Source organism: Hymenobacter sp. BT559 (assembly GCF_016427535.1).
Taxonomy (GTDB): Bacteria; Bacteroidota; Bacteroidia; order Cytophagales; family Hymenobacteraceae; genus Hymenobacter.
In genome coordinates, this window is sequence record NZ_JAELXV010000007.1 from 1 (window position 1) to 57,671 (window position 57,671).

Annotated in this window: 44 protein-coding genes and 1 riboswitch (1 of these 45 running past the window's edge); of the genes, 20 read left to right on the plus strand and 24 right to left on the minus strand. The window is 59.9% G+C overall.

What is annotated here, in order from left to right:
* Window positions 1-71: 71 nt before the first annotated feature.
* Window positions 72-2,729 carry a DNA mismatch repair protein MutS gene (gene mutS, locus JAO77_RS19830; RefSeq protein WP_198992420.1) on the minus strand — a complete coding sequence of 886 codons (2,658 nt, stop codon included), beginning with the start codon at window positions 2,727-2,729 and terminating at the stop codon, window positions 72-74.
* 240 nt (window positions 2,730-2,969) lie between these two features.
* Between mutS and JAO77_RS19835 the strand changes: the two genes are divergently transcribed.
* The 3 genes from JAO77_RS19835 to JAO77_RS19845 all read left to right on the plus strand — a co-directional run bounded on the left by JAO77_RS19835 (window position 2,970) and on the right by JAO77_RS19845 (window position 6,956).
* Window positions 2,970-3,506 carry an RNA methyltransferase gene (locus JAO77_RS19835; RefSeq protein ID WP_198992185.1) on the plus strand — a complete coding sequence of 179 codons (537 nt, stop codon included), beginning with the start codon at window positions 2,970-2,972 and terminating at the stop codon, window positions 3,504-3,506.
* Window positions 3,507-3,638: 132 nt separating this feature from the next.
* Entirely contained in the window at window positions 3,639-6,452 is a 2,814-nt protein-coding gene (locus tag JAO77_RS19840) for a M36 family metallopeptidase (protein ID WP_198992186.1), read from the plus strand.
* Between the two features lie 78 nt (window positions 6,453-6,530).
* Window positions 6,531-6,956, plus strand: coding sequence for a hypothetical protein (locus tag JAO77_RS19845; protein WP_198992187.1), 426 nt, complete (start codon window positions 6,531-6,533; stop codon window positions 6,954-6,956).
* A 79-nt stretch (window positions 6,957-7,035) separates the two neighbouring features.
* Here the strand turns inward: JAO77_RS19845 and JAO77_RS19850 are convergent, their stop codons facing one another.
* Together JAO77_RS19850 and JAO77_RS19855 are read right to left on the minus strand one after the other, a co-directional pair.
* On the minus strand, window positions 7,036-7,812 hold the full coding sequence (locus tag JAO77_RS19850) for a TerC family protein (RefSeq protein WP_198992188.1): 777 nt from the start codon (window positions 7,810-7,812) through the stop codon (window positions 7,036-7,038).
* Between the two features lie 238 nt (window positions 7,813-8,050).
* The gene (locus tag JAO77_RS19855; RefSeq protein WP_198992189.1) at window positions 8,051-8,539 is read right to left on the minus strand and encodes a YajQ family cyclic di-GMP-binding protein; all 489 of its coding nucleotides are present in this window, start codon (window positions 8,537-8,539) and stop codon (window positions 8,051-8,053) included.
* A gap of 132 nt (window positions 8,540-8,671) precedes the next feature.
* On the opposite strand from JAO77_RS19855, the gene JAO77_RS19860 reads away from it, so the two are divergent.
* Window positions 8,672-9,151, plus strand: a complete 480-nt coding sequence (locus JAO77_RS19860; RefSeq protein WP_198992190.1) for a PaaI family thioesterase — start codon at window positions 8,672-8,674, stop codon at window positions 9,149-9,151.
* Window positions 9,152-9,236: 85 nt separating this feature from the next.
* Here JAO77_RS19860 and JAO77_RS19865 read toward each other — a convergent pair whose 3' ends face one another.
* A complete protein-coding gene (locus JAO77_RS19865; protein WP_198992191.1) occupies window positions 9,237-10,337 on the minus strand; it encodes an NYN domain-containing protein in 1,101 nt (366 codons plus the stop codon).
* 231 nt (window positions 10,338-10,568) lie between these two features.
* Window positions 10,569-11,309, minus strand: coding sequence for a metal-dependent hydrolase (locus tag JAO77_RS19870; RefSeq protein WP_198992192.1), 741 nt, complete (start codon window positions 11,307-11,309; stop codon window positions 10,569-10,571).
* Between the two features lie 379 nt (window positions 11,310-11,688).
* On the opposite strand from JAO77_RS19870, the gene mfd reads away from it, so the two are divergent.
* A complete protein-coding gene (gene mfd / locus JAO77_RS19875; protein ID WP_198992193.1) occupies window positions 11,689-15,165 on the plus strand; it encodes a transcription-repair coupling factor in 3,477 nt (1,158 codons plus the stop codon).
* A gap of 72 nt (window positions 15,166-15,237) precedes the next feature.
* On the opposite strand, the gene JAO77_RS19880 is transcribed toward mfd, so the two are convergent.
* On the minus strand, window positions 15,238-17,793 hold the full coding sequence (locus JAO77_RS19880; RefSeq protein ID WP_198992194.1) for a TonB-dependent receptor plug domain-containing protein: 2,556 nt from the start codon (window positions 17,791-17,793) through the stop codon (window positions 15,238-15,240).
* 263 nt (window positions 17,794-18,056) lie between these two features.
* Window positions 18,057-18,755 (minus strand): DsbA family oxidoreductase, encoded by a 699-nt coding sequence (locus tag JAO77_RS19885; RefSeq protein ID WP_198992195.1) that lies wholly within the window; start codon window positions 18,753-18,755, stop codon window positions 18,057-18,059.
* 192 nt (window positions 18,756-18,947) lie between these two features.
* Between JAO77_RS19885 and JAO77_RS19890 the strand changes: the two genes are divergently transcribed.
* The 5 genes from JAO77_RS19890 to JAO77_RS19910 all read left to right on the plus strand — a co-directional run bounded on the left by JAO77_RS19890 (window position 18,948) and on the right by JAO77_RS19910 (window position 23,802).
* A complete protein-coding gene (locus tag JAO77_RS19890) occupies window positions 18,948-19,943 on the plus strand; it encodes an aldo/keto reductase (protein ID WP_198992196.1) in 996 nt (331 codons plus the stop codon).
* A 152-nt stretch (window positions 19,944-20,095) separates the two neighbouring features.
* Entirely contained in the window at window positions 20,096-21,181 is a 1,086-nt protein-coding gene (gene proB / locus JAO77_RS19895; protein ID WP_198992197.1) for a glutamate 5-kinase, read from the plus strand.
* Window positions 21,182-21,300: 119 nt separating this feature from the next.
* A complete protein-coding gene (locus tag JAO77_RS19900) occupies window positions 21,301-22,554 on the plus strand; it encodes a glutamate-5-semialdehyde dehydrogenase (protein WP_198992198.1) in 1,254 nt (417 codons plus the stop codon).
* A gap of 34 nt (window positions 22,555-22,588) precedes the next feature.
* On the plus strand, window positions 22,589-23,296 hold the full coding sequence (locus tag JAO77_RS19905) for a hypothetical protein (protein ID WP_198992199.1): 708 nt from the start codon (window positions 22,589-22,591) through the stop codon (window positions 23,294-23,296).
* A gap of 11 nt (window positions 23,297-23,307) precedes the next feature.
* Window positions 23,308-23,802 (plus strand): YdeI/OmpD-associated family protein, encoded by a 495-nt coding sequence (locus JAO77_RS19910; protein WP_198992200.1) that lies wholly within the window; start codon window positions 23,308-23,310, stop codon window positions 23,800-23,802.
* A 141-nt stretch (window positions 23,803-23,943) separates the two neighbouring features.
* Here JAO77_RS19910 and JAO77_RS19915 read toward each other — a convergent pair whose 3' ends face one another.
* On the minus strand, window positions 23,944-24,402 hold the full coding sequence (locus JAO77_RS19915) for a DUF2141 domain-containing protein (protein WP_198992201.1): 459 nt from the start codon (window positions 24,400-24,402) through the stop codon (window positions 23,944-23,946).
* Window positions 24,403-24,520: 118 nt separating this feature from the next.
* Here JAO77_RS19915 and JAO77_RS19920 point away from each other — a divergent pair, with 118 nt between their 5' ends.
* A complete protein-coding gene (locus JAO77_RS19920) occupies window positions 24,521-26,227 on the plus strand; it encodes an acetate--CoA ligase (RefSeq protein ID WP_198992202.1) in 1,707 nt (568 codons plus the stop codon).
* Here the strand turns inward: JAO77_RS19920 and JAO77_RS19925 are convergent, their stop codons facing one another.
* On the minus strand, window positions 26,228-27,025 hold the full coding sequence (locus tag JAO77_RS19925; RefSeq protein WP_198992203.1) for an FkbM family methyltransferase: 798 nt from the start codon (window positions 27,023-27,025) through the stop codon (window positions 26,228-26,230). It abuts the gene before it with no gap.
* 402 nt (window positions 27,026-27,427) lie between these two features.
* The gene (locus tag JAO77_RS19930; RefSeq protein ID WP_198992204.1) at window positions 27,428-28,030 is read right to left on the minus strand and encodes a DUF4136 domain-containing protein; all 603 of its coding nucleotides are present in this window, start codon (window positions 28,028-28,030) and stop codon (window positions 27,428-27,430) included.
* Between the two features lie 149 nt (window positions 28,031-28,179).
* Between JAO77_RS19930 and JAO77_RS19935 the strand changes: the two genes are divergently transcribed.
* Both JAO77_RS19935 and JAO77_RS19940 read left to right on the plus strand, forming a co-directional pair.
* A complete protein-coding gene (locus JAO77_RS19935) occupies window positions 28,180-29,508 on the plus strand; it encodes an NAD(P)/FAD-dependent oxidoreductase (protein WP_198992205.1) in 1,329 nt (442 codons plus the stop codon).
* Between the two features lie 231 nt (window positions 29,509-29,739).
* Window positions 29,740-30,585, plus strand: a complete 846-nt coding sequence (locus JAO77_RS19940; protein WP_198992206.1) for an alpha/beta fold hydrolase — start codon at window positions 29,740-29,742, stop codon at window positions 30,583-30,585.
* Between the two features lie 133 nt (window positions 30,586-30,718).
* Here JAO77_RS19940 and JAO77_RS19945 read toward each other — a convergent pair whose 3' ends face one another.
* The 13 genes from JAO77_RS19945 to JAO77_RS20005 form a co-directional block, all read right to left on the minus strand.
* Complete coding sequence (locus JAO77_RS19945) at window positions 30,719-33,610, minus strand: TolB family protein (protein ID WP_198992207.1); 2,892 nt, start codon at window positions 33,608-33,610, stop codon at window positions 30,719-30,721.
* Window positions 33,611-33,717: 107 nt separating this feature from the next.
* Entirely contained in the window at window positions 33,718-34,491 is a 774-nt protein-coding gene (locus JAO77_RS19950) for a DUF2490 domain-containing protein (protein ID WP_198992208.1), read from the minus strand.
* Between the two features lie 8 nt (window positions 34,492-34,499).
* Entirely contained in the window at window positions 34,500-34,883 is a 384-nt protein-coding gene (locus tag JAO77_RS19955) for a DMT family transporter (protein ID WP_198992209.1), read from the minus strand.
* Window positions 34,880-35,923: a sterol desaturase family protein gene (locus JAO77_RS19960; RefSeq protein ID WP_235998529.1), complete on the minus strand. Its 1,044-nt coding sequence runs from the start codon at window positions 35,921-35,923 to the stop codon at window positions 34,880-34,882. The genes JAO77_RS19955 and JAO77_RS19960 overlap by 4 nt, the downstream gene beginning before the upstream one ends.
* 227 nt (window positions 35,924-36,150) lie before the next feature.
* The gene (locus JAO77_RS19965) at window positions 36,151-37,035 is read right to left on the minus strand and encodes an N-acetylneuraminate synthase family protein (RefSeq protein ID WP_198992210.1); all 885 of its coding nucleotides are present in this window, start codon (window positions 37,033-37,035) and stop codon (window positions 36,151-36,153) included.
* Between the two features lie 129 nt (window positions 37,036-37,164).
* Complete coding sequence (locus JAO77_RS19970; RefSeq protein WP_198992211.1) at window positions 37,165-37,692, minus strand: KdsC family phosphatase; 528 nt, start codon at window positions 37,690-37,692, stop codon at window positions 37,165-37,167.
* Window positions 37,693-37,814: 122 nt separating this feature from the next.
* A complete protein-coding gene (locus JAO77_RS19975; RefSeq protein ID WP_198992422.1) occupies window positions 37,815-38,621 on the minus strand; it encodes an SDR family oxidoreductase in 807 nt (268 codons plus the stop codon).
* A gap of 204 nt (window positions 38,622-38,825) precedes the next feature.
* Entirely contained in the window at window positions 38,826-40,127 is a 1,302-nt protein-coding gene (locus JAO77_RS19980; protein ID WP_198992212.1) for an aminotransferase class III-fold pyridoxal phosphate-dependent enzyme, read from the minus strand.
* A 141-nt stretch (window positions 40,128-40,268) separates the two neighbouring features.
* The gene (locus tag JAO77_RS19985; RefSeq protein ID WP_235998530.1) at window positions 40,269-41,237 is read right to left on the minus strand and encodes a transketolase family protein; all 969 of its coding nucleotides are present in this window, start codon (window positions 41,235-41,237) and stop codon (window positions 40,269-40,271) included.
* A 109-nt stretch (window positions 41,238-41,346) separates the two neighbouring features.
* Window positions 41,347-42,204 (minus strand): transketolase, encoded by an 858-nt coding sequence (locus JAO77_RS19990; RefSeq protein WP_198992213.1) that lies wholly within the window; start codon window positions 42,202-42,204, stop codon window positions 41,347-41,349.
* 130 nt (window positions 42,205-42,334) lie between these two features.
* On the minus strand, window positions 42,335-43,129 hold the full coding sequence (locus JAO77_RS19995; RefSeq protein ID WP_198992214.1) for a cytidylyltransferase domain-containing protein: 795 nt from the start codon (window positions 43,127-43,129) through the stop codon (window positions 42,335-42,337).
* 66 nt (window positions 43,130-43,195) lie between these two features.
* On the minus strand, window positions 43,196-44,257 hold the full coding sequence (locus JAO77_RS20000) for a CDP-glycerol glycerophosphotransferase family protein (RefSeq protein WP_370550281.1): 1,062 nt from the start codon (window positions 44,255-44,257) through the stop codon (window positions 43,196-43,198).
* 93 nt (window positions 44,258-44,350) lie between these two features.
* Window positions 44,351-44,818: a hypothetical protein gene (locus JAO77_RS20005; RefSeq protein WP_198992215.1), complete on the minus strand. Its 468-nt coding sequence runs from the start codon at window positions 44,816-44,818 to the stop codon at window positions 44,351-44,353.
* A gap of 126 nt (window positions 44,819-44,944) precedes the next feature.
* Window positions 44,945-45,038, plus strand: a riboswitch (SAM riboswitch).
* 297 nt (window positions 45,039-45,335) lie between these two features.
* On the opposite strand from JAO77_RS20005, the gene JAO77_RS20010 reads away from it, so the two are divergent.
* The 7 genes from JAO77_RS20010 (at window position 45,336) to JAO77_RS20040 (ending at window position 56,905) form a co-directional block, all read left to right on the plus strand.
* Window positions 45,336-46,097 carry a phosphoadenylyl-sulfate reductase gene (locus tag JAO77_RS20010; protein ID WP_198992216.1) on the plus strand — a complete coding sequence of 254 codons (762 nt, stop codon included), beginning with the start codon at window positions 45,336-45,338 and terminating at the stop codon, window positions 46,095-46,097.
* A gap of 61 nt (window positions 46,098-46,158) precedes the next feature.
* Window positions 46,159-47,055 (plus strand): sulfate adenylyltransferase subunit CysD, encoded by an 897-nt coding sequence (cysD, locus tag JAO77_RS20015; RefSeq protein WP_144847856.1) that lies wholly within the window; start codon window positions 46,159-46,161, stop codon window positions 47,053-47,055.
* Between the two features lie 98 nt (window positions 47,056-47,153).
* Window positions 47,154-48,449, plus strand: a complete 1,296-nt coding sequence (locus tag JAO77_RS20020) for a sulfate adenylyltransferase subunit 1 (protein WP_198992217.1) — start codon at window positions 47,154-47,156, stop codon at window positions 48,447-48,449.
* Between the two features lie 85 nt (window positions 48,450-48,534).
* Window positions 48,535-50,340: an assimilatory sulfite reductase (NADPH) flavoprotein subunit gene (locus tag JAO77_RS20025; protein ID WP_198992218.1), complete on the plus strand. Its 1,806-nt coding sequence runs from the start codon at window positions 48,535-48,537 to the stop codon at window positions 50,338-50,340.
* Between the two features lie 355 nt (window positions 50,341-50,695).
* On the plus strand, window positions 50,696-53,599 hold the full coding sequence (locus JAO77_RS20030; protein ID WP_198992219.1) for a TonB-dependent receptor: 2,904 nt from the start codon (window positions 50,696-50,698) through the stop codon (window positions 53,597-53,599).
* Between the two features lie 166 nt (window positions 53,600-53,765).
* The gene (locus JAO77_RS20035) at window positions 53,766-55,472 is read left to right on the plus strand and encodes an NADPH-dependent assimilatory sulfite reductase hemoprotein subunit (protein ID WP_198992220.1); all 1,707 of its coding nucleotides are present in this window, start codon (window positions 53,766-53,768) and stop codon (window positions 55,470-55,472) included.
* A gap of 167 nt (window positions 55,473-55,639) precedes the next feature.
* On the plus strand, window positions 55,640-56,905 hold the full coding sequence (locus JAO77_RS20040) for a TSUP family transporter (protein ID WP_198992221.1): 1,266 nt from the start codon (window positions 55,640-55,642) through the stop codon (window positions 56,903-56,905).
* A 19-nt stretch (window positions 56,906-56,924) separates the two neighbouring features.
* Here JAO77_RS20040 and JAO77_RS20045 read toward each other — a convergent pair whose 3' ends face one another.
* Window positions 56,925-57,671, minus strand: the 3' portion of a protein-coding gene (locus JAO77_RS20045; protein ID WP_198992222.1) for a fibronectin type III domain-containing protein. Its footprint extends 342 nt past the window's final position; the window shows 747 of its 1,089 coding nt (coding positions 343-1,089); its start codon lies off the right edge, out of view; it ends in the stop codon at window positions 56,925-56,927.

The following is a 57,671-nucleotide window of genomic DNA, read 5'->3' on the forward strand; positions in this document are numbered from 1 at the left end:
ACCCCACCCCCGGCCCCTCTCCCTCCGGGAGAGGGGCCGGGGGTGGGGTCATGCGCTCGCTATGACTCGCCTTACACCAAGCCCTTCAACTCCTGCAGCTTCAGCAGCGCCTCGATGGGTGTTAGCGTATTGATATCCAACGTCTGCATCAGCTCACGTAGCTGCTCTAGCTTCGGGTCGCCGGGCTCGAACATGCTGAGCTGGAGCGTGGGCCGCGTGGCCATAGCGGTAGTGGCGCGGGGCCGCGGCTGGGCCGACCTAGGTGCCTCGTCGAGGCCCACGAGCACGTCGTCGAAGTCGGTGGGCGCGGTGGGGTCCACGGCGTCGGGCACGCCGGTTTGGGTGCGCTCCTGCTCTAGGTGGTGCATGATTTCGTTGGCGCGCAGCACCACGGCGGGCGGCATGCCCGCCATGCGCGCCACGTGGATGCCGAAGCTGTGCTCGGAGCCGCCCGGCCGTAGCTTGCGCAAGAACAGCACACGACCATCGGCCTCTTGCACGGCCACGTTGTAGTTGCGCACCCTAGGGCAGTCGTCGGCAAGCTGATTGAGCTCGTGGTAGTGAGTGGCAAACAGCGTTTTGGCGCGCGCCTTGGGCGTGTTATGCAAGTGCTCCACAATGGCCCACGCAATGCTGATGCCGTCGTAGGTACTGGTGCCGCGCCCGATTTCGTCCATCAGCACCAGGCTGCGGTCCGAGAGGTTGTTGAGGATGCTGGCCGTTTCGGTCATCTCCACCATGAAGGTGCTTTCGCCTTTGCTCAGGTTGTCGGAAGCACCTACGCGGGTAAAAATCTTATCAATAATCCCGATGGTCGCCGCGTCGGCGGGCACAAATGAACCCACCTGTGCTAGCAGCACAATGAGTGCCGTTTGGCGCAGCAGCGCCGACTTACCGGCCATGTTAGGGCCGGTTATCACCACGATTTGCTGCTCGTCCTGGTTGAGGCAGATGTCGTTGGGAATGTAGCTCTCACCGGGCAGCAGCCCGCGCTCAATCACCGGGTGGCGGCCTGCCTTGATGTCGAGCGTCGGCCCGTCGTTTACCACTGGCTGCACGTAGCGGTGCTGCCGCGCCGTGGCCGCAAACGAGGCCAGGCAGTCGAGCACGCCCACGGCGCGGGCGTTCTGCTGCACTTGGCTCACGAAGTCAAGCGCCGCTAGCACAACCTCTTGGTAGATACGGGCTTCGATAACAAACAATTGCTCCTCGGCGTTGAGAATCTTTTCCTCGTAGGTCTTCAGTTCCTCGGTCACGTAGCGCTCGGCGTTCACCAGCGTTTGCTTGCGAATCCACTCGGCGGGCACCTTGCTTTTGTGAGCGTTACTTACTTCAAGGTAGTAGCCAAACACCTTGTTATAAGCCACTTTCAACGACGTAATGCCGGTAGCCGCTTGCTCGCGCTGCTGCATTTTGAGCAAGAAGTCCTTGCCCGAGAAGGCCAGCGCCCGTAGCTCGTCGAGCTCAGCATCTACGCCGTCCATAATCACGTGGCCTTGGTTGGTGAGCAGCGGCGCATCGGGCCGGATTTTCGCTTGAATTTCGGCCCGCAGCGTGGTGCAAGGATTGAGCTGGTCGGCCAGCTTTTCCAGGGCGCGCACGCCCGAGGCGGCCAGCTTTTCGCGCAGCGGCGCAATGCTTTCCAGCGCCCGCGCCAGCTGCAACAGCTCCCTAGGGTTCACACGGCGCACGGCCACTTTCGAGATGAGGCGCTCTAAGTCGTTGATGGGGCGCAGCTGGGTTTGCACTGCTTCGAGCAGTTCGGGGTCGGCCACCAAGGCGGCCACCGTATCGAGCCGCCGCTGAATCTGGCTTACTTCCTTGAGGGGCAGCACCACCCACTTGCGCAGTAGGCGGGCGCCCATCGGCGTCAGGGTCTGGTCGAGTATCTCGATGAGCGGCACGCCGCCGGGGTGCTGGGCCTGCACCAGCTCTAGGTTGCGCACCGTGAAGCGGTCGAGCCACACGTACTTATCTTCTTCGAGCCGGCCTAGGCTAGCTACGTGCTGAATATCCGTATGCTTAGTCTCGGCGAGGTAGTGCAAGATGCAGCCCGCCGCAATGACGCCCTCCCGGATGGCATCGACGCCGAAGCCCTTGAGCGAGGTAGTACGGAAGTGCCGCGTGAGGGTATCGTGGGCGTAGTCGTGGCCAAATACCCACTCATCGAGCGCATAGGTGCAGAAATCGGGACCGAAGTGTTCGTCGAAGTCACGGCGGCTTTTCTTGCAAAACAGCACTTCGGCAGGCCGGAAGTTTTGCAGCAGCTTCCCTAGGTAGTCTACCGTGCCCTGCGCCACCAAAAACTCGCCGGTGCTGATATCCAGAAACGAGATGCCCGCCTCGGTTTTGCCGAAGTGCACGGCGGCGAGGTAGTTGTTTTGGCGGCGCTCCAGGGTGTTGTCGTGCAGACTTACGCCGGGCGTCACGAGCTCCGTGATGCCCCTCTTTACTAATCCCTTGGCTTGTTTGGGGTCTTCAAGCTGGTCGCAGATAGCCACGCGCTGGCCGGCGCGCACCAGCTTGGGCAGGTAGTTGTCGAGGGCGTGGTGCGGAAAGCCCGCCAGCGCCACCTCGCTGGCCGTGCCAGCCCCGCGCTTGGTAAGCGTAATGTCTAAGATGCGGGCCGCCGTCACGGCGTCTTCGCCAAAAGTTTCGTAGAAGTCGCCCACCCGAAACAGCAGTACCGCGCCGGGGTGCTGCTGCTTGAGCTGGTAATATTGGCGCATGAGCGGCGTATCGGCCACCGCGTCGGGCTTGATATGGTCGGGCCCCAGCGACTTAATAGCGAATTTGGAGGACTGGGCGGCGGGGGCAGAAGCAGTAGACACAGAGCGGAGCGCGACCTTTGGGGTTCGCGTTTTTGTAAAAGCTAACAAATTGGTCGGCACTTCCCGCCAGCAAAAGCTGGGCAAGGGGTGCCGGAACTAAAAACCCTTATTGCGAACGACAAAGTTCGCGCTACTTCTATGCGCAAACTCACCATGCAGGAACTCAACCGCCTGCCCGTGGCCGATTTCAAAGCTACGCCCAAAAGCCCGGTCGTTTTGGTGCTTGATAATGTGCGCTCTTTGCACAACGTAGGCGCTGTATTCCGCACCGCCGACGCCTTTGCCCTCGAGCATATTTACCTCTGCGGCGTCACGGGCCGGCCGCCCCACCGCGAAATCACGAAGACGGCCCTAGGTAGCACCGAGTCGGTGGCCTGGACGCACACGCCCACCACCCTAGAGGCCGCCCAACAGCTACAAGCCGCTGGCTACCAGCTCGTGGCTGTGGAGCAAACTACCGGTTCGGTACTGCTACCACAGTTCCAGCCCGCCCTAGGTAGGCCACTGGCCCTAGTGCTGGGCAATGAGGTATTTGGCGTCGACGATGAGGTGCTCACCCTTTGCGATGCTGCCGTGGAGATTCCGCAGCTCGGCACCAAGCACTCGCTCAACGTGAGTGTGGCGGCTGGGGTAGTCCTCTGGGACGTGCTCAGCAAGCTGGCGGTGTTTCAGTAAAGTGGGTACCCTACCTAAGTAAAAAGCCTCTGCGGAGGCGCCTTACCGCCCAGATAAAGCAGTAGGGATATTGTGCAAAATACGGTTATCTTTGGACACTACCCCTCTTAGTCTTCACCTCTACCCTCTTCTATGTCATTGTCCTTTACTTCGTTGGACTGCCGAACCCTTGTCCTGGCCGCGGCGCTGGTGGCCCCCAGTTGGGCGGCGGCGCAGCAGCCGGCTCCCACCCCGGCCCTGTCGGCCTTTGCGGCCCGGGCCAAAGCGCAGGGCCTGAGCTCGGCCGACGTAGCCAGCCCACTCGTCACGAGCACTACGGTCGACGCCAACACGGGCATCACGCACACTTATCTGCAGCAGCGGGTTAATGGCCTCGTGGTATTCAACGCCACCGGGGCTGTGCACACCGACAAAGAGGGGAAGGTTCTATTTGCTATTCAAGACTTTGTGCCCGACGCCGCCAAGCTGGCGCCATCGCCCACTCCTACCCTCACGCCCGAGCAGGCCGTGACGGCCGCGGCTGTGGCCTTGGGCCTGCCCCGGCCGGTGGGCCTGCACCTGCTCAACGAGGCCCGCGTGGCCGATGGCCTGGTGTACAACAACGGCGGCATTTCGGAAACCGACATTCCGGTGCGCCTGCTGTATGCGCGCGTCAATGGCAAGCTGGTGCTGGCCTGGAACGTGACCATTGCGCAGCTCGACCAGCAGCACTACTGGAATGCCCGCGTGGATGCCCAAACCGGCCGGCTGGTTGACAAGAACGACTACACTGTGAGCGAGCAGGCCACCTTTGGCCAGTATACGCAGCGTGCGCAGCACCAGCAGCAGCAAGCATTGGCGTTTAGCAACGTAGAAGCCCCGGCAGCTACCTTCGAGCCCACCGGCACTACGGCCGCCAATAGCCTGACGGCTTTTCCGTTTCCGCTCGAAAACCCGAAGGAGGGCGCTCGGCAAGCGGTGCCGCTGGCCGCTGTAGGCTCGGCCTACTCGCCCTACGGCTGGCAGGTGTCGCAGGCGCCCAACGGCACGTTTGCCGATACGTATTCGTATTTGAGCACCAACAAGTACCTGACGCGTGGCAACAACGTGGCCGCCTACGACGACAACAGCAGCACCTCCAGCGGCGCCAGCACGGCCAATTTTAATTCATCAACGACCTCGCCCGACGGAAGCGCGACGCTGGACTTTGATTTTCCGTTTGACCAGGCTGCGGGCGCCCGCAACAACCTAAGCGCGGCCACCACCAACTTGTTCTACGTGAACAACATGGTGCACGACGTAATGCTGGCGCACGGCTTCGACGAGGTCTCCGGCAACTTTCAGTACAAGAACGCTACCACCAGCGGCCGGGCCCTCGACCCTGTGCGGGCCGAAGCCCAGGATGGTGCTGGCCGCAACAACGCCAACTTCTCGACGCCCCTCGACGGTAGCATGCCCACCATGCAGATGTACCTGTGGGACAACGTATCGAGCGCGCTCACTATCACGGCACCTAGCACGGTGGCTGGCAGCTACGCCTTTGGCACTGCCAGCTTTGGCCCGAGCATCTCGTCGCTGCCCAACGGTCTGTGCGGCAACATTGTCCCCGTCAATGATGGCGTGTCGGCCGATGATGGCATTCACTCGTGCGCGGCGCCTACTAACGCGGCGGCCCTCGCCGGCAACATTGCCCTCATCATGCGTGGCGGCTGCACGGCCCCGGCCTCCAATAACTTCTCTGATAAAGTGAAGTTTGCCCAGGCCGCCGGTGCTATTGGCGCCATCATCTACGACTCGGACCCCAACAGCACTGCCCCTATCGGCCTAGGGGGTACCGATGCCACCGTCACCATCCCGGCCATTGGCATCAGTGGGGTGCTCGGCACACGCCTTAAAGCTGCCCTCACGGGGGGCACGGTGGGCGTAGGCTGCGCCAAAGTCACGACTTTCGCCGACTGGGATGGCTCCTTCGACAATGGCATTATTGCCCACGAGTACGGCCACGGCATCAGCAACCGCCTCACGGGCACGCCCTACAACTCAGCGAGCTGCGCCACTCAGACCTACAACAACGGTGACTCTTACACCCAGGTCATGGGCGAGGGCTGGAGCGACTTCTTCGCCCTCTGGATGACGACCAAGCCCGGCGATGATGGCAGCGCTATTCGGTACCTAGGTTACTATGTGAAAGGTGGTACTAACGCGGCCGGCCCAGGTATTCGCACCAAGCCTTACTCCACCAACTTCACGCGCAACAACCTGACCTACGGCGCCATTATAACGCCGACAGCCACAAATACTTTTCCGTACCAAGAGTCGCACTCGCTGGGCGAAATCTGGGCCGAAACGCTGTGGGATTTGAACTGGCAGTTCATTTATAAGTACGGCTACAACAGCGACCTCTACGGCAGCACGGGCGGCAACAATAAGGCGCTGCGCCTGGTGCTAGATGCTTGCAAGATTCAGGCTTGCAACCCAGGCTTCCTGCAAGGCCGCGATGCCATTTTGCGCGCCGACTCGCTCACCAACCGCGGGGCCAACTCCGACCTTATCTGGAACGTGTTTGCGCGCCGGGGCATGGGCTACAGCGCCAAGGCCGGTGACCGCCTCAATGGCCTGCCCGTGTTCACGGGCATTGCCGAAGCCTTCGACCTACCAGCTCGCGCCAACGTGGTAGTGCTGGCCAACCAAAACAGCGCCGTGGTGAGCAGCGCCCTCGAAGCCTTCCCCAACCCGGCCCAAGACCGGCTCACGGTGCGCACGCAGCTTAGCAGCACCACCCCCATGCACGTGACGGTAGTAGACCTGCTCGGCAAAACCGTGCTGGCGCCCGCTACGGTGCCCGTGGCCCAAATGCAGCAGCGCGGCGTGGAGCTGAACACCAGCCACCTCGCCCCCGGCATCTACGTGGTGCGCGTGAGCACCACCAGCGGCACCTACACTACCAAAGTGACCATTCAGCGCTAAGCAACCCAGGGTTCGTGGTGCACCTAAAAAAAGCTCGGCTTCGGCCGGGCTTTTTTTAGGGCCGTATGCAAGTGGGCTATGTCTACACCCACGCCCCTCCCCCGTCCCGATGCTGCCCTGCTAACCCTGCGCCCTCACGTAGATGGCCAGCCGCCCGCCATTCCTACCCCCACCACCGTTGCCGACTTTCAGCACCAGGTGCTGCGCCCGCTGCTCAAGCTGCAGCACACGATGCTGCTGGCCACCGTGGCCGATGTAGCCCTCGACTACCGCCTGCCCCTAGGTGCCTCCGAAGCCACCCTGCGCCCCGCCCTCACCGAGCTGCTCACGCGCAACGTGCGCCTGCGCGCCACGCTCACAGGCCTAGTCTGCGGCCTCTTCACCCAAGAAGAATTGGCCTTTTACCGCCAGCACCGCAACGAGCTGAATCGCCGCCTGCTCGACCTAGCCGAGCAGCGCGTACTAAGCAGCTTGTCCGAGCTGTCGGCTGGCCCCACACAATAGCGCATCGCCCCACCTAGGGCCACAAAAAACCCCACCGGGTCGCTTGGTCCGGTGGGATTTCAGCTAGGGTACCTAGGGGCTAGTCGTAGCGCGAATCGCGCAGCTGCACCGGCACGGCTTTCGATTTCTTGCGCAGGCGCATATTCAGCAGCTCCACTATCAGCGAGAAGGCCATGGCGAAGTAGAGGTAGCCTTTTTCGATTTCCTTGTGGGCGGCCTCCATCACCAGCATAAAGCCAATCATGATGAGGAACGAGAGCGCCAACATCTTGATAGTGGGATTTTTATTCACGAAGTTGGCCACTACGCCACTGAAGGCCAGCATCACGCCCATGGCGCAGATAACGGCGGCTATCATCACCAGCACGTTGTCGACCAGGCCCACGGCGGTGAGGATGGAATCGAAGCTAAAGACGATGTCGATGATAATGATTTGGAAGATTATCTGGGGCAGCGTGGCCTTGCCTTTACCCGCCGCATTCTCGTCTTCCTCCTCGCCTTGCAGCTTGGTATGAATCTCGGTGGTGCTCTTGTACATCAAGAACAGGCCGCCCGTTAGCAAAATCAGGTCGCGCCCGCTTACCGGGAAGGGCTCATCGAGCCACGGTAGCGGCAGGGTAAACAGTGCCGAGCGCAACCCTACTATCCAGGAGATACTCAGCAGCAAGCCGATGCGGAACAGCAGCGCTAGCAGCAGGCCAATGGTACGCCCCCGCGTCTGCTGGTCTTCGGGCAAGCGGTTGACGGTGATAGAGATAAAAATGATATTATCTATCCCCAGCACAATCTCCATCAGCGTGAGGGTGAGCAAGCTAACCCAAGCCGCAGCATGGGTAAAAGCGGAAAAGTCGTACATAGACCGCAGATTATAACGGATTTAACGGATTTCGCAGATACGCCCGCCTCTGGCGGGCTGACTAGGCGGATGTAATTCAGCGAACTACCTCACTCGACTCCTAGCTCGATTTGGTAAGTAAGCAATTATATAAAAAACAAGTCTTGCTAGCAGCTAAAACGGCAAAACAAACCACACAGTCAGCCCGGCGCAGCCGGGCGTATCTGCGAAATCCGTTAAATCCGTTATAATCTGCGGTCTATTTCATGTTGACAAACTGCAGCGGCTGACCGTTGTCGGTGCGACGCAGGAGGGCGATAACGGCTTGCAGGTCGTCTATTTTCTTGCTGGTGACCCGAATCTGGTCGTCCTGCATTTGGGCCTCAACCTTGATTTTGCTATCCTTTATCGTCTTGATGATTTTGCGGCCCGCTTCTTTGTCCACTCCAGCGCGCACCTTGATGGTTTTCTTCACTAGGTTGCCGCTAGGCTGCTCCTCGGCCGTAAAGTCGAGCGCCGTGCCGTCGATACCTTGCTTCACTATCCGAGCCAACAAGATGTCTTCCAGCGCCTTAATCCGCATCGAGTTTTCGGAGCTGAGCAAAATGGTGTTTGCTTTCTTGTCTAGCTCCATGCCGCCCTTGGTGTCGCGGAGGTCGTAGCGGGTGGCTAGCTCTTTCTTGGCCGTATTCACGGCGTTTTCCAGCGTTTGAGGGTCTACTTTGCTGACGATGTCGAAGGAAGGCATGACGATAACTGAGGAAGCACGCAGTTGCCTGAGCCGCTGCATGAATTTTGGGTAAAGGTAAGTGGGTTTAGCCTGGCCAAGTGCATCTAGCGGCACCTAGGCGGTGGGCTTTCTACGTTAGTTTGCATTACGATGTCCATCCACCCCTTCCCCGAGTGGCCCGCCCTGGTAGCGGGCTACAACCGCATTAATGCCTACGGCCAAGCCAATGGCATGACACTGAGCGTACCCGCACCCGGCCAAGCCGAATACCGCATGGTCATTAAACCCGAACACCTTTCGTCGCCGGGCGTGGCGCACGGCGGCGTGCTGGCCGGCCTCATGGATGCCGTGCTCGGGGCCGCGGCCCTCACGCTGGCCTTCACCACGGGCGAGCTGGTATCGACGGTCGAGTTCAAAATCAACTTCTTGCACCCCGTGCGCCTCGGCGACGAACTGCGCGCCACTGCTCAGGTCGACCACGCGGGCAAGTCGCTGGTGGTGTGCAGTGGCACTATTTACTGCCAAGAAGCCGGCAAGCCCGGCGACAGAGTCGTGGCTCAGGGCCTAGGCACCTTCAACCGCTACCCGGCCGGCAAGCGCCTCGGCGAGCTGGGCGCCCTGCTTCCCTAGGTAGCCCCCGAGCGGCGCGGGCTACCAAAGAGAGAGGGCCCAAAGCTTGCGCCCCGGGCCCTCTCTTACTAAAAAACAGTGTACCCTAGAGCGTAGCGCTGAGGGCCTGGCCTACCGAAGCAGGCTCGTAGTCAGCATCTTCGTCGCCAGTCAGGTTGGGGGCGGCCACTTTGCGCACGTTGCGGGCGCAGTCTTCGTCGCGGTGGTTGCGGCCCACCGTAAACTCTACCCAGTCACCTTCGCGTAGGTCGTTGAAGTCACCTTCCGACAAGTCGGCGTACGAGAAAAACAGGTTATTGGGCGGCATTACTACGAAGCCAAAACCATTCTTCAGGTTTTTGATAGTGCTGATGCCTACCGTGCCTACCGGGCCAGCCGCCGTGGGGCCGCTAGTGCGAATGACGCGCGGCGCGGCAGCCGCAGTTGCTGCTGTAGGCGCAGCGCCAGCGCTGGGGGCAGCAGCAGGGGCTGGTGCCGGGGTGCTGCTGTAGCTAAAGCCAGCCGTAGAAGGCGCAAAGGCCGCGGGCTCGCTTTGCGTTACGAACATGTTCTCTACCACTTCGTCTTGCTCCTGCAAGCCGCGGTCGATGACGGCGTGCATAGCCACCGGGTAGGTAGCCTGCTCCAGCAGGTGCTGCGAGGCGCGCGTCACGCGGGTTTCGCCCTTAAAGTCTTCGTATTTGAAATCCCAGTTCAGCAGCATCACGCGGGTACCCACGGTGTTGAGCTTACGGATGAGGGGCACATAATCGGAGTCGCCAGCGATAAGCACTACCACATCAAGGGTTTTGTGCAGCGCCATTTCGAGGGCTTCGAGGCTCAGCCACACGTCGATGCCTTTTTCCTGCAGGCGGCCGTCGCGGGTTTTGAGGGGCATGTAGTGCGTGCACACCCCTAGGTTCATCAGAATATCGTCGAGCAGGCGGTCGTGGAACAAACGGTCCTTGTCGCGGGCTTCGGTAGCAGAAAGGCGGCCCCGGAAGAAATGAGCGGTAGTTACTTGCGCCAGGCGCACATCAACATCTTCTTCCTCAGCTACTTGGTGGCGGATAAATTCGTGCAGGCCTTCGAGGCTAATGCGGGCCTTGCGCTCGTGCTGGAAATAATAATAATCGCTAATCTTAAGAAAATAATTGCCGTCGTAAAAAACGCCGACCCGGATGAGGGGGCTATTCATCTGGTTCATAAAAATTGGGGTATTAAGTGGGGGGTAGAGAATTATTGATGCAGAGCAGGATAAATTGTTGACGGCTTCGAAACAGCGCAAGCAACTAACTATAAATCAGATAATAATGATTAGCCTACAGCCAAAACTTGACTGCACTCTATAGTTCACGTTAGATTACTTTCGCTCCAGCCGGCCACTCGTTCCAACGCGAAACTAATAGGTTACCCCGATAACCGCAACTCTTAGCGCTTAAAACCCTAGGTGACCGACTACTAAGCCCAGCACCAGCAGGCCATACCCCAGGCAAATGGCGGCTTCCATCACATTGCCAGATTTGGACCCGGTGCTCAGCAGCGGAATTTTAAAACTGAAGTCGGTGAGCGGCAGCAGCCAGCGCACGCCAGATTTTGTAAGCGTATCAGCCAGAAGATGAGACGCATATCCAGCACCCGCAAAATAGGCTATGCCGTGCCACCCTAGGCTGCGATTGGCCAGGTCGCCGATATAGGTCCAAAGTGCGGCGGCCCAAATTGTATGTGTCCAAGAACGGTGCGACGTAAATGGCGCCAGCGCGATAAAAGTACCGAGTAAACTTAGCCATAAAAATTGTGCATAAAGTCCTATCAGCACAGTGCCCAAACCGGTGAACAGTAACGCCAGGCGCCGGGCCGAGCCGCCCTGCAAGGCCACCCCCAGCAGCCCAAAAGCCAATGCGGCGGTGTAGCTCAGGCGCTGGTCGGGGCCCGGCCGCAATTGGAAGTAGGCGTAGGCGGCCAGCGCTAATGCTACGCCCCCAAACGCCCAGCGCACATAGCCATGCGTGAAGCCCAAACGCTTACTCAGGCGGCTTTCAGGGTGGTCGAGGTCGGGGGCAAGGGCAGAGAAGCCAGCTAGCGCAATACCGGGCAGCGAGAAGGGAATACCGGGCACGAGGCCCGCAATAGCCACGCCCGTAATGAGGCCAATGGCCAAGTGAGCAGAACCGCGCAATTATCTAACAGTGTATAATTTATAATTTTTAAAGAGACTCTTTGCGAGCCAAGGGGCTTAGGTCTGTGTGACGGCCCTAGCCTTGCCATCGGGCACTTAGGGTATAGCTTAATTCCCTTTCTTAGGCTTTCAACTTGCCGCTACAGTGACTAGCACATTTACTAAAAATTGTGGCTTTAATTACATTTTAGGTATTAAACGGAAGGCTTAGGACACTACTTTAAGAAGATTGTGGTTAGCAAAAACAGCCATTACTAATAATTTTGGTCTAAGGTACGGCAGAAACCTTCGGGCTGCCGTAGCAGTATTCTCGCAGTTGCCCGACCGGGATAGTCCCTGGCCGGGCTAGCCGCTTTTAGTTGTTTGATAGCCCTATCCTGTGCAAGTAGCTGATTTTCTCCGCTTATACCGCCTCGACGCCGAAATCCAAACCCTCAGCGCCCGCCTGCTGGCGGCCTACAAGCCCGCCGATGCGGCCCGCCCGGCCGACGACGCGGCCCGGGGCGGCGAGCTGCGCCTGCACTTGCGCGGCTTAGTAGGCTCGCAAGATGCGGTAGTGGTGGCCGCCGCGGCTCACCACGCGCACCCCAACGTATTCATTTTGCACGACAAGGACGAGGCCGCGCTCTTTATGGCCGACCTGCGCCACCTGCTGCCCGATGGGCCGGAGGCGCTGCTTTTCCCGAGCTCATACAAGCGGCCGTATGAGTTTGACGAAACGGAAAATGCCAACGTGCTCATGCGGGCTGAGGTGCTTAACCAGCTCAACGCCAGCCGGCAAGCCAACGTGGCGGCCCTAGGGGTGGCTCCGCTCATCGTGACCTATCCGGAGGCGCTGAGCGAGAAGGTTATCAACCGCCAAAGCTTGGTACAGAACACCTTCTCAGCCAAGGTGGGCGATAAGCTGGACGTAAATTTCCTAGGTGAGTTGCTGGGGCAGTACGACTTCGAGAAGTCCGACTTTGTGTATGAGGCGGGGCAATACGCGGTGCGCGGCGGTATCGTGGACGTGTTTAGTTACGCCAATGAGCTGCCGTACCGCCTAGAGCTGTTTGGCGACGAGATTGAAAGCATCCGCACCTTCAACCCCGAAACGCAGTTGTCGGTGGAGCCACGCACGTCGGTGAGCATCATCCCGAACGTGCAAACCAAGCTGCTGCAAGAGCGGCGCGAGTCGTTTCTGGAGTTTTTGCCCCGCACGAGCTGCCTATGGGTGAAGGACATGCGCCAGACCCTGGACGTGGTGACCGAGCTGTTTGACAAGGCTGAGAGCAACTTCCAACGCTTGCTGGAAGAAGCTGGCGGCATGCAGATAGTATCGAAGCCGGGCGACTTGTTTGAGGCGGGCAAGAGTTTGAAAAAGTGCCTAGACGAGTACGCGATTGTGGAATTTGGCAAGCGGTTTTACTTCAAGAACGCGCAGGAATTTCAGTTTACGGCCAAGCCGCAGCCGAGCTTCAACAAGGACTTTGAGCGGCTGCTGAAGAATATTCGGGAAAACAAGACGCGTGACTTCACGACCATTATCGCGGCCGACTCGGTGCGACAGGCCGACCGGCTGCGCACGATTTTCGACGAACTGGACCCCAACGTACAGTTTCAGCACTTGCTTATCGCCTTGCGCGAAGGATACGTGGATGAGCAGTTAGGTCTAGCAGTATATACTGACCACCAGTTGTTTGAGCGCTATTACCGAGCGCAGGAAACGCGCAAGTTCTCAAAGAAGAAGGCGCTGACCCTGCGCGAGCTGAAGACCTTGCAGCCGGGCGATTACGTGACGCACCAGGACTACGGTATTGCGCGCTTTGCGGGACTAACCCAGATTGAGATTGGCGGGCACGTGCAGGAGGCCATCCGACTAGTGTACCGCGACGACGACGTGCTGACGGTGAGCATTCACGCGCTGCACAAAATTGCGAAGTACAGTGGGGCTGAGGGCTCGCCGCCCACCATGAGCAAGCTGGGCTCGCCGGAGTGGGAGAACAAGAAAAAGTCGGTTAAGAAGAAGGTCAAGGATATTGCCGCCGACCTTATCCGACTGTATGCCAAGCGTAAGAGCGCACCAGGTTTCGCGTTTCCGAAAGACGACTTTTTGCAGGCCGAGCTAGAGTCGAGCTTCATCTACGAGGACACGCCCGACCAAGCTAAGGCTACCGAAGACGTGAAGCAGGACATGCAGCAGCCGCACCCCATGGACCGGCTGGTCTGCGGCGACGTGGGCTTTGGCAAGACAGAAATTGCCATTCGGGCGGCGTTTAAGGCGGCCGCGGGCGGCAAGCAGGTAGCGGTGCTGGTGCCCACGACCATCCTGGCCATGCAGCACTACAAAACCTTCCGCGACCGCCTGGCCAACCTGCCCGTGACGGTGGAGTACATCAACCGCTTCAAGACGACCAAGCAAGTGAAGGAAACGATGGAGCGCGTGGCGGCGGGCAAAACCGACATTCTCATCGGCACGCACGCGCTTACCAACAAGAAGCTGCAATTCAAGGACCTAGGGCTTTTGATTATTGACGAAGAGCAGAAATTCGGTGTCAAGACCAAGGACAAGCTCAAGGAAATCAAGGTGAACGTGGACACGCTCACGCTCTCGGCCACCCCGATACCGCGCACGCTACACTTTTCCCTGATGGGGGCCCGCGACCTGAGCGTGATTGCCACGCCGCCGCCCAACCGCCAGCCGGTGCAAACTGAGCTACACGTATTTGACGAAACCATTGTGCGCGACGCCATTGCGCGGGAGCTGAAGCGCGGCGGGCAGGCCTTTTTTGTGCACAACCGCATCACCGACATCATGGAAATGGCCGCTACCATCTTGCGGCTGGTACCCAACGCCCGTGTGGCCGTAGCCCACGGCCAGATGGAAGGCGAGGAGCTCGAAAAGCGCATGATGAAGTTTATGGAAGGCGAGTACGACGTGCTGGTCGCCACTAACATCATCGAGAGCGGGCTGGATATTCCGAACGCTAACACCATCATTATCAACCGCGCGCACCTCACCGGCCTCAGCGACCTGCACCAGATGCGCGGTCGCGTGGGCCGCTCGAACCGCAAGGCCTACTGCTACCTGCTGACGCCGCCCGTGGCCAACCTGCCCGCCGACGCCCGCAAGCGCCTGAACACCTTGGAGGAATTTTCGGACCTAGGGGCCGGCTTCAACGTGGCCATGCGCGACTTGGACATCCGGGGTGCGGGCAACCTGCTGGGCGGCGAGCAATCGGGCTTTATCAACGACCTAGGGTACGAGGCCTACCACCAAGTGCTCGACGAGGCCGTGCAAGAGCTGAAAGAGACCGAGTTCCGCGACCTGTTTTTGGGTGAGGGCACAGCTGGCACCAGCCAGCAGCGCCTGCAGCACGCGGCCGGCGCCCTCAATAGCGGGCCCAAGGAAACGCAGATTGAAACGGACCTGCCAGTGCTCATACCGAACACCTACGTGAATAACGTATCGGAGCGCTTGCAGCTGTACGCCAAGCTCGACCGGGCGCAAAAGCCTGAGGAGCTCAAGAAGCTGGTAGACAGTATCGTGGACCGCTTCGGCCCGCTGCCCGAGCAAGTGCAGGTGTTGGTAGACGTGGTGAAGCTGCGCTGGCTGGCCAGCAAGCTGGGCATCGAAAAGGTGACGCTGAAACGCGAAACCCTGCGCGCCTACCTGCCCGCCGGGCCGGGCACCGAGGCCTACTTCCAGGGTGAGCGGTTTGGGCGCATTCTCAACTTTGTGCAAACCCACCCGCGCACGGCCCGCATGAAGGAGCAGAAAGACAAGCTGCAAGTGAGCATCGACGGCATCCGGAGCGTGCAAATGGCCCAGCAGCTACTGGTAGAGCTAGGAGCTGAGGAGGCGGTAGCAGCCTAGGCAGCATCAGCTTACAAAAAAGCCCTTCTCACCAGCTAGTGAGAAGGGCTTTTTGCTGAAGTAGCGTAGCGGCTACCGCTTGGGCGCCACGTAGATGGTGCCAGTGCCGCGGCCGGGCTCGCCAGTGAGGGTGAGGCCCTCGGCGGTGGCTTGGTAGTTGCCACTGCCATCGGCGGTGTAGAAGGTGAACTCGACTTCGCCCTTCGAGTCGGTTTGCAGGCTCGGGTTCCAGTAGATAGTGAGGCGGCGGGGGTCAGCTTCGGGGGCATTGAGCACGGGCGCGCCGTAGCGGGGGCGATAAAACTCGCGGGCCTCGTAGTAGCCCGGCAGCTTCACGGATATCAGCCCAGAATTTGTATTGGTGCCTGGCCCAGGGGGGGCTTTGTAGTTCTTATTGGCGCGCTTGGTGTACACGGCAATGGCCCCGCCGCTGGCCCCGAAGATGGCGGCCTCGTTGCCCTTGAACACCTCCACGGCTTCTACATCGGTCGAGTTGATGGTGTTTATCACATCAGCCTCCACGCGCTGGCCATCCAGAATAAACTGGGGCGTGCCCGAGTTGCGAATCTGCACACTCTGGTTGGGCGGGCTGCCGCTGATGGTGAGGCCCGCCACCCGGCCCTGCAGGAGCGAGAAAATGGGAATGCCCGACTGCGCCGCCGGCATATCGGCAAAGTTGATAACGGTGTTGGCCACCACACCCGGAATCAGGCGCCGGGTATCGTTGGCCGGAATCACGCTGCGCTCGCGCTGGCCGGTCACGGCCACGTCGGCCAGGCGCACGTTGCGCAGGCCATCGTCGGGCATGTTCTGGAGCTCGGTCACGCGCTGCTGGCGGCTGCGCTTGAGGTAGTCGGCCACGGCAGGCGTGGGGTTGGCGATGTTGGGCAGGCCCGGCAGGGGAATGCCTGTAGTGGGTGCCCCTAGGTCGGGGCGCACGGTCACGTTGGTGCCGCCGCTGGTGCGCCGCCCTTGCAGCGTCACCACGGCCGTGTCTTTGCCATCGAAGCCCACGAAGCTGAAACGGCCCTGCGCATCGGTAGTGCCGGTGAGAAACTGCCGCACCGGCTTGCTCTGGATAAACGTGAGCTGGCTGTTGGGAATGGGAGCGTGACCCATGCCCGTGACTACCCCGCGCAAGGCTAGCGCCTGCTCTATATCATACTGGGGCGCGGGGGTGGGGCCAGCCAGCAGGTCTTTCCACACAAAGCGCCGCCAGCCCTGGGTCAGCAGCAGGTCATCGAGGGCGCGGGTGGTTTCGGGCGTGGGGTTATTGAAGTAGTAGCCGGGCGCCTCTACGTAACCGGCCAGGTCAGAAGTCAGCAGCAGGTTGGAGGCGATGTTGTCGGCGGTGGGGTCGAGGGTAGCGGCGCCCTGCTCGGCCACGGCTACCGAAAAGCGGGTGGTAACGGGTTGGCCGCTGGCATCGGTCACCTGCGCCTTCATCAGCACCCGCTCATGGATGCCGTAGGCGGCCTTGTCGGCCGTGAGCGTGATGCGCAACGCGGCCGGGCCGTTTTGCACAAAGGCCAGGCGCTCAGCCTGGGGCTGGCTCTGAGCATTGAAAAGCGTGAAGTGCGCAATGCCGCTCGGGTATTTAGACTTGAGAACGTGCCAGCTCACGGGCTTGCCATCGGAGGAAAGCGGCCGCGGGGCCAGCCCGATGATGTAGCCGCGCACCTCCGTTAGCAGCAGTGCCGGGCCGGGCGGGGTGGCGCCCACGTAGCGCGCCTCTACATCAAAGGCATCGCCGCTGTCAACCACGTGCAGGGAGTAGCCGCTGGGCTGCACGGCTGGCAGCGGGTAGTCGCCCGTGGTGCCGTCGGCCAAGGTTACGCGGGCGTGGTAGCGCTGGCCGGCCGCGGGCGTAAAGCTCACGCGGCCCATGCCTAGGTGCTGGCTTTTGAAGGCCGCACCCACGGGCTTGTTTTGTGCATCGAGCACCTGCCCACTGATGCTAGCGCCGCGCCCGGTAGCCGCCTGCGCCTTAAACCCTACAACTGCTGGTAGCCCGGCTACTAGGTTGCCCCCTTCGGGGAAGAACTGCACATCGACCTTGCCAGCAACCGTCTTTTGGGCGGTGGCGGGCCGGGTGGCGGTAGCCGGGGCCGCGCCCCCGGCGGCTACATCTTTGGGGGCGGCGGGCCACACTTGCAGCTGGCGCTGGTAAAAGAAATTCGGGCCCTGGTTGCGCATCCAGTTGGTATAGGCACGCAGCAAGTAAGTGCCGGCCCGCAGGGTGTCATCGAGCTCGATGTCGCCGTTGGTGAGGCCGCCCGGTGCCACGCGCAGGGTGCGGCGCGCCACCAGCTGGCGCTGCGGCGAAAGCAGCTCCACGTACAATACTTTGCTCAGCGAGTCGGGCCGGTGGCGCAGCGCATCTACTAGGTAGGCATTAAACCAGATGGTCTCGCCGGTGCCGTACACCGGGCGGTCGAGGTGCAGGTACACCTTCTCGGGCCTAACGGTGGCGTAGAAATTGGCCACGCGCTCGGCCAGCACACGCACGGGGTTGTCGTCGGCGGGCAAGCGAAAGGCCGCCAGGCCACCTAGGGTCAGCAGCGGCGCCAGCCAGCGTACCGCCCGGGCAGCCCCGCGTTGTTTTTTAGTAGGGAAAAACCTCATCATAACCAAAAGCCAAAAAGCGAAGTCAAGTAGAAAACCCCGCCACCTAAAGCAAGCATACACGCACTCGCGTGGCGAAGCTATGAAGCAGAACCCGCTTGCCGGCACGGGCCGAACCGAAAGTGGCCCGCTGCGAATAGCAACGAGCCACGGAGGGTACCTAGGGTGCCGTAACTTAAATAAAGGTTGTCATGCAGTGCATTTTGCGCATCAAGCAGAGACGAAACATCTACTGAGCTTGTCCTAGCGCGCCTAGTGCCTAGGGCTTAGTCGCAGCCGTCGGGGCCGCAGGCGGGGCCATCGACCAGCACGGTGGGCTGAGCTTTGGGGTGGGCCTCGTCCCAGACCTTGGCCAGCACTTCAGCAAATACCTCGCTGGGCTGGGCGCCCGACACGGCATATTTATCGTCGAAGACGAAAAACGGCACGCCGCGCACGCCAATTTGCTGGGCTTCGTACTCGTCGCGGCGCACCTCGTTGGCGTAGGTGCCAGCCTCCAGAGCTTGGCGGGCAGCGTCGGCATCGAGGCCGATTTCGGCGGCCAGCTTCACCAGGTTGTCAATAGGATTGATGTCTTGGCCTTCGAGATAGTACGCGGCAAAAAGGCGCTCCTTCATGGCGCCTTGCTGGCCTTGGTGGTCAGCAAAATGGATGAGCTGATGCGCCAGGAACGTATTGGCCGGAATAGTCTTATCGAAGTCGTAGTTCAGACCCACTTCTTTGGCAATCAGCGTCATTTGGTCGCCCATGCGGCGGCCTTCGGCTTCCGACACGCCTTTCTTCTTGGCCAGCGAGGCGTGGATGCTTTCGCCGGGCACGGGCACAAAGTCGGGCGTGAGCTGGAAGCTTTTCCACTCCACCTGCACGTCGACTTGGTGCGCAAACTGATCTAGGGCATTCTCAAACTTGCGCTTGCCCACATAGCAGAAGGGGCACACCACGTCGGACCAGATTTCAACTTTCATAAGGGTAGGAGCTGGGGAAATAATCGAAAAAACACGAAGCCGCGGGGGCGGCGAAATGTTTGCTTTTCACCTGCCTTAACACGCCACCACGGCTCAGCGTTCGCCGCCGCTGCGCTAGGCCATGCCGTAACCTTCGGCCCGGCCAGCCGGTAAGCCTAGGTAGCAATTTCCTTTCAAGAACCTACGTAACTCATGGAATATCAGAAATTAGGCTCGTCCGACGTTAGTGTCTCGCGCATCACCTTTGGCAGCTGGGCAGCCGGCGGCTGGATGTGGGGCGGCACCGAGCAAAACGACGCCGTGGGCGCCATTCACGCCGCTTACGACCTGGGTGTGACCAGCATCGACACGGCGCCCATCTACGGCATGGGCCTGAGCGAGCAGATAGTAGGCGAGGCCATCAAGAGCCTGCCCCGCGACAAGGTGCAGGTGCTCACCAAGTTTGGCATGCGCTGGGACGATAGCAAAGGTGACTTTGCCATGAAAACCAAGAACAACGACGGCCAGGACGTGGACGTGTACAAGTACGCCAGCCGCGATAGCATCATCAAGGAGTGTGAGGACAGTCTCAAGCGCCTAGGTACTGATTATATCGACCTCTACCAGCAGCACTGGCCCGACGTGACCACGCCCATCGCCGAAACCATGGAGGCCTTGCAGCGCCTCATCGAGCAGGGCAAGGTGCGCGCCGCAGGCGTCAGCAACTACTCGGTGGCCCAAATGGAGGAAGCCGAGAAAACCATCAAGCTGGCCAGCAACCAAGTGCCGTATAGCATGCTGCGCCGCGATATCGAGAAAGACGTGGTGCCCTACACGCAGCAGCACGACCTAGGCATCTTGGTGTACAGCCCCTTGCAGCTGGGCTTGCTCACTGGCAAGATGAAGCCTGGCCAGCACTTTGACGCTAGCGACCTGCGCAGCACCAACCGCTTGTTCAAGCCCGAGGCCGTAACGGCCGTGAATGACTTTCTGAACAAGCTACGCCCGATGGCCGAGAGCAAAAATGCCACCCTAGGGCAACTCGTGCTACGCTGGACGCTGGCGCAACCCGGTATCACGGTGGCGCTGGTGGGCGCCCGCAACCCCGAGCAAGCCACCCAAAACGCTAAGGCAATGGACGTGCAGCTAAGCTTCGAGGAGGTTGATTTCATCAATAAGCAACTGGCAAGCTTACAGTTGCCGGGCTAAACCGATGGCCTTTCTAAAACGGCTGTCATGCTGAGCTTGCGAAGCATCTTCTCACGTTGGAACAAACCTTTCTAGCGTGAGAAGATGCTTCGCAAGCTCAGCATGACAGCCGTTTTAGGTGTTTGGCGAGGAGGGGCTTCTATTTTTGTCCCATGCCCCTGCCCTACCGCCGCCTCGTTGTCAAAATTGGCTCCAACGTCCTCACCCAGCCCAACGGCCTGCCCGATGAGGACCGCATGGCCCAGCTGGTAAACCAGATAGTAGGCCTCAAAAACCAAGGCTGCGAGGTCATCTTGGTGTCGTCGGGGGCCGTGGCAGCGGGGCGCAGCCTCATTACGCTGCCGCCTAAGGCCGATGCCGTGCGCAGTCGCCAGCTGCTGGCCGCCGTGGGCCAGGTAAAGCTGCTGAGCCTGTACGCCGCGCTGCTAGCGCCGCACGGCTTGTTGGGCGCGCAAGTGCTCGTGACCAAGGAGGACTTCCGCGACCGCCAGCACTATCAGAACATGCAGAACTGCTTTCAAGAGCTGCTGCAGCAAAATGTTATTCCGATTGTAAATGAGAACGATGTGATTTCGGTCACGGAGCTCATGTTCACCGACAACGACGAGCTGGCAGGCTTGGTAGCCAGTATGCTCAATGCCGACGCGCTGCTCATTTTGAGCAACGTAGATGGTATTTTCGATGGCGACCCGTCGCGGCCCGAGGCCAAGGTTATTCGGCACATTGCCCCGGCCGACACGGGCTTTGCTGAGTTTGTGACGGCCACTCGCTCGCAGTTTGGGCGCGGCGGTATGCTCACCAAGTGCTCCATTGCCCACAAGGTGGCGCGCCTAGGTATCAGCGTGCACATCGCCAATGGCAAGACGCCCGACATCCTGCCCGGCATCCTGGCTGAGACAGCCATTAGCACGTGGTTTCAGCCCAGCAAGCGCGCCTCGGGCACCAAGAAGTGGCTTGCCCACGCCCAAACCGCTCAGGCCACAGTGCATATAAACGCCGGCGCCCGCGCTGCCCTGCTGGCCACTGGTCAGGCCACCAGCCTACTGCCGGTGGGCGTGGTGCGCATCGAGGGCGAATTTCAGAAGGGCGACCTCGTGCGGCTAGTTGATACAGAGAACCAAGCCCTAGGCTTCGGCCTGGCCGAATACAGTGCCGATAAGGCCCGCGAGCGCCTGGGCCAGCATGGCCAGCGCCCGCTGGTGCACTACGACTACCTGTTTCTGACGGCAGAAGGCTAGAGAGGAACTTGGCAGTCGGTTTAGACCCACTGAGCAAGTGTGTTGTCTGGTAAGCCGATAGTAGGCACGGGGTTAAGCTGATAGCGCCGTTCTTTGTGAGGCAGTTGCTTCGTTGCCCCATGACCGACTTTTCCGCCTTCTTCAGTGCCACTCAGCAGGCCAGCCGCACCCTGGCCGCCGTGGCCCCCGCTACCATCGACGCCCTACTGCGCGACCTAGCCGACGCTACGGTGGCGCATACGGACTTTCTATTGGCTGAAAACGCCAAGGACCTGGCCCGCATGCCCGCCACCGACCCGCGCTACGACCGCCTGCGTCTCACGCCCGAGCGCCTGCAAAGCATAGCCCAAGACCTGCGCAACGTGGCCGCTCTAGCCTCGCCCCTAGGTGCCACCCTCAGCGAGCAAACGCTACCCAACGGCTTGCAGCTAAGCAAGGTGCGCGTGCCGCTTGGCGTGGTGGGTATTATCTACGAGGCGCGGCCCAACGTGACGTTTGACAGCTTGGCGCTGTGCCTCAAGACTGGCAACGCCTGCCTGCTCAAGGGCGGCTCGGATGCTGCTGATTCCAATGCGGCGCTGCTGGCAGTGGCCGGCCCCGTACTCACGCAGCACGGGGTGCCGCTGGCTGCCGTGACTTTGCTGCCGCCCGAGCGCGCCGCCACCGAGGCCTTGCTTACGGCGGTGGGCTACGTCGATGTGGTTATCCCGCGGGGCAGCCAGGGGTTAATTGACTTCGTGCGCAAAAACGCGCGGGTGCCGGTTATCGAAACTGGGGCGGGCGTGGTACACACCTATTTCGACGAAACCGGCGACCTAGAAAAGGGCCGCGCCATCGTGGCCAACGCCAAAACCCGCCGCGTGAGCGTGTGCAACTCGCTCGACTGCCTACTCCTTAACGAACACCGCCTGGCTGACCTACCAGCTCTGCTAGCCCCGCTGGTCGAGGCGCAGGTGCAGGTGTTTGCCGATGCGCCGGCCCACGCCGCGCTGGCCGGCGCTTACCCTGCCGAATTGCTGGCCGAGGCCACCGAGGCCCACTTTGGCACTGAGTTTCTGGATTATAAGCTAGCCGTGAAAACGGTACCAAACCTAGGCGCGGCGCTCGACCACATTGCCCGCCACGGCTCGCGCCACAGCGAGGCCATTGTGAGCGAAGATGAGACGCACATTGACCAGTTTTTGCGGCTCGTCGATGCCGCCGCCGTGTACGCCAACGCTTCCACGGCCTTCACCGACGGGGCGCAATTCGGCCTAGGGGCCGAAATTGGTATTAGTACCCAGAAGCTGCACGCCCGCGGCCCCATGGGCCTAACCGAGCTGACGAGCTACAAGTGGCTGTTGCGCGGCACGGGGCAGGTGCGGCAGAGTTAAGTAACCTAGGGAAACGATTCAGGCTCATTCACCTATGAAACTGCTACTGTACCTGCTGCTTAGTTTGGCCGCGCTGCCGGCCCTGGCCCAGCGCCCCCTCGACCGGCGCCTACAGCACGAGCTGGACAGCATTCGGGGGCAGGACCAGCGCTACCGCAAGCTCATGGCGCGGTTTCGCAAGGGCAAGGCCGACTCGCTGGCTACCGCCCTAGGGGTACCTAAAGCGCAGGTAAGCAGCTACGTGCTGGCTGCCATGCACCGCACCGATAGCACCAACCTGCGCCGCGTAGAGGAAATAATCTGGCGCTACGGCTACCCCGGCAAAAGCTTAGTGGGCAGCCCCACCAACGAAGCAGCGTGGGCCGTGCTGCAACACTCAGATAAGATTCCGCAGTACCTGATTTGGGTGCAGGGCGCCGCCGAGGCAGGCGAAATTCCCTACCCGCTCTACGCCCAAATGCTCGACCGCAAGCTCATGGATGACGGCCAGGAACAAGTGTACGGCACCCAAACCACCGGCTACACCGTGCTCGACCACACCACCGGCCGGCAGCACACCATCGCCTTCGTGTGGCCCATCCAGGACCTAGCGCGCGTAGATAAGCGCCGGCGCCAGGCTGGCTTTACTACCACGCTGGCCCAGAGCGCCGCGGCCAAGGGCTTTCCGGCCCAGCCGGCTACCCTAGAGTACGCTTTGTGGCTCCAGCAAGAAGCCGCACAACTAGCCGCTCAGCTACGTTAATTAGCAGCAGTATGCGTACTGATACCCCGCCCTCTGCCACCTTCCGAGCTGTGCTCGAAGCCGGTGGCCCTAGCTTCATGCCTACGCAGATACTTGTGGTGCCCGAGGCGGCGTGGCTGGCCGTGGGCGGCAAGGCCACCAAGCGGGTAGTAGCAACCCTCAACGGCCACGCCGAGCGCCTGGGGTTGCTACCGCTGGAAGGGGGCGGGCGGCACCTCATGCTGCGCAAAGACTTGTGCCAGCACCTAGGCCTCACAATTGGGCAGGAAGTAGATGTGTGCTTGACACCCGACCCGAACCCCGAGCACGTGGACCTGCCCGACGAGCTAGCCGAAGCCCTAGGTGCCTGGCCCGAGGCCGAAGCCGCTTTTGCGCGGCAAACTGGCGCTATGCGCCGGGCCATGGCCCGCAAGGTGGCCGACGCCAAGCGCCCCGAAACCCGCGCCCGCTACGCCGTGGAGCTGGCTGAGCGCCTGGCCCGCGGCAGCCACCCGTTTCGGGCCTGATGCTAAGCAGCTTGCTTTACGCAACAAAACGTCTGTCATGCTGAGCCCCACGAAGCACCTCTACCGCACTGTTGGAGGAAGCAGTAGAGATGCTTCGCGGGGCTCAGCATGACAGACGTTTTGTTGACCCGAAATCGAGGCCTAGAAGTCGTTCCAATCGTTGATGGTCACGACCTGGCCGGGCCCGGCCACCGTGAACTTGCACTCCTCAAACTTAGGCGCGGCCAGGCGAGGCTTCACGTTGTTGGAGAAGGCAAAGGGCTCGGTAGGAATGCCTAGGAAGTTTTTGTCGAGCTTGTCGTTATTGTTCAGGTCCTGCGACACGGCCACGGCCCACTCGCCGGGCGCCAGCGCCACTGGTATCGAGAGCGTGCTCTTGCCATCGGGCCGCACCACCATCCGAATAGCCATTTGCCCCGACTTCAAAAACTTGTCGGGCGCGTTGTAGAAATTCAGCTTCACCACGGAGCTGGTCGAGGCCAGGGCCGACACTACTACCGTCACGGTTTCGGTGGCGGGCACAGTCGACGGGGCTAATGGCGCAGCCGACCCCAGCGCGAGGCCGCCTACTAGCAGCGAAACAAGCGGTAATGCGTTCATGGCGGGTAATTTAACAAGGCTAGAAGTTTCGTACTAACTTCCGGCCGGTTGCAATTCGTTCCGCCCACCGGGCCGGCTGCGCCCTCGCACTTCCTCTTCCACCCACGCCCTAGGTTTTATGCAAGCTTATTTTCGGCGCTTCCAGCAAGTAGCGGAGGCCGGCACCTACCACGAGCTAAGCACCTTACCGGTGCCCAAACCGGAGTTTTTTAACTGGACGGCCGACATACTGGAAGGCCTGCACGTGGCCACGCAGCCCGACAAAACGGCCCTCGTACTGGCCGATGACACTGGCCACCAAGAAATAAGCTACGCCGAGCTGGCCGCCCGCGCCAACCGCCTACTCAACTTCTGGCGCCAGGCAGGCGTGCGCCCTCAAGAGGTGGTGTTGCTGATGGTGCCCGTGTGCGCCGAGCTGTGGGATACCTACGTGGCCGGCATCAAGGGCGGGCAGGTGCTGATTCCGGCCGCCAGCATCCTTACCGTAAAGGACCTCGAATACCGTTTTGGCCGCTTGCTGCCCGCCGTAGTGGTGGCTGACCTCGACAACGCCGCCAAAATCGACGCCGCCGAGCAGGCCCTAGGTCAGACTATTCGCCTCAAAATGCTGGTGGGCGGGCCCAACGTGCAGCGCCCCGGCTGGGTCGGCTTTGCGGGTACTACCGGGCTGCCCAGCCATGCCGAAGCCCACGCTACCCACGCCGACGACCCACTGTTTCTGTTTTTCACTTCGGGCACCACGGGCTTGCCCAAGGTCGTGACGCACACGCACTTTTCGTACCCGGTGGGCCACCTCAGCACTGCCGCTTGGATAGGGTTGCGGCCCACCGACCGGCACTGCAATATTTCGCAGTCGGGCTGGGCTAAGTTTGCCTGGAGCAGCTTTTTCGCGCCCCTCAGCGTGGGCGCTACGCTGGTGGTGTACCAGGGCGGCGGGCGCTTTGCGGCCGGGCCGTTGCTAGCCACGCTAGCGCGGGAGCAGGTAAGTACGTTTTGCGCGCCGCCCACGGTGCTGCGCCTGCTGGTGCTGGAGGACCTAGGGGCTTATAAGTTCAGTTTTCGGCAGTGCGTGAGCGCGGGCGAACCACTGAACCCCGAAGTGATAGAGGCGTGGCAGCGTGGCACGGGCCAGCTCATTCGCGATGGATACGGGCAGTCGGAGAGCACGGCTATGGTTTACAACCTGCCCGGCGCCTCGGTGCGCCTAGGTAGCATGGGCCACCCCTCTTTTATGTACGATGTGGTGATAGCCGACGACGAGGGCCACCGGTTGTCCGACCTAGCCGAAGGCCACATTGCCGTGCGCACCGACACAGGCCGGCCCAACGGCTTGTTTACGGGCTACTTCGGCGAGCCCGAGCGGGCGGCCAGCGTGTTTCGGCACGGCCTCTACTACACCGGCGACAAGGCCTACCGCGACCCCGACGGCTACCTCTGGTTTGTGGGCCGCGACGACGACGTGATAAAATCGAGCGACTACCGCATCGGCCCCTTCGAGGTCGAGAGCGTACTCGTCGAGCACCCCGCCGTGGTAGAAGCTGCTGTAGTAGGCTCGCCCCACGCCATCAAAGGGCACGAAATCAAAGCCTTCGTTATTCTGCGCCCAGGACTAGCGCCATCGGCCGAGTTGGCGCACGAGCTGTTTACCTACAGCCGCGCGCACCTTTCGCCTTACAAAATGCCCCGCATTCTGGAGTTTGTGCCCGAGCTACCCAAAACCATCAGCGGCAAGATTCGGCGCGTAGAACTGCGGGCGCAGGAGGCCCAGCAGCGGCGTGGTGCCACGGGCCCAAGTGAGTTTTTCTACGACAAAGAGCGTGGCTAGCTAGTAGCGGCTACCTATTTCCTCTAGAATATCTTCTCTAATGAATGTTCGCTTATAAAAGCCAAGCGAATGCACCAGCTTATATCCCGCATTGAGCAACTGCTGCGATGATTTTTCGATGTTGCGGATTGCCAAGAGCCGCGCCAACCCTCCTCGATGGTGAAACTCATCAAACTCCACCAAGATAATTTTTACGTCTATCCTATTCGCCAGTACGTCTTCAATAACCGTGTACTCAGAGCCCTCAATCTCCAGTTTTAACAAGTCGAGTTGCTGATGTCCTAGCTCGCGCATGATGTTGACGAGCGTATCCACGGGAGCCTCTATATACGCTTCGGTCTTCTGCAGATTAGTAATGGAGTGCCCAGCGTAGTTATCCCGGGCCGGCACGTAAAACTTAACTATCTTTTTCTCATTCCACACCCCAGTTGCACAGTACGTTACGGCAGCAAGCGCTTCGGAGCTTATGGTGTACGCGTAGCCGGTTTTATTACTATCGGCATAGTACTTCTTGCCCGCTTTTGCACTCTTTACCAAATCAGTAAAATGAGCCAAGGCATAGGGCATGGGGTCAAACACAAATACCCGCGCGTTGAATCTGGATGCTAATTCTGTGTCCAGCGAAACGTCCGTGCCGGCGCCAACGCAATAGCACACGGAAGCGCTGGTTAGGTAACTAGCCGGAACGTGATAGCCGTGATTAACCGAGCCGAGATAAATCAAATCCTTGAAAGGCCGCACGTGCCGCTGTGCTCTGCTGGCTAAAGCTGACTTAATTATTGCTTTTAATGGGTTCATTAGTACCTATTCACTATCACAGCTAATTACAAAAGGCCCTAGGTGGTATTCTGCCAGCAAACAAGGGCAATGTGTTTTGCCTGCGTTGGCTATCTCATGGGAAGTTTGCTACCTGAGATAATACATACTACTTCAAAATACTATTATATAGAGCAGCTTATATCAGATTCAAAATTAAGAATAAAATGCTTTATGTTAATACTTTATATCAAAAATAGTGTCGAGTATAGTTTACTAGTAGTGATTACTACGCCAGCAATGACTTTGCTTCGCTAGGGCAGCTTTAGCAGCCCAGCTTACTTACCGATTGCCCTGACCTACAAGTAGCGAGTTGCAAGGCAATAAAAAAGGCCCGCAATAGTAATTGCGGGCCTTTTTTATTGCCTTAAACTGGCAGGTAGCTTAGCTCTTCTTTTCGGCTACCGGAAATTTTTCGAGGATATCCTTGGCGTTTTTGCTGAATTCGCTACCTAGGCGGCCAGCATCATCAACCGGGTCGGCCACCGAGCCGCGCCACACCAAGTTGTTGGTGCGGGCGTCGATGAAGTCAATCACCAGCGTGCCTTCGCGATACTGCTCGGTACGGGGCTGGCTATAGTAGGCAGGCGTGTACCAGTAGCCGTAGTTGATGGGCAAAAACCGGCCGCGGTAGCCTACCGAATAGGGGTAAGCGTAGCCCGGGCCGCCGTAGTTGTCGTACACCGTGCGCTCGGCCTTCTCCACAAAGGTGTGGGTCGACACCAAGAAGTCGGGGTTGGTTTCTACCTGCCGCAGGCCGCGCTTGGCGAGTTCGCTGGCAATGGCCTGCTTGATACGGTCTTGGGTAATGGAGCTGCGCAGCAGCGGATTTTGGTCGCCATCGGTTTTTACTTCCGTGTCGGCAAAGTCGAAGGTGCGGTAACGGCTGAAGTTAACGTTAGCACGCTGCTCCACGTTAACCCTCGGGGCGCAGGCTGAAAGGCCGGTCAGCAGGGCCAGCCCGACGGCCAAAAGAATGTTTTTCATAACTGTAGTGAGAATTTTTAGTACTTAGCTTACTCCATTCGCTTGCAGCGGGTTGCCAGAGGTTAGCCCAGAAAGTACGGCTACCTTCTGTTTCTGTTCGCCTACGGCCGCGCTGCCGGCTCGCCCTACGTCTACGCTTTTTTATTTTTATGGAAGGACTTACGAAGATTGAAGACCTCGGCATGCCGCGCGTAGTGATAGTGGGCGGCGGTTTTGGCGGCCTCGAGCTAGCTAAGTCGCTGGCCAATGCGCCGGTGCAGGTAGTGCTTATCGACAAGCAGAACTACCACGGTTTCTGGCCGCTGCTGTACCAAGTAGCCACCGCGGGGCTCAATCCCGACAGCATTGTGTCGCCGTTTCGTAAAATATTAGGTGAGCAGCAGAATTTCTATTTCCGCCTGGCCGAAGTCACGTCCATCGACGCTACGTCTCAGGTAGTTGAGACTTCCATCGGGCTGCTGCGCTACGACTACCTGGTGCTGGCCACCGGCACCACCAGCAACTTCTTCGGCGACGAGCAGATGGCCCAGCACGCCATTGCCCTCAAAAACGTGACCGACGCCATTGAGCTACGCAATACGCTGCTGTCGCACTTTGAGCAGGCCCTGCAAATCGGCGACCAGGAGCAGCTCAACAGCATGCTCGACTTTGTGATAGTGGGCGGCGGCCCCACCGGCGTGGAGATGGCGGGCGCCCTGGCCGAGCTACGGGCCCACGTGTTCCCACGCGACTACCGCGAGCTCGACCTCAAGCAGATGGACATCTACGTGGTGCAGAGCGGGCCGGTGCTGCTCAAGGGCATGTCGGCCGAGGTGTCGGAGAAGGCCCGGCAGTATTTGCAGGACCTAGGCGTGGAAGTGCTGCTCGAAGAGCGCGTGAAATCGTACGATGGCTACACGGTTACGCTCAGCTCGGGGAAGCAGCTCATCACGCGCACGCTCATTTGGGCGGCGGGCGTCACGGGTGCCCCCATTAAGGGCCTGGCACCCGACGTCCTGCTCAAGTCGAACCGCTACAAGGTCAACGAAGTCAACCGTGTGGCGGGCTACGATACCGTGTTTGCCATCGGCGACATTGCCCAGATGGCCACCGAGCAGTACCCCGACGGCCACCCGCAGGTGGCGCAGCCGGCCATTCAGCAGGGCCGCCACCTCGGCGAAAACATCATGCGGGCGGTATCGGGCCTGCCCATGCTGCCCTTCGACTACTACGACAAAGGCACGATGGCCACCGTGGGCCGCCACCGCGCCCTAGCCGATGTCAAGCTCTTTGGTAAGCAATACCACCTCACCGGCTGGATAGGCTGGCTGGCCTGGAGCTTTGTGCACGTGCTGGCACTGGTAAGCTTCCGTAACCGCTTTGCCGTGTTCCTGACCTGGGCCTGGAACTACTTCACCCAAGACAAGGGCATGCGCTACATCATTGGCAAAGTGAAGGCTCCCCTAGAAGAGCGTGAGGTCGATAAGGCCATTGTATAGGCCGCAGCAAGCTACTTTTCCTATCTCCTTATTTCAATGCCCAGCCTTCCCGCTGGGCATTCTTTTTACTTGAGTGTTAACTTTACCTTATCCTATATTTTTATACTCGTAATCAATAAGTTACTCAGCACTTAACGACTTTATATTTCCCAATAATTCCTTGTTTTAATACTGCAGTTAAATCCCCTGCACACTTCTTTTCCTTTTAAGAATACCCACCCCTTTTATTCAATGGCTACGCTTACTACTTCTACGCCTGCTACACCGGCCCTGCGCCGCAGCAATGTCACTATTACCGGGCAGGCCAGCCCAGCGCCAGCCATCGTGTTTTTGCACGGCCTAGGCTCGGACCAAACCAGCTGGCGCCGGCTAGCTCCCGCTTTTGAGGACCGCTACCAAGTACTGCTGCTCGACCTGGTGGGAGCTGGCAGCTCGGACCTAGCCACCTACGACTACGCTAAGTATGGCTCGCTCCACGCCCACGCCGACGACCTGTTGGCCGTGCTGCACGAGCTTGATTTGCACAACGTTATTTTCGTTGGCCACTCCATCAGTTCCATGATTGGGGTGCTGGCGGCTATAAAGGAGCCCAAGCGGTTTGAGCGGCTGGTGCTGCTGGCGCCCTCGCCACGCTTCGTCAATGCGGAAGGCTACAAGGGCGGCTTCGAGCAAAAAGATATTCAGGAGCTGCTAGCCGCCATGGAGGGCAACTACCACGGCTGGTCGCAGGGCATTGCCCCGATAATGGTGGGGGCCGAAAACCCCGAGCTGGTGCTAGAGCTGACCAATAGCTTCTTGCAAACGCAGCCGGCCATTGCGCAGCACTTTGCCCGGGTCACGTTCTTCAGCGACCACCGCGTCGACCTGCCTTTCCTCACCACCTCTACCCTGATACTGCAGTGCGCACACGACGTCATTGCGCCGCTGGCCGTAGGCAACTACATCAACGAGGCGCTGGCCGACAGCCAGTTGGTGGTCATTGATACGCCCGGCCACAGCGCGCACCTCTCCGCCCCCGAAGAGACGCGGCAGGCAATCGAGAAGTTTTTGCAAGTAGCCCCGGTCTTTGGCAATTAATAATGAGCAGTGAACAATGAGTAATGAGCAAGGGCAATCAAGGCCTAAAATTGCTCATTGCTCATTGCTCATTGCTCATTGCTCATTGCTCATTGCTCATTGCTCATTGCTCATTGCTCATTGCTCATTGCAGCTAGAGCCGCACGCTGAAAGCCAGCGGCTGCACCACCACGCGCCCTAGGTAACTGCTGTAAGCCACCCGCACGCCCGCCTCGATGGGCGTGCGCAGATGGAAAACGTTGAACAACGCTAGCACATCGACACCGACATTACGAAAATCCTGGACGTACACCTGCGCGGGTGTTTGGTTTGTGGCGGGTAGGCGGAGGTTGCCCTCGGCTATATCAAGGAAAGCCGTAGCACGGAAGCGCTGCACGTAGAGCACCCGCCCAAAGGTGAGGTGCGTGAAAGCCAGCGGCAGGCTATAGTCGAGGCTACCCACCGCGAGGTTGTCGAAGCTGATGTAGCTGGTTTCGGCCCTAGGGTACGAAATGGCGGCCGTGAAATTGTATTGGTCTTGCTGCTGATACTGGTAGCCACCACGCAACCGCACGCTGTGGTGCCGAGCCAAGCCGGGCAAATAAACACCTGCCTGCACACCTACCTGGCTAGCTTGTAGATTAGTGGCAAAAGGCGTGGTGCGGTAGGTGGCCAGCAGCGTAGCGCCGCCGCGCGGGGCCACGTCGCGGGTGCTCTGTTTGAGCTGGCTGGCGTAGGATAGGTTGGTTTGCAGCGCGTGCAGCGGCAGGTTGGGGCCCGTTTCGCTACGGCGGCGCACGGGCAAGTCGTAGCCATATACCTGCTCGTTGAGGTAATAGGCCCCTAGGGTCAGACTTTGCAGGTACTTCGAGCGCGTGAGTACTAGCGGCAGGCGGGCACCGGCCAGCACCCGCGCCACCCGCCACTGGTCGCGCAAAAGTTGACCTCTGCTATTCAGGATACTAGCATCGCGCCCGCCGTAGCTGCCTTCCACGTCAAAAACGGGACCTAGGCCCTGGTAGCTGAGCGCGCCGGTGGCGGCAAAGGTGCGCTCGGTCTGGTCGTAGGTGAGGCCCGCAAAGGCCTGCGTCGTACTCAGAAAGTCTTGCGAGCGCACGCCTACGCTCACGCTATTGCCGGCTGGGCTTTGCACCACGCCGTAGCTAAAAATGCGAAACGCATGCGCCAGAGGCCGGTAGCGCCGCACCCCGTAGCGCGGCCCCGCCGAATCGGGTGAGGCCAGTAGCTGGCTTATTTGCTTGGCGGCAGGCTCGCCCGCGGCGAGGCGCTCGGCGTAAGGGTCAGCTGGGGCACTGGGGCGAGCGGAGGTGGGTAGCAGCGTCCAGGTAGCCGGGTCTAGCGGCATCTCCACAATGCGCGCGCCCGTGGCTCGGTAGTCGTGAAAGGCTACCTGGCGGCCATCAGGAGCAACGGCTGCCTGATAAGCGCCATAGGGTCGATTAGTTACTTGAAACGTCTGGCCTGATGCGACTTGCACAGCGTAGATATTATCTACACCCGACTGCGGCGAATTGTATAGCACGTAGTCGCCCCAAGGCTGTGGGGTGGTCAGGTTCACGTTGGCCACCGGCAGTAGGTTAGTCGCGGCACCAGTGGCCACATCAAGGGCCTGCAAGGTTTTACCTCCCGCACTGAGGGTCACGGCTACCACGCGGCCATCGGGCAGCCAGCGCGGCTGCTGGTAGAAGTCGTTGCGCGGGTTGGGCAGCGTGTGCAGCACTTGGCCCGTCGAAGCATCTAGCACTACTAGCGTGTGGTGGTAGCTAGCATCGGTGCGCACGGCCACCAGGCGGGTGCCATCGGGCGAGAGGGCAGCGGCCGCGTAGCGCGTGCCCATGGCCAAGCGGCGCACCTGGCCGGTACCTAGGTCCAGTATTTTCAGTTCCGAGTACACACGCTGCCCCCAGCGTGGCTGCTGCCGAAACTCGGGCCACACCACTTTGTTGCCCCCCACCGACAGCATCTCCGGGATGTTAATCTGGCCGAGCGTAAACACGCGTTTCTCTTGCCCGTGCCGACCTAGGAGCACTAGCTTGGCAATGTCGCCGAGACCACTTTTCAGGGCCAGCACCGTACTGTCATTGACATACTGCGGGTACTGGTACTGCGTGAAGATGCGCGTGCCCGCCTGGCCCGCCAGCTCGCGCACCGGCGTAGGCGCGGGCCGCACCGCCTGCTCGGCCCGCCAGGTCGAGTCTAGCTCGCGCATGGTGCGGGCATACAGGTCTTCTACGCGCAGGCCGGTGGTGCGCCGCAGGCTGTTTGAGAAAGAGAACGGGTAAAACGGAAACCGGTAGTATTTATCGAGCACATGGCCCCATACTGTGGGGCCGTAGTGTGCCTTGGCATAGGAGGTGAGGTAGTAGCCTAGCACGTACCAATCGGGCACCAGGTCACGAAACGAGCCGTTCACCGCCTTCTGGTATGAGTACTGCCGCCCACTCAGCAAGTTGGCCCGCAACCCCAGCCCGAAATACGGAATGCGTCCGCGCCCGCTGCGCGTGAGAGCCGTTTCGCTGCCCACGGCGTCGCCCTCAAAGAACCACTGCGGCACGCCCACCGCCGCCACGCCCAGGCCGCCCTCGCCCAGCAGCGGCACCAGCACCTTGCCAAAACCCTGGCGCGCCTTGTCGAACTGATTTACGTGCCGAAATTCGTGCACTACCAGCCCGTCGAGCCAGTCTACGGTACCTAGGGTTTGCCCCTGCTCGGGGGTCGTGAAAAACTCAGCGTGGCGCGGCAAGAAGGTCACGAAGCCGTTGCTCACCGTGGTCTGGTTTTGTAGCACCACTGCAATGGGCGGCGCGCTCACGCCCAGCGTAGCGCCGTTGGGCGCGTGCACGGCCTCTAGCCGCTGGGCCGTGCGCTGGGCGGCTGTATCGAGCCCCGCCGGGTACAGCACCCGGAAGTGCGGCGTGCGCACCTCCTGCCAGCGCAGGGCGGGCGGGTTTTGGGAGATGATGGGCAGGCTTTGGGCAAAAGCCTTGGTAGCAAGCAGTAGGAGGGCGGGAAGCAGACGGCGCATAGGCAAGCAAGTTACTACGCGCCATGAGCTTCGGCCTACGGCCGACAATCGACTGGTAGATAGCTTTATTACAACACTACTTCGCGCTTGCGCACCGGGCTAGGCGCTTAGTCAGTGGCCCGCTGCGCGGCCGGCCGCAGGTCGGGCGTGAAGTACAAGCTCAGCTGCCCGGTGTGATTGCGCTCAAACACCACACCGTCGTCGTGCTGCACAATCTGGTTGAGGTAGCTGACCTCGACCGCCAGCGCGTCGGTGAATTGAAAGCCTAGGCCGCCATACAGGCGGTTTTGGTTGAAGATATTGGCCTGCACGTTCTTCCCATAGCTCATAAACAGCTCGTCCGACGCCAGCGCATACAGCGTTCCGGGTTCAAGTTCGGGCCGGTTCAGCGCCAGCTTCAGCTGCGCCCGGTAGCGCGAGCGGTTCTCAAACAGGTATCGGTCCTCGCCTTCCATCCGCAGCCAGCGCTGGTCCTGAATGAAGCGGTGCGTGAGGCTGAGCCGGCCAAACTGCTGCCCCAGCGATACGAGCTGGTAGATGCGTCGCTCGAAGGTGCGGCCCGGGTCAGGGTAGTCGCCATAGGGTAATGATAGCAAATACGTCCCACCTAGGGTCACTAGCACCCGCTGAGGCAGGTAGTAATTTACGCCCGCGCGGTAGAAGTACTGCATAGGGTCGCTTAGGCCATTGGTGCGGCGGTACTGAAACTCGGTGTGCACGCCCCAGCGCCCCGCCAAGCGCGCATCGCCAAAGTAGCCCAGCCACGCGTTGTGGTTAGTGTCCCAGATGCGGGGTGCCGGGCCAGCGGCTTGCGCATGGGCTTGCGCATGCACTGCCGAGCCCACCAGCAGGCCACCTAGGGCCAAATACCACTGCTTCATAGTGCCGCCTACGCCGAGCGCTTCAGCCCGATGATGCCAACCAGGATGCAGCCGATGTAGAACACGTGCGCCCACTGAAAGGCCTCTTTCAGCACCAGCGTGTCTACTATCTTGATGCCGACCAGGGCCATGCCCATCCAGATGGCGAAGGCCGTGGATGCAGGAATAACATTGAGCGCCTTGGAGAAGAAAATGACGTTGCCCACACCAAAAGCCACGTAGCAAATAGCCGGCAACAACGCTAGGATACCCGCCGTACCCGAGAAAAATTGCGACCAGTTAATAGCCTTAATATCCGCAATTTTAGTGTATTTGAGGCTGTAGTTCCAGCACACTTCCATCACGGAAGCCAGCACCAGGTACAGCCAGGCAGGGTTGAAGTTAAAGCTCAAGAGACGGAGGTAGCAACGGGGCGGGAAGAATCGGCAGTAGCGGCCACAACGGGCACAGTGGCTTCGGGGTTGCCGCCGGGGCGCGGGGCGGGCACCGTTTCGTGAGCCTCCTCGGGCACCTCCCAGCCTTGCAATACCTTGGTGGCAGGTAGCCGGGTGCCGAGCCAGCCCAACGCTCGCCAGCGCACACCGTGGTAGGCGCGGAAAAGAGCCGACTTTTCGGCCAAGGCTTTTTCATCGAAACGCACTACCGAAAAGGCGTGCTGGCTGAAGTAATCCTTCGGAAACGCGTAGGGCAGGCCCCAGCGCTGCGGCTTGCGGTCGGCGGGTAAGAAGGCGGTGCCAAACATCCAGTCCCAGAAGGCAAATTTGGTCGAGAAGTTGGCGTAGTACACCTCCTCGTGGTCGGCATGGTGCCAGAGGTGCATTTCAGGCCCGTTGATAACGTATTGCAGCTTACCCGATTTCACGTCGATGTTGGCGTGTATGTACATTCCCCACACCGCGTCAATCAGCGCTTTGATAGGTACCACTATCGGGTTGGCACCTAGGAGCACGATGGGCGCAAATTCGATGGTTTGGTTAATGATAATCTCGACGATGTGCGAGCGCGAGCCGGCCAGCCAGTCCACATGCTTGCCCGAGTGGTGCGCCTCGTGGGTGCGCCAGAAGAAGGCGCTGTTGTGCTGGAAACGATGAAACCAGTAGATGTAGAAGTCGTGGGTAATCACGAAAAACGCTACCTGCGCCACAATTGGCCAGTTGCTCACCACGTGAAACCGCGCCCCAAAATGCGCCGCCAGCGGCGCAATGATGAAGCCAAAAATCAGGATTTGCAGAAAGTAGCTCTGCACCAGCGTGTACCAAAACAAGTCTACAAACAGCCCCTCGCGGAAGAACGGCAGCCCCTTGCGGTACGGAAACTTGCGCTCGAGCACCAGCAGCACCACTACCGCCAGCAGCAGGATGGGCGTGGTAATCATGGTGGTGCGCCCCACCGCGTCGAGGCTTTGGTAAAACTTGCTTATCGGCTCCAGCATAGCGTATGCGATAACGTAGTAACTCTGCCCCTAACTGCCTGCGGCAGGCGAATGTTCGCCTAAATGCAAAAGGAACAGGATTTATACCTGATAAAAATACACAACGCCTGTCATGCTGAGCTGGCGAAGCATCTTCTCACGTTGGGATTATGGACCTTAGCGTGATAAGATGCTTCGCCAGCTCAGCATGACAGGCGTTGTGGTAGCACTGCGGTTAAGGCGCTTACCTAGGCGGCCGTTACCTCGCGGCGCAGGCGACGCAGGGGCTCTTTCTCGCTTTCGTATACCACTTTCACGCCGTCGCCGAGGCCGGCTTCGGTGTCGCGGATGTCGCGCACGAGCTTGGCCATGCCGCCGGGCTCTACGCTAGCAGCGTGGTCCGAGCCCCACATGGCGCGGTCGAGGGTGAAGTGGCGCTCTACGAAAGTGGCACCTAGGGCCACCGCCGTTACGGTGGTGCTCAGGCCGGTTTCGTGGCCCGAGTAGCCGATAGGCGTGCCGGGAAATTGGGCTTGCAGGGTCTGCACCATGCGCAGGTTCAGCTCGGCCGGTGGGCAGGGGTAGGCCGAGGTCGAGTGCGCAATCATCAGGTTGTCGAGGCCCACGTAGGCCACGGCGTCCGTGATTTCTTGCTGGGTGCTCATGCCGGTGCTCAGCATGAGCGGGCGGCCGGTGGCGCGCACGCGGTCGAGCAGGGGCTTGTCGGTTAGTGAGGCCGAGGCCATTTTGTAAAGCACGGGCTGGAATTGCTCCATGAAGTCTACCGACGGCTCATCCCAGCACGAGGCAAACCAGTCGATGCCGCGGGCCTTACAGTAGTCGTCGATAGCGGTGTATTCTTCGAGACCAAACTCCGTTTTACGCTTGTAGTCGATGTAGCTCATGCGGCCCCAGGGGGTATCACGCATTTTTTCCCACTGGTCCTTGGGCACGCACAGCTCGGGGGTGCGCTTCTGAAATTTCACCGCGTCGCAGCCAGCAGTTACCGCTGCGTCGATGAGCTGCTTGGCAATGTCGAGCGAGCCGTTGTGGTTAATGCCAATCTCGGCAATGATGTAGCACGGTTGGCCGGGGCCAATGGCACGGTTCTTCTTAATTTGAACGACAGACATAAAAAGGTGGGGAGCAAAAAAGGTGGGGTGGTACTGAACAGGAAAGCAACCTAACAGCGCAAAGGTCTGGTGGTTTTGAGCATCTATCCCGCGCTGACGAAGTTGCCTAGGTTTTATTTTAACGCGTAGCTATTCGGAGCCGCGGTCGGGCAGCGGCGCCCCACCTTGGCAGCTGATAATGAGCTCGGCCAGCTCACGAAATGCGCCCTGCCCACCAAAGGCCTGGCAGCGATAGTCGGCTGCCTCGCGGGCAAAAATGGTGGCGTCGCCGGGGCAGGCGGCCAGCCCCACCAGGCCCAGAATGGCCACGTCGTTGGTATCGTCGCCAATGAACGCCACTTGCTCGGCCGTGAGACCTAGGCGATTCAGAATCTCGGCCAGCAGCGGCGCCTTGTCCTTAATGCCTAAGTGCAGCTCCGTGATTTTGAGCTTTTCGGCGCGCTTGCTCACCGAGGGCGAGCGCTCGCCGGTTACGATGCCGGTTTCCACGCCCACGGCGCGCAGGCGCTCCACGCCCATGCCATCGCGGATGTTGAAGCGCTTGAGCACTTCGCCGCTTTCGCCGTAGTAAACGCCGCCGTCGGTGAGCACCCCATCGCAGTCGGTAAGAACGAGCTTGATGCGGCGGGCTTTAGCTACTAAGTCAGCGTGCTTCATAAAAGATTTTTGTGGGAATAATGGACTAAATTACTACCCAGTAGCGGTAGCGCCGTTGTGCGGACTCTGTAGCCCACGTGCGTAGGCGTGCAGCCCAAGCACAGACTACAAAGCCCGCGCAACTAGATAGCCGTCCAGCCGCCGTCTACCACGAGGTTGGCGCCCGTCATGTAGGCCGACGCGTCAGAGGCTAGGAATACTACTGCGCCTTGGTAGTCAGTAGGCGCGGCCATACGACCTAGGGGCGTTTTGGCGCTGTACTGCTTCACAAAGAAGGTATCCTGGCTGTTTTCGACGCCACCCGGCGAGAGGGTATTTACGCGCACGCCCTTGGTACCCCAATAGGCCGCCAAGTAGCGCGTAAAGTTCACCACCGCGCCTTTGCTTACTGGGTAAGAGGGTGATTTATAAAATGTTTGCTCGCCCGCCTCGTTGCGGTAGATGTTCTGGTCGGGCCCCACGATACCGTAGGTGCTGGCCACGTTGATGATGGAGCCACTCCCCTGCTCGGCCATGGGCGTACCGAATACCTGCGCCGCCAGAAAAATGCCCGTCACGTTCACGTCCAGCACCTGCCGGAAGGTGGCGAGTGGGAAATTCTCAAACTTGCTGAGGTCGGCCGCCATCGCCGGGTTCTCAAACATGTCGTTGATAGCCGCATTGTTCACCAGCACATCAATGTGGCCAAAATGCGTAATAATTTCATCACGCGCTGCGGCCAGCGACTCAGGCGAGGTCACGTCCACGGCCAGCGGCAAGTGAATGCTACCGGGCAGCCCAGCGGCCACCTCGCGGGCTTTCTCGATGTGCAAGTCAGCCACCACTACGTTGGCGCCGGCCAGGGCCAGTGCCTCGCAGTGCTTTTGGCCGATGAGGCCGCACGCGCCGGTTACGATGGCGGTTTTGTTGGTTAGGTCGAAGAAATTCATGGTTGGCTCGCCGCTCGTAAACCTCACACCCAGCCCCCTCTCCCCAGGAGAGGGGGGAACTAGCTTCTAGTTTTAGTCTCTAGAAACCAACTATAGGTGAGTAGCTTACTAAGGGACTATCAAATAACTAAGGCTAAAACTAGAAGCTAGTTCCCCCCTCTCCTGGGGAGAGGGGGCTAGGGATGAGGTTTACGCTTAGGCGAACTACTTCGCCTTCGCCGGCGCCGCGTTCGTCACCTTGCGGAACACGGCTTCTACCGGCTCGCCTTCGAGGCGGCTGGCTACATCGCCTTTCTCGATGGCGTCTTTCAGCAGCGGCAGCACGGCGCGGTAGGCGTCTAGGGTCTTGGCCACGTCTTCGTCGGTGTGCGAGAAGCTCATGTTGTGGAAGCCGCCCCACAGAATGCCCTGCTTGAACAGTTCCTGCTGCACGAAGGCTTTCACCTCCAGCGGGTTGCCGGCGCTAGCATCGAAGGTGATGATGCTGCGGCAGTCGTAGCCGTAGCACTTGGTGTAGCTGCTTAGGCCTAGGTCAGCGGCGATTTGGTTGTAGCCTTCCTTCAGCTTGTTGCCCTGGCTGGCCAGGAACGCGGGCACGTTTTTCTCGCGCATCTCGCTGATGGTAGCGATAGTAGCCGCCAAGCTCAGCGCCTCACCGCCGAAGGTGGTGAAGAAGAATACGTCTTGCTCAAACAGCTGGAGCACGTCCTTGCGGCCCGTGAGCAGTGCGATGGGCATGCCGTTGGCACAAGCTTTCGAGTACACCGCTAGGTCAGGCGTGATGCCGAAGTACTCCTGCGCGCCGCCGATGGCAATGCGGAAGCCGGTCCACATCTCGTCAAAAATGAGCAGCGTGCCGTTCTCTTTGCAGAGGCGGGCTACTTCGTGCAGGAAGTTGTCCTTAGGTGCGTCGAAAATGAACGGCTCTAGGATAACGCAGGCTACGTCTTCAGTCAGCAACTCCTTGAACGAGTCGAGGTTGTTGTACTCGAACGCGCTTACTAGGTCCTTGCTTTCCTGCGGAATGCCTTTGTCGCGGCTCGTGGTGCCAATGTACCAATCGTGCCAGCCGTGGTAGCCGCAGCACAGCACGTGGGGGCGGCCCGTAAAGGCACGACTCACGCGCACCGCCGCCGAGCACACATCGGCGCCGGTTTTGGAGATGCGGATACTCTCAGCGTTAGGGATAATCTCGTGAATCAGCTCGGCTACCTCTACTTCCAGCTCGTGCATCATCGAGAACGTGATGCCGTCTTCGAGCTGCGCCTTGATGGCTTCATCAACCCTAGGGTAGGCGTAGCCCAGGCTCAGGGGACCAATACCCATTTGGTAGTCAATGTATTCGTTGCCATCGACGTCCCACACGTGCGCACCTTTGCCGCGCTTCACGTACTTGGGCGACGCGCCTTTAGTATACTGGCCCGGGCCCTTAGCTAGGGTCTGGGTGACGGGCGTCATAATTTTCTGCGCCCGGGCGTAGAGGTCGTCAGATTTAGGGAAATTCATAAGATTAGCAGGTCAGCTAGAACGTTAAGAAACAACAACGTCTGTCATGCTGAGCTTGCGAAGCATCTTATCAGGTTAGAACTACTAATTCTAGCGTGAGAAGATGATTTGCAAGCTCAGCATGACAGACGGAGGGAGATACTACTCGGCAAACTGGTTTTCGATTACCTCGGTCCGCTCATTAAAGGCGTTCGCCTTATCGCCCAGCTTCTCGCCAATGCGGCGGGCAATGTGCTGGCCCGTGAAGCCTTCGTATTCGAGCACTTCGCTGAGGCGGCCGGGCTTGTACCACTTTTCCTTGAGGGCCAGCGGCAGCACTTTGGCAGTCAGCTCGTTTTCGAGCAGCAGCTCGGCTACGATGGAGTAGAGGCCACCCATCTGGAAGTGGTCTTCTAGGGTCACGACGAGGCCACCGGTTTTCACCACGTTCAGCACGGCGGCCGAGTCGAGCGGCTTGAGGCTGCGCAGGTTCACGAGGCCCACCGAGTAGCCGGCTTCGGTCAGCAGGTCTTTGGCGATGAGCGCTTGCTCGAACAGCATACCGTAGGTGAGGATGGTCACGTCGTAGCCTTCGCTCACGATTTCAGCTTTGCCGATTTCAAATGGCGCATGCTGGTAAGTGGCCGGGCGGGTATTGACACGCACGTAGGCCGGGCTGGGCGAGGCCCAAATCGCGGGCAGCATGGCCAGCATGTCCTGCTCGTCGGCAGCGGCGAAAACAGTCATGCCAGGGATGCCGCGCATCAGCGAAATATCCTCGATGGCTTGGTGCGTTGGCCCATTGCCATCCGACAAAAAGCCGGGCACAAACGAGCTAATTTTCACCGGTAAGTTGGCAATGCCCACGTCGGTGCGGATAAACTCAAACGCCCGCAGCGTGAGGAAAGTGGCCAGCGCATGCACCACGGGCACGCGGCCGCGCAGGGCCAGGCCGGCCGCCGCGCCTATCATGGTTTGCTCCGTAATGCCCGTGTCGATAAAGCGCTGCCCCAGCGGCCCCGGCAGGTTGCGGATAAGGGCGCGGTTTTCGGCTGTCATCACGATAAGGCGCTCGTCGGCGAGGGCCGTTTCGTGGATAAGCTGTTCGTAGTTCATATAGAGGTATGTCATGCTGAGCTTGCGAAGCATCTTATCACGTTCGCAAGGCTCGGTTACTGACTAATTCTGGCGAAGGCAGCCATGATAAGATGCTTCCTTCGTCAGCATGACAAAATGATAATTAACGGACAGTCAACGTTTCACTGGTGAGCGTGGTGGCTTCCTGGCTGTGCAGCTCTTTGAGCAGCTCGGTTACCTCGTCGCTGCTGAAGTTGCAGAACCAACGGTCGGCCCGGCGCTCGATGCTAGGTAGGCCGCGGCCGCGCACCGTGTCGCAGATGATAACCGAAGGCTTGGTGTCGCTAAAAGGCAGGTCTTGGAAGGCCTCTTCCAGCGCCACGAAGTCATGGCCGTCGATGCGGCGCACCTCAGCGCCAAACGCCTCGAACTTGGGGGCCAGCGGCTCCAGCGGAATCAGCTCCTCGGTGGCAATGTTGGCTTGGAAGTGGTTACGGTCAACCACGAAGGTCAGGTTATTGAGCTTGTGGGCGCTGGCTACTAGCACGGCTTCCCAGCAGGTGCCTTCGTTCAGCTCGCCATCGCCAGTTATCACGATAACCTTCTGGTCTTGGCCGCGCAGGCGGGCATCGAGGGCTACGCCCATCGCCACGCTCGGCAGGTGACCTAGGGAGCCGCTGTGAAACTCCACGCCGGGCACGCTCCGGTTGGGGTGCCAGTAGATGCTATCGCTGGTTTTTAGGTGGTTGTTGAGCCGCTCCTTGGGCATGAAACCCAGCTCGGCAAATACCCCGTAGAGCGCCGGCACGTCGTGGCCCTTGCTTAGGAAGAGGTAGTCGCGCTCGGGGTCTTGCAGGTTGTCGGGCCGCACATTCAGGAAGTCGGCATAGAGGTACACCAGCAAGTCGGCGCAGCTCAAGGAGGCGCCGGTGAAGCAGCCGCCATCGGTGCTGAGGCGCACAATGTGCTCGCGCACGCGCAGGGCGAGTTCTTTTAGCTCGTTTTGTTTTTCAGAAGTCATATCGCCTTTTTCGCGTTTGTCACGCTGAGCTTGCGAAGCATCTTATCACGCTCGCAGCGCTCGGATGGTAACTAGTTTCTGACGAAAGCCGCCGTGATAAGATGCTTCCTTCGTCAGTATGACAGATGGTTTAGAATTGCTTCGTATTGGCTGCGTCCACCGTTTTTAGCTCACCTAGATGATTGCGGTACCAGTTCACGCCGGCTAGGTCGGCATTTAAGGCGTAAATGTCCGGCCTTTGTTTTAATAAAGTCAGGATATCGTCCATCCCGAACCGAGGGTTAGCAGGGTAAAGCGCTTCGTACACAGCCTTTATAAACTCATAATCGGCCGGGTAATCAATGGTGAAGCGGTGCGACATGGAGTAGTCGAACCCCGTTTCCCAGGTCACATTGGCTAGCCGGAAGCGGTCGGGATTTTCCCAGAAAAAGGGCGTGGTATGCTCGCGCTCCAGCGGGCGCTGGGCTTCGCGCCACGCGGTTTCGAGGGCCGCGAAGGTCATTAGCTCCACGTCGTTGCCATCGGGGTAAGTGGCCGGGTGCAGGTTGCTCACAAAGTCATACTGGCCCTTAGTGTCTTTATACACCCCTAGGACCTTGTCGATAATCGCGGGGTCAATGAGCGGGCAGTCACTAGGAATTTTCACCACGGCCTCCGTCTCGCCAAAGTGCAGCGCGGCTTGGTAGTGGCGGTCGAGCAAGTCTAGGGCCGAACCCCGAAACACCTCAATACCGTGCTGCTCGCACAGCGCAGCCAGGGGGTCGTCGCTGGCTTCGTCAGTCGTAATCACGGCCACGCGGCCAGCGCGGCTGGCCTGCTGCACCCGCTCGACTTGCCGCACCAGCAGCGGCTGGCCACACAGGTCGAGGCTTACTTTATCGGGTAGTCGGGAGGAGCCGCGACGAGCCTGAATTAGTGTGAGCATAGACTATAGTATAAAACGTAACATAATTGGCACAAAGCGTAACATCTACCGTTTATGGGTTCCCATCTAGGTGACAGAGACAGCTACAAGCTTAGACTGAGCGTTAGTGGGTTGGTATTGCCGTAAAAATTCGGGGCCGGTGCCCTCAAACTGCCCAAACTGCCGGCAAATGTCGGCGATGCGCTGGGCACTGGTGCCCCCGTTTTGGATGGGCAGCTTACGCTTGAGGTCATCTACATCGAAGTAGGAGTGCACCGGAATACCTAGGGCTAGCCCCACATAGGCTACTGTGCTGTACTGCGTTATGAGCTCTACCGAATTGGCAATCATCTCCTCCGTATTGCCGCTCGTGAAGATGAGCGTGCCGGGTGGCGCGTACTTCTTGACTTCGGCCGTGGCGCGCTCCATGTTTTCGTTGGGGTGAAACTTGAAAATCATGGGCCGGCCGGCTGCGATGCGTGTGGCGTGCTTGATAAACTTCTTGCGGTTGTCGGGCCGGAAGGTTTCACGCATGTCGGTGGTAGCTACGAGTACATAGCCTCGGTGCGGAAACGAATTGTGGCGCAGCTTCTCAATATCGTCGAAATTCGGAATACCCGTCACAATGAGCTTGTCCTTATCAACCCCAATCTTAGCGAAGTGCTCGGCGTAGCCGGGCGAAGCCACACAGTACACGTCGCAGCAGTTGTTCATCCCGTTCAGCGCGGTGCTGATGGTAAGGATGGGGAAGTTAGTAAACTTCTTGACCAGCCGCGCCCATAGGTTCAGCGGGTCAGTCATGCCCTCCTGCACAAACACCGATTTGGTTTTCTGGAGTAGGTTCCAGGGCACGATGATATCGGAGCAGCACACGATGAGGTCGTAGTCGTGGCCAAACACCCGGTTTTCGAAGTCGTTGCGCAGGCCATGGGTGGCTAGGTACTTATCGGCCTTGTCCTTAATGTGACCTTGCACGATGGTCGTTTTCAGCAGGTCGTTGCGAATCAACCAGTTGTAGAAGCCCCGCATCCAGCCATCATAGTAGAGCTGGCTGAAGTACGGCTCGTACTCGTCTTCGAGTAGCTGGGCCACGCCGTGCATCTGCGTGGTCTGGTTGGGCGAGCCAATTAAGTAAAGCGCTTTCTTCACTGAAAATTACGTAAAAGCAACGCAAAAGTACAACGCACCCCGCCCGCACGGGCGGGGTGCTTCGTGTAGGTTAGCCCTAGGTCTATTAGCTTGCTATTGGGTGCGGTATGAGATGTTTCCCTTCAATAGGCCGGCTGTTTTCACGAGCTCTTCCCAGGCTTTGGAGGCGCGGTCGGGGCGGCCCTCGCCGGGGTACACAATGGGCGTGGAGCGCCGGCTCGTCACCTCCGGTGCAAATGCCCCGGTGAGCACAAACTGGCGGCCCTGCACGGCTCCCTCCACTAGCACAGCGCCTACCTCCGATACTGGGCGGGGCTCAGTGCGCACGGTTAGCTGCTCGCGGTTGATGTCCTTAATAGTATAGCCGCGGTTGACGAGGCCCTGCATAAGCGCCGTGAGCGCCACCAGGCCACTATCGCGACGCTGGATGAGGATGGCATTAGCCTTTTTGGGAGGCAGCACAACAGGAGCCTTGGCAGCGGATGTGGGAGCTGCTGGTGCCTGCTGCGCAAAGCCAGCCACCGGCAGTAGTAGCCAACCAAGAAGAAATAGACTTTTCATAGTAACTAAGGTAGCGAAAGAAAGTAAGCTGAAGTATAGAATAGAAGGCGAAAGTTAACCGGCTTGGCAGTTTAAAATCTGGCACCGTACCTTTGCTCCATCAATTCCTCATACTCTGAAGGATTGTTTTTATAAAGAGGCGTGGAGAGACAGGCTCGACGAAACGCCGGCAACCCCTAGCAGTGTGCTAGAACGGTGCCAATTCCTGGTCATATAAAAACAAGTCGCTCGCCGTGCGTCCTACCTCCTACCTCCGCTTGCCCCACGTTCACGCCGTTGCTTCGCTGCAGGCGTGTTGTTGTATGTCGGGCCCGGCCGTCTGTATGGCGGGCGGCGAGGCTGGTTGTTGTGCGTAAACCTTTTCGTTTTTAGCGGGTTTACTACCTCCCCCAGTTGCGGCCGACCCCACCGGCAAGTAGCGCGGCGGCTACTTAGGGCTGCCGCAGCATCCGGCTGGTGTTCCCGCTCTTTCGCTGCCTACGTAGTGTCCGGCAGCCCCTTCTACAGCCTTATCAGTATGGAATTAGCTATTCAGGAGCAGGTCGAGAACCTGCGCCGCTTTGTACCCGAGCACTCGGTGCCCGAAACCTTGGCCCTGCTGGCTGAGCGCTTCCCCGGCAAGGTGTCGTTTTCGACTTCTTTCGGGTTGGAAGACCAGATACTTACGCATTTTATTTTTGAGAACGACTTGCCCATTCGGGTATTTACGCTCGACACGGCCCGCAATTTTCAGGAAACGTATTCGACCTGGAACAAGACGCTGCTACGCTACGGCAAGCCCATTGAAGTAGTCTTCCCACAAACGGCCAGCGTGGAAGCGCTACTGCGCGAGAAAGGACCTAACTCCTTCTACGAGAGCATCGAGAACCGCAAGGAGTGCTGCTACATCCGCAAGGTAGAGCCCCTAGGCCGGGCCCTGGCCGGGCAGCAAGCCTGGATAACGGGCATCCGCGCCGAGCAGTCAGCCAATCGCCAAACCATGGACCCCGCCGAGTGGGACGCCGGCCACAACCTCATAAAAGTGCACCCGCTGCACGATTGGACGTGGGACCAGTGCGTAGCCTTTGCCCAGCAGCACGGCGTACCAGTTAACCCCCTACATGCCAAGGGCTTTGTGAGCATTGGTTGTGCGCCCTGCACCCGCGCCATCAAGCCGGGCGAGGACTTCCGCGCCGGCCGCTGGTGGTGGGAAGAGGCCGCTGCCAAGGAGTGCGGCCTGCACGCTACTACTGGTGAGCACCAAGGTTATGACCCGGTGGTGGAAGCTATAAAAGAATAAAAACTGTCATTGCTGTGTCGCTACTTCCCGCGATGACAACCTTGATTTTCAATCATATCCAATGGATTATTTAGATAGATTAGAAGCCGAAGCCATTCACATTATGCGCGAAGTGGCGGGGCAGTTTGAGCGGCCGGCGCTGCTGTTTTCGGGTGGTAAAGATTCGATTGCCCTCACGCGGCTGGCCGAAAAGGCCTTTCGGCCGGGTAAGTTTCCGTTTCCGCTGGTGCACGTGGACACGGGGCACAACTTCCCCGAAGTGCTGGCTTTCCGCGACAAGCTGGCGGCCGACCTAGGCGAGAAGCTGATTGTGCGTAAGGTGGAAGACACCATTCGGGAGCGCGGCTTGGTGGAGCCGGGCGGCAAGTACCCGAGCCGTAATCCATTACAGACGTATACGTTACTTGATGTAATCGAGGAATTTGAATTTGACGCTTGCATCGGCGGGGCGCGGCGCGACGAGGAGAAGGCTCGCGCTAAGGAGCGCATCTTCTCGGTGCGCGACGACTTTGGACAGTGGGACCCCAAGCGCCAGCGCCCCGAGCTGTGGAACATCTATAACGGCCGCATTCGGAAGGGCGAAAACGTGCGTGTGTTCCCCATCTCGAACTGGACCGAGCTGGACGTGTGGAACTACATCCAGCGCGAAAACATCGCGCTGCCAAATATCTACTTTACCCACGAGCGCGAGTGCGTGGTGCTGCCCAGCGGCCAGCTCCTAGGTCTTAGCGAGCACATTACGATTGATGAAGACGACGAAATCGTGACTCGCAACGTGCGCTTCCGCACCGTGGGCGACTCGACCTGCACCGCCGCCGTGGAAAGCGACGCCGCCACGATTGACGACATCATTCAGGACATTCTAGTAGCCAAGGTGAGCGAGCGCGGCGCTACCCGCCTCGACGACAACTTGTCGGAAACCGGCATGGAAGACCGCAAGCGCAACGGGTATTTTTAATTTATTCAGTACTTGGTGCTCCGCGCATGGTGCTTAGGTCGTTGAGAAAGACGCTCCTAAAAGCCCAAGCACTAGGCACCAAGAACTAAGCACTAAAAATGGACTTACTACGATTTATCACCTGCGGCAGCGTTGACGACGGCAAAAGCACGCTCATTGGCCGCCTGCTCTACGACAGCGACTCGGTATCGCTAGACGTGCTGGCGACTCTTGAAAAGAAGCGCAACGCCACCAACAGCGACTCGGTAGACCTAGCGCTGCTCACCGATGGCCTGAAGGCTGAACGCGAGCAGGGTATTACTATCGACGTGGCGCACAAGTATTTTACGACGCCGCGCCGCAAGTTTATCATCACCGATGCGCCAGGCCACGTGCAGTACACCCGCAACATGGTGACGGGCGCCAGCAATGCCGACCTGGCCATTGTGCTAGTTGATGCGCGGCAGGGCGTGATTGAGCAGACGCGGCGGCATACGTTGCTGGCCTCGCTGCTGGGCATCCGATACTTCGTGCTGGCCGTGAATAAGATGGACCTAGTGGGTAACGACGAGGCCGTTTTCCAAAAGATAAAGACGGACTACGACGCCATTGCCCAGCAATTGCGCCTGCCGCATGTCATTGCCATTCCGCTGAGCGCGCTCAATGGCGACAACGTGGTGCGCCACTCGCCCAGCCTGCCGTGGTACGGCGGCCCCAGCCTGCTGCAACACCTGGAGAGCGTGCCCACTGTGGCCGATGCTAACCCGCACGAGCCGCGCTTTCAGGTGCAGTACGTTATCCGGCCCCAGACCGAGGAGCTTCCCGACTACCGCGGCTACGCCGGGCGCATCCAGAGCGGCGTGTATAAAGTAGGCGACAAGGTGCGGATTCAGCCTTCGGGGCTGGAAACCAGCATCGAGGCCATCGAAGTCAACCAAAAAGAGGTGCCCAGCGCCGAAGCCCCGCAAGCTGTGGTGCTGCGCCTGCGCGACGACATCGACATCAGCCGCGGTGATTCTATTGTGCCGGTGCACACGCACCCGGCCGTGATACGCGAACTAGAAGCCACACTGTGCTGGATGGACGAGCGGCCCCTTAAAGCTGGCCGCAAGCTGCTGGTGCAGCACCATTCGGCGGTAGTGAAGGCGTCGGTAAGTGCCATCCTGCAAAAAACTAACATCGAAACCTTCGAGAGCGTGGGCACCGACGAGGCGAAGCTTAATGACATTGTGCGGGTACGCCTCAAAACGGCCGTGCCGCTGGTGGTCGATGAGTACCGCTCGAACCGCGTAACGGGTGCCTTCATTTTGGTCGATGAGCAGACGGGCAGCACCCTAGCCGCCGGGCTGGTGACAGCTACGGAGGAAGAGTATTTCACGCAAGAAATAGCGGTGGAGCCGGCGTTTTCTATCTAGTGCTTAGGTGCTAGCGCTAGGCACCTAGCACCTAAGCACTAGCGTAATAACTAAGCACGAAGCACTAACAACTAAGCACTAAACTATGCTACCTACCCTCCCCGCTGCCCTCGACGAAGCGGCTTTGCAGCAACTCACGGCGGGCCTCTCGCCGCAGCAGCTAGTATGGCTGAGCGGCTACCTCTACGGCCAGGCCACGAGCGCGAGCGGCGGGGTGGCCGCGGCCCCAACAGCTGCCGCGGCTCCAGCCACCGCAGCGGCTCCAGCCGTTGAGAAGCTGACCATCCTCTACGGCTCGCACACCGGCAACGGCAAGAAAATAGCCCAGCAAACCGCTGATGCGGCCGCCGCCAAGGGCCTGAAAGCCACGGTGCAGGACATGAATGACTACGCTCCGCGCCAGCTGGCGCAAGAGCAAAACCTGCTCGTGATAGTAAGCACGCACGGCGAGGGCGAGCCCCCTATCTCGGCTGAGGAGCTGCACGCTTTCATCAACGGACCTAGGGCACCCAAGCTGCCCAAGCTGCGCTACGCGGTGTTTGCCCTAGGTGATAAAAGTTACCTGCACTACTGCCAAACCGGCAAGGACTTTGACCAGAAGCTAGCCGAGCTGGGTGGCACCCGCCTGCTCAACCGCGTAGATGCCGACGTGGCCTATAAGGCGCCCGCGGCCCAGTGGATAGACGACGTGCTGAACGCGCTGACTGGTACCAACCAGGCCGCCGACGCACCGGCTGCTACCGCTTCGGCAGCCGTGGTGGCCGAAGTGGCCACTGAGTACACTGCCGAAAACCCCTGGCCCGCCAAGGTGCTCGAAAGCATTCAACTCAACGGCCGCGGCTCGGACAAGGAGACGTATCACCTAGAGCTAGACCTGGCCGGCTCGGGCCTGCACTATGCGCCCGGCGATGCCTTGGCCGTGGTGCCTGCCAACCATCTACCGCTGGTGGAGGAAGTGCTACTGGCCGCCCGCCTCAGCGATACCACCGCCGTACAAGTAGCCGGCGAAAGCCTGCCGCTGGCCGCCGCCCTGGCCACCCACCGCGAGCTAACGGTGCTTACCCGCGACGTGCTGGAGCGCTACGCCACCCTAGCCCCGCACGCAGGCTTGCAGGAGCTACTGGCCGACTCTAACCGCTTACAACCCTACCTCTATGGCCGCGATGTGGCCGATTTGCTCACCGAGTTTCCGAGCGAGCAGCTCACCGCACAGGCCCTGGCCGATGTGCTGCGCCCGCTCCCCAGCCGGGCCTACTCCATTGCGAGCAGCCTGCTAGCACACCCCGAGGAGGTACATCTCACGGTGGGTGCCGTGCGCTACGAGGCCTTTGGGCGGCAGAAGCATGGCGTGTGCTCGTCTTTCCTGGCCGACCGCGTGGCGGTGGGCGACACGGCGCGGGTGTACGTGCAGCAAAATGAGTATTTCCGCCTGCCGCAAAATGGCGAAACGGATATCATCATGATTGGCGCGGGCACGGGCATCGCCCCCTTCCGCGCCTTTGTGGAAGAGCGCACCGAACTCGGCGCAGCCGGCCGCAACTGGCTGCTGTTTGGCAACCCGCACTTTACTACCGATTTCCTCTACCAGGCCGAGTGGCTGCAGCATCTCAAGAAAGGTACGCTGAGCCGTCTCGACGTAGCCTTTTCGCGCGACCAAGCCAAGAAAATTTACGTGCAGGACCGCCTGCTCGAAGCCAGCCGCGACGTGTTTGGGTGGCTCGAGAACGGTGCGCACTTCTACGTGTGTGGCGACAAAACCCGCCTAGGTAGCGCCGTGCAAACCGCCCTCATCCAAGTGGTGCAGAAGGAAGCCGGCCTCTCGGCCGATGATGCCGCCGCCTACGTGAAGAACCTGCGCAAGCAGCGCCGCTACCTAGAGGACGTGTATTAACTATCTGTTATGCAAAGTGTAGCGAAGCATCGCATTCGCTTTATTGCTTACGCTAAAGATTACTGCGCCACGCGCGATGCTTCGCTGCGCTCTGCATAACCCTACTACTCACTCTACCCACTTTCCCACCCACTCAACCCAGCTTTTTCGCGGACTCACAGCGTCCGCGCTACTTCAAAACAATCATGAAACCCGCCTTCCTACCGAATCTACTTGCCACTTCCTGCCTCGCCGGAAGCTGTTGTTGTTGAAGCCGCCGCTGGCTCGCCGGGGTACCTAGGGTACCGGGCAGCCATTTGCTGGCTTGGCTTCGAGCCGAGCCTATTCAACTCAAGCAATGCAAGTTATTTTTAGGATGAAGCTTATTTATTCCAAACCCTGGCTCCCGTTGGTGGTAGTGGCCGCTAGTGCCGCGCCGGCGTTTGGCCAAACTGAATTAATTGCCATTAGTGGCGTAGTGCGCGAAAAAGGCAGCCAGGAAGGCCTGCCCGGCGTGAGTGTGAGCGTGAAGGGCGCCAGTGTGGGCACCCAGAGCGATGTCGATGGCAAGTTTGCCTTCAAGGCCAAGCTGCGCTACCCGTTTGTGCTGGTGTTCAATGCTATTGGGCACGATGCGCAGGAGATAGAAATTGCCAGCGCGCAGCAGCCGATTTCGGTGGCGCTGGAAGCCAAAGGCGTGCTGACGAATGAGGTGGTCGTGTCGGCCTCGCGGGTCGAGGAAAGCCGGTTGAAGTCGCCGGTGGCAATTGAAAAGCTTGACATTCGGGCCATTAAGGAAACGCCTGCGCCGAGCTTCTACGACGCGCTCGAAAGCGTAAAGGGCGTGCAGATGCTCACCAGCAGCCTCACCTTTAAAGTACCGAATACCAGGGGCTTTAACATCCCCAACAACTTTCGCTTTATGCAGCTCGTGGATGGTGTGGACATGCAGGCGGCCACCCTAGGGGTGCCGCTGGGCAATGCCATTGGGCCAACCGAGCTCGACATTGCGAGCGTGGAAATCACGCCCGGCGCGGCGTCTGCCCTGTATGGCATGAACGCCATCAACGGCATGGCCAACCTTACTACCAAGAGCCCCTTTACCTACCAGGGCCTCAGCGTGTACCAGAAAGTGGGCGTGAACCACGTGGATGGCCGTGACCGCGACCCGAGTGTGCTCACCGAAACCGCCATTCGCTGGGCGCAGACCCTAGGTACCAACAAGCGCTGGGCCTACAAGGTGAACCTTGACTACTTGCGCGGCACCGACTGGCTGGCTAACACCCAAACCGACCAGAACCCGCAGGGCCTCTCGACCTCGAATCCGGCTTTTCCGGAGCTGGCCGGCCAGTATAACCCAGCCGCCGACTTGTGGAACCGCTACGGCGACGACACCAACTCGTCGCTGTCGATTACCATTCCGTACCAGGGTCGTAACCAAACGTTTACTGTGGCGCGCACGGGCTACTACGAGCGTGATTTGGTGAAGCCCATTGTGCGCAACATAAAGGCCGACGCCACGGTGGCGTATAAGCTGAACGAGAACCTGGAGCTAAGCTACGGCTACCGCTTCGGGCTGATGGACGGCGTGTTTCAGCGCGGCAACAAGATTCAGCTCGACGGCGTGACGGTGCAAAACCACAAGTTGGAGTTGCGCGGCAAAGACTTTACGGTGCGTGCCTACACGCTGCTAGAGAATACCGGCAACTCGTACAACCTCAACCCTCTGGCACTGAACCTGGACCTGCAAAACGGCTCGAATGCCGTGTGGGGCAACAAGTTCTCAACCGCGCTGCAAAGCCAGCTAGCAGCCGGCACCGCCCTAGGGCCAGCCATGCAGGCCGCCCGCGACGCGGCCGATGCCGGCCGCGCCGTGCCCGGCACCGCTGCTTTCGACGCGCTGAAAGCGCAGATTATCAGTACCAACAACTGGGACAGCGGCGTAAACGTGAAGGGGGCGCCTATCCCCGGTGGGGCGGCGCTTTCGCAGCACAGCCGCACCTACCACACCGATGCCGTATGGAACCTCGGCGACCGCGTCAAGTTCCTGGATGTGCTGGTGGGGGCCGATGCCCGCATCTACCAGATTATCCCCGATGGCAACAACTTCGTGGACTTCAGCCTGCCACTGGCCGAGCGCAACCAGCCAGGCGGCAACTTTGTGTACTACAAGAAATTCGGAGCTTTCGCGCAGGGTTCTAAGCTGTTGCTGGATGACAAGTTGAAGCTGACCGCTTCGGTGCGCGTGGACTACAACCCCGAGTTCACAGCTAAGGTGAATCCCCGCCTGGCGGCCGTGTACACGGTGGCTGAGAAGCACAATTTTCGGGCTTCGTACCAGAATGGCTGGCGCTTCCCTTCCCTTTTTGAGGCGCTGTCGTTCGTGAACAACGGCAACGTGCGCCGCGTGGGCGGCCTAGCCCGCGTGAACGAGGGCCTGAACTACCTCCAAAACTCGTACACCCGCACCAGCATCGACCAGTTCAATGCGGCCGTGAACGCCTACGTGGCCGCCAACGCCGGCAGCACTGCCGCCCAGGCCGCCGTGCTTGCCCAAAACCGCAACCTGCTGGTAGTGGCCAACCTGCCCACCGAGCAGCCCGAGCAAATCAACGCCTTCGAGGTAGGCTACCGCAGCGTGCTGTTCGACAACCGCTTGTCTATCGACGCCGATGCGTACTACAATATCTACTCGGGCTTCCTAGGTCAGGTAGAAGTGAGCGTACCCAAAGACGCCAACGGCAACCAAGTAACCGTGGGCACCGATGCGGCCGTGCTCGCCGCCCTGCGCGCCAACCGCGACGCCCGCCAGGACCGCTACCGCGTGTACACCAACTCGCGCCAGAACTACAACAGCTACGGCTCGACCCTGGGGCTGACCTACAATTTCTTCCAGAAATTCACCGTCGGCGGCAACGTCAACTACAACGCCCTATCCAAGAACGACCAGGCCGACGTGTTCGTGACCGGCTTTAACACGCCCAAGTGGGCTGGCAGCGCCTCGTTCGGCAACCGCGAGATTGTGCGCAACCTAGGCTTTAACCTTGTTTATCACTGGCAAACCAGCTTCCTCTGGGAAAGCCCGCTTGCCAATGGTATCGTGCCGGCCTTCAACACCTTAGACGCCCAGGTAAACTTGCGTGTGCCCACGCTGAAAACGACTGTCAAAATCGGCGCGACCGATATTTTTAATCGTCGCTACGTGCAATATGCAGCCGGCCCAACGCTCGGGGGATTATATTATGTGACCTTGACGTTTGACAATACGGTGCTGCACTAGCGTGTAGCCCTATTCCCCGGTCCCTTCCAGAAGAGAGGAAGCCTGACAATCTTTAATCGTCTTGTTTTTTAGTCTTTTATAATTCATTTTTAATAATTTACCTACTCGCGTCAGGCTCCCCCTCTCCCGGAGGGGAGGGGGCCGGGGGGTGGGGTAAATCGTTGTTATGTCTGTCCCTACTAACCATTCCGAAGTCGAGCACGTCAAAATAGCTAGCCGCTACCTGCGCGGCACGCTCGCCGACAGCTTGCGCAACCGCCTCACGGGGGCGCTCAACCCAGACGATACGCACCTCATCAAGTTTCACGGCTCGTACCAGCAAACGGACCGTGACCTCGATGGCGAGCGCAAGCGCCAGAAGCTGGAGCCGCTGTATTCCTTCATGATGCGAGTGCGGGTGCCGGGCGGCGTGTGCTCGGCCCAGCAATGGGCCCGCATGAGCGAGCTCTCGGACCGCTACGGCAACGGCACCCTCAAGCTGACTACCCGCCAGGCCTTTCAGCTACATGGCGTGCTAAAGCGCAACCTGCCGGCCACGGTGCAGGGCTTCGATGAGGTGCTGCTCGACAGCATTGCGGGCTGCGGCGACGTGAACCGCAACGTGATGTGCAACACTAACCCGCACGAGTCGCCGCTGCACGAGCAAATTGTGGGAATTGCCCAGGAAATCAGCCGGCACCTCACGCCACGCACCACTGCCTACCGCGAAATCTGGATTGACGGAGGCGGCGACTTGCAGGAAACCACCGAGGCCGTAGACGACGAGCCGATTTATGGCAAGGTGTACCTGCCGCGCAAGTTTAAAATCGCGCTCTCGCTGCCGCCCCACAACGATACTGACATCTACGCCAACGACATCGGCCTCATCGCCATCGAGCAAGATGGCAAGCTCCTAGGGTTCAACGTGGCCGTGGGCGGCGGCCTGGGTATGACCTTCGGCATGCCCGAAACCTACCCGCGCTTGGCCGACCTCATCGGCTTTGCGGCCGTGGACGATGTAGTAGACGTGTGCGAGAAAATCGTGACCATCCAACGCGATTGGGGCAACCGCGAAAACCGCAAGTTCTCGCGCCTCAAGTACACCCTCGACCGTGTGGGCCTGCCTGCCTTCGTGGCTGAGCTGCACCAGCGCCTAGGCTACGCCCTCGGCGAGGCCAAGCCCTTCCGCTTCACCAGCTCGACCGATGCCTTTGGCTGGGCACCGGGGCTGAATGGGCGCTCGAACCTCACGCTCTTCGTTGAAGGCGGCCGCGTGCTCGACCGGCCAGGCTACGGCCTGAAGTCCGCCTTAGCCGAAATTGCCACCTTCCACTCCGGTGACTTCCGCCTAACCGGCAACCAAAATCTCATCATCGGTAACATCGAGGCCGCGCACCAAGCACGCGTGCAGGAGATTTTGGAGAAGCACGGCGCCGGCCCCAAGGCCGAGCAGCTAACAGCCCTGCGCCGCGACGCGCTGGCCTGCGTGGCCCTCAATACCTGCTCGCAGGCCTTCGCCGAGGCCGAGCGGTATTTGCCCACACTACTCGACAAGCTCGATACGGTCATCCGGGCCCACGGCCTGGCCGAGGACAGCATTTTGATTAGAATGACGGGCTGCCCTAATGGCTGCGCCCGCCCCTACCTCGGCGAAATCGGCTTGGTGGGCCGCTCGCCCGGACGCTACAACCTTTACCTAGGGGCCAGCCACCACGGCGACCGCATGAACAAGCTCTACCGCGAAATGCTCGACGAAGACGGCATACTGCGCGAGCTCACGCCGCTCATCGCCGCCTACGCCACCGGCCGCGAGCCTGGCGAGTCGTTCGGCGATTTCGTGGTGCGCACCGGCTTGGTGAAAGCCACCGTGGCTGGTCTGGATTTCCACGCCTAGGTGAAAATTTGGAACCGCTTGTCCTTGCGAGCGCAGCGAAGCAATCGCATCAAACGAGTTGATAGCGAGCCGTTCGGGTGCTCAATAGGTGCGATTGCTTCGCTACGCTCGCAAGGATAGGCGACTTCGGCCTTAAACCATTCTAAGTATTACATTACCCGCTCTTTATGCCTACCGACCTGCTTACGCCCGCCCCAGCTACGGCTGAAGCTGCTGCCCCCGCAGGCGCGGCCGTGCCCATATTTCTTGACCTCGACCAGCGCCGCGTGCTGCTGGTGGGCGGCGGGGCCGAGGCCCTAACCCAGCTAAGCACCGTGCTGGCCGACCACCCCACAGCGTGCGTAACGGTGGTGGCCCCTACCCTCCTGCCCGACCTGCACACCCTAACGCAGCGCCACCCGCAGGTGCAAGTGTTGCACCGCGCCTTCGAGCCCACCGACCTGGCCGGGCACGACCTGGTGCTGGTAGCTACCCCCGATGCCGAGCTGCACGGCCGCGTGCGAGCCGGCGCTGCCGCCCGCCGCCTGCACGCCGTGGCGGCCCTAGGTCCCGCCGAGGAGGCCGAGGCCACCACCTACTGGCGGCGCGTGGCTACGTGGGCGCTGCTGGCCTTCGCAGGGTTCTTGGTGCTCAATATCCTGTCGTATTACTTCACCTGGCAGCAGGCTTGGGATGTGGCGCGCAGCTCGGGCACGTTCTATACCTTCGTGGCGGTGGGCTTTATCGCCCAAATGATAGACGGCATGCTGGGCATGGGCTACGGCATCGTGTCGGCCATCAGCCTGATGACCTTGGGGCTAAACCCGGCGTCGGTGAGCGCTAGCATTCACACGGCTGAGATGTTTGCCAGCGGCGCCTCGGGCTACAATCACTACCGCTTCGGCAATGTCAATAAGAAGCTGTTCAAAGTGTTGGTACTGCCCGGCGTAGCCGGCTCCGTGGCTGGCGCGCTGCTATTGGCCCGCCTAGGTGAGCAGCACGTGGCCTATCTCAAGCCGGTATTGGCGCTGTACCTGCTCATCCTGGGCATTCGCATTATCAGCAAGGCTATTAAGAAGCAGACGCAGCAGCGCAAGAAGGTGAAGAATGCGGGCTGGCTGGCCAGTGCGGGCGGCTTCCTCGACTCGTTTGGCGGGGGCGGCTGGGGGCCGCTGGTCACGAGCACACTCATCGCCAACGGCCGCACCCCCAACTACGTCATCGGCACGGTGAGTTTGGTTGAGTTCTTCGTGACGTTTGCCAGCGCCCTGACCTTCTTCTCGGTGCTGGGCTTTAAGCACTGGCAAATCGTGCTGGGCCTCATTGTGGGTGGCGTGGCCGCCGCGCCGCTGGCCGCTCGCCTGGCGGGCCGCCTGCCCACCCGCTGGATGTTTATCGGCGTGGGCGCCATGGTCATTTTCTGGAGCTTATGGACCTTGCGCAAGCTGCTATAGCCAGCCGATTGCCAAGCCCTTACAGCCGCACCACCCTTGCTACCTGCCGCCGCGCCCCCTGCTGCACCTGCACAAAGTAGAGGCCAGGCGCCCACTGCCCGGCCTCTGGCAGCGCAACCGTGCTAGTGCCGGCCGGCAAGTCCAGCGCCCGCTGTCCTAGGTTGTGCCCCAGGGCATCGGTGATGCGTAGCCAGGCCGGGCCAGTAGCAGCAGTGCGAACCAGCAGGCGCACTGCCTGGCTGGCGGACCCAGCCGTAGGCACGGCCGTAACGGCTAGGCCTACGGCTGGGTCCGCCAGCAGTACCCGCACCGGCGATAGCACGCTGGTGCCATCGGCATCGACCTGCCGCAGGCGGTAATATACCTGTGCCGCCGCGTAGCGCGCCAAATCGGCGTCCCGGAACTGGTAGGTGTGGTGCGCAGCGCTAGTGCCGGCACCCGCCACCCGGCCTAGGGCGGCAAAAGTGCGGCCATCGAGGCTGCTTTCTATCTGAAAATAGGCGTTTTGATGCTCCGAGGCGGTTGTCCAGCGCAGTAGGCCAGCGGTGCCCTCAAGCTGGGCTGTGAAGGCTGTGAGCGTTACGGGCAAGGGTATTGCCGATTCGAATACTAGCGAAAACCGAGTGCTGGTAGTGTAGGCACCCCCCGTATTATTCGCATCCAGCGAAAACGCGTACTCGGCGCCGGGGGCTAACAGCTGGCGCCTTTGCTGCTCGGCGTCAACTAGATAGATGGCGGCAAACCCAAAATTCTCCAACTGGCCCAC

Coding starts and splice junctions, on each gene's coding strand:
- mutS (WP_198992420.1), bottom strand. CDS start 2,729: ATGCGCCAATATTACCAGCTCAAGCAGCAGCACCCCGGCGCGGTACTG.
- JAO77_RS19835 (WP_198992185.1), top strand. CDS start 2,970: ATGCGCAAACTCACCATGCAGGAACTCAACCGCCTGCCCGTGGCCGAT.
- JAO77_RS19840 (WP_198992186.1), top strand. CDS start 3,639: ATGTCATTGTCCTTTACTTCGTTGGACTGCCGAACCCTTGTCCTGGCC.
- JAO77_RS19845 (WP_198992187.1), top strand. CDS start 6,531: ATGTCTACACCCACGCCCCTCCCCCGTCCCGATGCTGCCCTGCTAACC.
- JAO77_RS19850 (WP_198992188.1), bottom strand. CDS start 7,812: ATGTACGACTTTTCCGCTTTTACCCATGCTGCGGCTTGGGTTAGCTTG.
- JAO77_RS19855 (WP_198992189.1), bottom strand. CDS start 8,539: ATGCCTTCCTTCGACATCGTCAGCAAAGTAGACCCTCAAACGCTGGAA.
- JAO77_RS19860 (WP_198992190.1), top strand. CDS start 8,672: ATGTCCATCCACCCCTTCCCCGAGTGGCCCGCCCTGGTAGCGGGCTAC.
- JAO77_RS19865 (WP_198992191.1), bottom strand. CDS start 10,337: ATGAACCAGATGAATAGCCCCCTCATCCGGGTCGGCGTTTTTTACGAC.
- JAO77_RS19880 (WP_198992194.1), bottom strand. CDS start 17,793: ATGATGAGGTTTTTCCCTACTAAAAAACAACGCGGGGCTGCCCGGGCG.
- JAO77_RS19885 (WP_198992195.1), bottom strand. CDS start 18,755: ATGAAAGTTGAAATCTGGTCCGACGTGGTGTGCCCCTTCTGCTATGTG.
- JAO77_RS19890 (WP_198992196.1), top strand. CDS start 18,948: ATGGAATATCAGAAATTAGGCTCGTCCGACGTTAGTGTCTCGCGCATC.
- proB (WP_198992197.1), top strand. CDS start 20,096: ATGCCCCTGCCCTACCGCCGCCTCGTTGTCAAAATTGGCTCCAACGTC.
- JAO77_RS19900 (WP_198992198.1), top strand. CDS start 21,301: ATGACCGACTTTTCCGCCTTCTTCAGTGCCACTCAGCAGGCCAGCCGC.
- JAO77_RS19905 (WP_198992199.1), top strand. CDS start 22,589: ATGAAACTGCTACTGTACCTGCTGCTTAGTTTGGCCGCGCTGCCGGCC.
- JAO77_RS19910 (WP_198992200.1), top strand. CDS start 23,308: ATGCGTACTGATACCCCGCCCTCTGCCACCTTCCGAGCTGTGCTCGAA.
- JAO77_RS19915 (WP_198992201.1), bottom strand. CDS start 24,402: ATGAACGCATTACCGCTTGTTTCGCTGCTAGTAGGCGGCCTCGCGCTG.
- JAO77_RS19920 (WP_198992202.1), top strand. CDS start 24,521: ATGCAAGCTTATTTTCGGCGCTTCCAGCAAGTAGCGGAGGCCGGCACC.
- JAO77_RS19925 (WP_198992203.1), bottom strand. CDS start 27,025: ATGAACCCATTAAAAGCAATAATTAAGTCAGCTTTAGCCAGCAGAGCA.
- JAO77_RS19930 (WP_198992204.1), bottom strand. CDS start 28,030: ATGAAAAACATTCTTTTGGCCGTCGGGCTGGCCCTGCTGACCGGCCTT.
- JAO77_RS19935 (WP_198992205.1), top strand. CDS start 28,180: ATGGAAGGACTTACGAAGATTGAAGACCTCGGCATGCCGCGCGTAGTG.
- JAO77_RS19940 (WP_198992206.1), top strand. CDS start 29,740: ATGGCTACGCTTACTACTTCTACGCCTGCTACACCGGCCCTGCGCCGC.
- JAO77_RS19945 (WP_198992207.1), bottom strand. CDS start 33,610: ATGCGCCGTCTGCTTCCCGCCCTCCTACTGCTTGCTACCAAGGCTTTT.
- JAO77_RS19950 (WP_198992208.1), bottom strand. CDS start 34,491: ATGAAGCAGTGGTATTTGGCCCTAGGTGGCCTGCTGGTGGGCTCGGCA.
- JAO77_RS19960 (WP_235998529.1), bottom strand. CDS start 35,923: ATGCTGGAGCCGATAAGCAAGTTTTACCAAAGCCTCGACGCGGTGGGG.
- JAO77_RS19965 (WP_198992210.1), bottom strand. CDS start 37,035: ATGTCTGTCGTTCAAATTAAGAAGAACCGTGCCATTGGCCCCGGCCAA.
- JAO77_RS19970 (WP_198992211.1), bottom strand. CDS start 37,692: ATGAAGCACGCTGACTTAGTAGCTAAAGCCCGCCGCATCAAGCTCGTT.
- JAO77_RS19975 (WP_198992422.1), bottom strand. CDS start 38,621: ATGAATTTCTTCGACCTAACCAACAAAACCGCCATCGTAACCGGCGCG.
- JAO77_RS19980 (WP_198992212.1), bottom strand. CDS start 40,127: ATGAATTTCCCTAAATCTGACGACCTCTACGCCCGGGCGCAGAAAATT.
- JAO77_RS19985 (WP_235998530.1), bottom strand. CDS start 41,237: ATGACATACCTCTATATGAACTACGAACAGCTTATCCACGAAACGGCC.
- JAO77_RS19990 (WP_198992213.1), bottom strand. CDS start 42,204: ATGACTTCTGAAAAACAAAACGAGCTAAAAGAACTCGCCCTGCGCGTG.
- JAO77_RS19995 (WP_198992214.1), bottom strand. CDS start 43,129: ATGCTCACACTAATTCAGGCTCGTCGCGGCTCCTCCCGACTACCCGAT.
- JAO77_RS20005 (WP_198992215.1), bottom strand. CDS start 44,818: ATGAAAAGTCTATTTCTTCTTGGTTGGCTACTACTGCCGGTGGCTGGC.
- JAO77_RS20010 (WP_198992216.1), top strand. CDS start 45,336: ATGGAATTAGCTATTCAGGAGCAGGTCGAGAACCTGCGCCGCTTTGTA.
- cysD (WP_144847856.1), top strand. CDS start 46,159: ATGGATTATTTAGATAGATTAGAAGCCGAAGCCATTCACATTATGCGC.
- JAO77_RS20020 (WP_198992217.1), top strand. CDS start 47,154: ATGGACTTACTACGATTTATCACCTGCGGCAGCGTTGACGACGGCAAA.
- JAO77_RS20025 (WP_198992218.1), top strand. CDS start 48,535: ATGCTACCTACCCTCCCCGCTGCCCTCGACGAAGCGGCTTTGCAGCAA.
- JAO77_RS20030 (WP_198992219.1), top strand. CDS start 50,696: ATGAAGCTTATTTATTCCAAACCCTGGCTCCCGTTGGTGGTAGTGGCC.
- JAO77_RS20035 (WP_198992220.1), top strand. CDS start 53,766: ATGTCTGTCCCTACTAACCATTCCGAAGTCGAGCACGTCAAAATAGCT.
- JAO77_RS20040 (WP_198992221.1), top strand. CDS start 55,640: ATGCCTACCGACCTGCTTACGCCCGCCCCAGCTACGGCTGAAGCTGCT.